This window comes from Klebsiella sp. G-Nf4 (assembly GCF_002810615.1).
GTDB classification, from domain to species: Bacteria; Pseudomonadota; Gammaproteobacteria; order Enterobacterales; family Enterobacteriaceae; genus Klebsiella; species Klebsiella variicola.
Window position 1 is genome coordinate 115,343 of record NZ_PION01000012.1, and the last position, 56,217, is coordinate 171,559.

At 57.8% G+C, this 56,217-nt stretch carries 49 protein-coding genes and 1 pseudogene (1 of these 50 running past the window's edge); 18 read left to right on the forward strand and 32 right to left on the reverse strand.

Going from position 1 to position 56,217, the window contains the following annotated elements; all coding sequences use genetic code 11:
* Positions 1-1,441: the 5' portion of a sensor histidine kinase gene (locus CWM57_RS22135; protein ID WP_002912760.1), read on the reverse strand. It extends 248 nt beyond the left edge of the window; only the first 1,441 of its 1,689 coding nucleotides appear in the window; it begins with the start codon at positions 1,439-1,441; the stop codon falls past the left edge of the window.
* A 229-nt stretch (positions 1,442-1,670) separates the two neighbouring features.
* On the opposite strand from CWM57_RS22135, the gene CWM57_RS22140 reads away from it, so the two are divergent.
* Positions 1,671-1,784, forward strand: a complete 114-nt coding sequence (locus CWM57_RS22140; protein WP_002912762.1) for a protein YohO — start codon at positions 1,671-1,673, stop codon at positions 1,782-1,784.
* Here the strand turns inward: CWM57_RS22140 and CWM57_RS22145 are convergent.
* From CWM57_RS22145 to bglX, 5 genes are all read right to left on the reverse strand, one after another.
* Positions 1,759-2,496: an ABC transporter permease gene (locus CWM57_RS22145; RefSeq protein ID WP_074388058.1), complete on the reverse strand. Its 738-nt coding sequence runs from the start codon at positions 2,494-2,496 to the stop codon at positions 1,759-1,761. The two genes, CWM57_RS22140 and CWM57_RS22145, sit on opposite strands and share 26 nt — an antisense overlap.
* Complete coding sequence (locus CWM57_RS22150) at positions 2,480-3,427, reverse strand: ABC transporter ATP-binding protein (protein WP_100676391.1); 948 nt, start codon at positions 3,425-3,427, stop codon at positions 2,480-2,482. The genes CWM57_RS22145 and CWM57_RS22150 overlap by 17 nt, the downstream gene beginning before the upstream one ends.
* Positions 3,420-4,577: an ABC transporter permease gene (locus tag CWM57_RS22155; RefSeq protein ID WP_100676392.1), complete on the reverse strand. Its 1,158-nt coding sequence runs from the start codon at positions 4,575-4,577 to the stop codon at positions 3,420-3,422. The genes CWM57_RS22150 and CWM57_RS22155 overlap by 8 nt, the downstream gene beginning before the upstream one ends.
* A gap of 7 nt (positions 4,578-4,584) precedes the next feature.
* Positions 4,585-5,502, reverse strand: coding sequence for an ABC transporter substrate-binding protein (locus CWM57_RS22160; RefSeq protein WP_100631161.1), 918 nt, complete (start codon positions 5,500-5,502; stop codon positions 4,585-4,587).
* Positions 5,503-5,638: 136 nt separating this feature from the next.
* Positions 5,639-7,936, reverse strand: a complete 2,298-nt coding sequence (gene bglX / locus CWM57_RS22165; RefSeq protein ID WP_100676393.1) for a beta-glucosidase BglX — start codon at positions 7,934-7,936, stop codon at positions 5,639-5,641.
* Positions 7,937-8,130: 194 nt separating this feature from the next.
* Between bglX and dld the strand changes: the two genes are divergently transcribed.
* Positions 8,131-9,864, forward strand: coding sequence for a D-lactate dehydrogenase (dld, locus tag CWM57_RS22170; RefSeq protein ID WP_100676394.1), 1,734 nt, complete (start codon positions 8,131-8,133; stop codon positions 9,862-9,864).
* A 126-nt stretch (positions 9,865-9,990) separates the two neighbouring features.
* On the opposite strand, the gene CWM57_RS22175 is transcribed toward dld, so the two are convergent.
* The 3 genes from CWM57_RS22175 to CWM57_RS22185 form a co-directional block, all read right to left on the reverse strand.
* A complete protein-coding gene (locus tag CWM57_RS22175) occupies positions 9,991-10,764 on the reverse strand; it encodes an IclR family transcriptional regulator (protein WP_100631158.1) in 774 nt (257 codons plus the stop codon).
* Between the two features lie 127 nt (positions 10,765-10,891).
* On the reverse strand, positions 10,892-12,094 hold the full coding sequence (locus tag CWM57_RS22180) for a CaiB/BaiF CoA transferase family protein (protein WP_100676395.1): 1,203 nt from the start codon (positions 12,092-12,094) through the stop codon (positions 10,892-10,894).
* Entirely contained in the window at positions 12,094-13,029 is a 936-nt protein-coding gene (locus CWM57_RS22185) for a hydroxymethylglutaryl-CoA lyase (RefSeq protein WP_100631156.1), read from the reverse strand. Before CWM57_RS22185 ends, CWM57_RS22180 begins: the two co-directional genes overlap by 1 nt.
* 549 nt (positions 13,030-13,578) lie before the next feature.
* Between CWM57_RS22185 and CWM57_RS22190 the strand changes: the two genes are divergently transcribed.
* The gene (locus CWM57_RS22190) at positions 13,579-14,859 is read left to right on the forward strand and encodes a CitMHS family transporter (protein ID WP_100631155.1); all 1,281 of its coding nucleotides are present in this window, start codon (positions 13,579-13,581) and stop codon (positions 14,857-14,859) included.
* Positions 14,860-15,004: 145 nt separating this feature from the next.
* Positions 15,005-15,559 carry a GNAT family N-acetyltransferase gene (locus CWM57_RS22195; protein WP_008804045.1) on the forward strand — a complete coding sequence of 185 codons (555 nt, stop codon included), beginning with the start codon at positions 15,005-15,007 and terminating at the stop codon, positions 15,557-15,559.
* 589 nt (positions 15,560-16,148) lie between these two features.
* Here the strand turns inward: CWM57_RS22195 and pbpG are convergent.
* Both pbpG and CWM57_RS22205 read right to left on the reverse strand, forming a co-directional pair.
* Positions 16,149-17,099 carry a D-alanyl-D-alanine endopeptidase gene (pbpG, locus tag CWM57_RS22200; RefSeq protein ID WP_165784241.1) on the reverse strand — a complete coding sequence of 317 codons (951 nt, stop codon included), beginning with the start codon at positions 17,097-17,099 and terminating at the stop codon, positions 16,149-16,151.
* A 188-nt stretch (positions 17,100-17,287) separates the two neighbouring features.
* Positions 17,288-17,875, reverse strand: a complete 588-nt coding sequence (locus tag CWM57_RS22205; protein ID WP_008804043.1) for a Yip1 family protein — start codon at positions 17,873-17,875, stop codon at positions 17,288-17,290.
* 153 nt (positions 17,876-18,028) lie between these two features.
* On the opposite strand from CWM57_RS22205, the gene CWM57_RS22210 reads away from it, so the two are divergent.
* On the forward strand, positions 18,029-18,598 hold the full coding sequence (locus CWM57_RS22210) for a DedA family protein (RefSeq protein WP_100676396.1): 570 nt from the start codon (positions 18,029-18,031) through the stop codon (positions 18,596-18,598).
* A 32-nt stretch (positions 18,599-18,630) separates the two neighbouring features.
* Here the strand turns inward: CWM57_RS22210 and mdtQ are convergent, their stop codons facing one another.
* Positions 18,631-20,070, reverse strand: coding sequence for a multidrug resistance outer membrane protein MdtQ (mdtQ, locus tag CWM57_RS22215; RefSeq protein WP_074388051.1), 1,440 nt, complete (start codon positions 20,068-20,070; stop codon positions 18,631-18,633).
* A gap of 128 nt (positions 20,071-20,198) precedes the next feature.
* Between mdtQ and CWM57_RS22220 the strand changes: the two genes are divergently transcribed.
* The gene (locus tag CWM57_RS22220) at positions 20,199-20,933 is read left to right on the forward strand and encodes a class I SAM-dependent methyltransferase (RefSeq protein WP_074388050.1); all 735 of its coding nucleotides are present in this window, start codon (positions 20,199-20,201) and stop codon (positions 20,931-20,933) included.
* 33 nt (positions 20,934-20,966) lie between these two features.
* Here CWM57_RS22220 and CWM57_RS22225 read toward each other — a convergent pair whose 3' ends face one another.
* From CWM57_RS22225 to dusC, 5 genes and pseudogenes are all read right to left on the reverse strand, one after another.
* Positions 20,967-22,361 carry a glycoside hydrolase family 1 protein gene (locus CWM57_RS22225; protein WP_074388049.1) on the reverse strand — a complete coding sequence of 465 codons (1,395 nt, stop codon included), beginning with the start codon at positions 22,359-22,361 and terminating at the stop codon, positions 20,967-20,969.
* A 15-nt stretch (positions 22,362-22,376) separates the two neighbouring features.
* A pseudogene (gene bglF / locus CWM57_RS22230) lies at positions 22,377-24,351 on the reverse strand (PTS beta-glucoside transporter subunit IIABC).
* A gap of 29 nt (positions 24,352-24,380) precedes the next feature.
* Positions 24,381-25,214, reverse strand: coding sequence for a transcriptional antiterminator BglG (bglG, locus tag CWM57_RS22235; protein ID WP_100676397.1), 834 nt, complete (start codon positions 25,212-25,214; stop codon positions 24,381-24,383).
* Between the two features lie 155 nt (positions 25,215-25,369).
* A complete protein-coding gene (locus tag CWM57_RS22240) occupies positions 25,370-26,734 on the reverse strand; it encodes a carbohydrate porin (protein ID WP_100676398.1) in 1,365 nt (454 codons plus the stop codon).
* Between the two features lie 356 nt (positions 26,735-27,090).
* Positions 27,091-28,023: a tRNA dihydrouridine(16) synthase DusC gene (gene dusC / locus CWM57_RS22245; RefSeq protein WP_100676399.1), complete on the reverse strand. Its 933-nt coding sequence runs from the start codon at positions 28,021-28,023 to the stop codon at positions 27,091-27,093.
* Between the two features lie 358 nt (positions 28,024-28,381).
* On the opposite strand from dusC, the gene CWM57_RS22250 reads away from it, so the two are divergent.
* The 5 genes from CWM57_RS22250 (at position 28,382) to sanA (ending at position 31,477) form a co-directional block, all read left to right on the forward strand.
* Positions 28,382-28,786: a CidA/LrgA family protein gene (locus CWM57_RS22250; RefSeq protein ID WP_004201620.1), complete on the forward strand. Its 405-nt coding sequence runs from the start codon at positions 28,382-28,384 to the stop codon at positions 28,784-28,786.
* Positions 28,776-29,471 carry a CidB/LrgB family autolysis modulator gene (locus CWM57_RS22255; protein ID WP_008804035.1) on the forward strand — a complete coding sequence of 232 codons (696 nt, stop codon included), beginning with the start codon at positions 28,776-28,778 and terminating at the stop codon, positions 29,469-29,471. Before CWM57_RS22250 ends, CWM57_RS22255 begins: the two co-directional genes overlap by 11 nt.
* 128 nt (positions 29,472-29,599) lie before the next feature.
* On the forward strand, positions 29,600-30,484 hold the full coding sequence (gene cdd, locus CWM57_RS22260; RefSeq protein ID WP_074388044.1) for a cytidine deaminase: 885 nt from the start codon (positions 29,600-29,602) through the stop codon (positions 30,482-30,484).
* Positions 30,485-30,505: 21 nt separating this feature from the next.
* Positions 30,506-30,724 carry a hypothetical protein gene (locus tag CWM57_RS22265; RefSeq protein ID WP_074388043.1) on the forward strand — a complete coding sequence of 73 codons (219 nt, stop codon included), beginning with the start codon at positions 30,506-30,508 and terminating at the stop codon, positions 30,722-30,724.
* A gap of 36 nt (positions 30,725-30,760) precedes the next feature.
* A complete protein-coding gene (sanA, locus tag CWM57_RS22270) occupies positions 30,761-31,477 on the forward strand; it encodes an outer membrane permeability protein SanA (protein WP_004201624.1) in 717 nt (238 codons plus the stop codon).
* 69 nt (positions 31,478-31,546) lie between these two features.
* Here sanA and mglC read toward each other — a convergent pair whose 3' ends face one another.
* The 6 genes from mglC to folE all read right to left on the reverse strand — a co-directional run bounded on the left by mglC (position 31,547) and on the right by folE (position 38,526).
* Positions 31,547-32,557: a galactose/methyl galactoside ABC transporter permease MglC gene (gene mglC / locus CWM57_RS22275; RefSeq protein ID WP_002912871.1), complete on the reverse strand. Its 1,011-nt coding sequence runs from the start codon at positions 32,555-32,557 to the stop codon at positions 31,547-31,549.
* 15 nt (positions 32,558-32,572) lie between these two features.
* The gene (mglA, locus tag CWM57_RS22280; RefSeq protein WP_074388042.1) at positions 32,573-34,093 is read right to left on the reverse strand and encodes a galactose/methyl galactoside ABC transporter ATP-binding protein MglA; all 1,521 of its coding nucleotides are present in this window, start codon (positions 34,091-34,093) and stop codon (positions 32,573-32,575) included.
* Positions 34,094-34,211: 118 nt separating this feature from the next.
* Positions 34,212-35,210, reverse strand: a complete 999-nt coding sequence (gene mglB / locus CWM57_RS22285) for a galactose/glucose ABC transporter substrate-binding protein MglB (protein WP_074388041.1) — start codon at positions 35,208-35,210, stop codon at positions 34,212-34,214.
* A gap of 296 nt (positions 35,211-35,506) precedes the next feature.
* Positions 35,507-36,529, reverse strand: a complete 1,023-nt coding sequence (gene galS / locus CWM57_RS22290; RefSeq protein WP_012967553.1) for an HTH-type transcriptional regulator GalS — start codon at positions 36,527-36,529, stop codon at positions 35,507-35,509.
* A gap of 155 nt (positions 36,530-36,684) precedes the next feature.
* Entirely contained in the window at positions 36,685-37,842 is a 1,158-nt protein-coding gene (yeiB, locus tag CWM57_RS22295; RefSeq protein ID WP_074388040.1) for a DUF418 domain-containing protein YeiB, read from the reverse strand.
* A 15-nt stretch (positions 37,843-37,857) separates the two neighbouring features.
* Positions 37,858-38,526 (reverse strand): GTP cyclohydrolase I FolE, encoded by a 669-nt coding sequence (gene folE / locus CWM57_RS22300; RefSeq protein WP_023290444.1) that lies wholly within the window; start codon positions 38,524-38,526, stop codon positions 37,858-37,860.
* A gap of 360 nt (positions 38,527-38,886) precedes the next feature.
* Here folE and fghA point away from each other — a divergent pair, with 360 nt between their 5' ends.
* Complete coding sequence (gene fghA, locus CWM57_RS22305) at positions 38,887-39,720, forward strand: S-formylglutathione hydrolase (RefSeq protein WP_074388039.1); 834 nt, start codon at positions 38,887-38,889, stop codon at positions 39,718-39,720.
* A 70-nt stretch (positions 39,721-39,790) separates the two neighbouring features.
* On the opposite strand, the gene cirA is transcribed toward fghA, so the two are convergent.
* The 3 genes from cirA to yieE all read right to left on the reverse strand — a co-directional run bounded on the left by cirA (position 39,791) and on the right by yieE (position 44,577).
* Positions 39,791-41,764, reverse strand: coding sequence for a catecholate siderophore receptor CirA (gene cirA, locus CWM57_RS22310; protein ID WP_100676400.1), 1,974 nt, complete (start codon positions 41,762-41,764; stop codon positions 39,791-39,793).
* Positions 41,765-42,063: 299 nt separating this feature from the next.
* Positions 42,064-43,533 carry an amino acid permease gene (locus tag CWM57_RS22315; RefSeq protein ID WP_074388038.1) on the reverse strand — a complete coding sequence of 490 codons (1,470 nt, stop codon included), beginning with the start codon at positions 43,531-43,533 and terminating at the stop codon, positions 42,064-42,066.
* A gap of 177 nt (positions 43,534-43,710) precedes the next feature.
* On the reverse strand, positions 43,711-44,577 hold the full coding sequence (gene yieE, locus CWM57_RS22320) for a DNA-binding transcriptional regulator YeiE (RefSeq protein ID WP_061153864.1): 867 nt from the start codon (positions 44,575-44,577) through the stop codon (positions 43,711-43,713).
* Between the two features lie 267 nt (positions 44,578-44,844).
* Here yieE and CWM57_RS22330 point away from each other — a divergent pair, with 267 nt between their 5' ends.
* On the forward strand, positions 44,845-45,894 hold the full coding sequence (locus CWM57_RS22330; RefSeq protein ID WP_012967550.1) for a YeiH family protein: 1,050 nt from the start codon (positions 44,845-44,847) through the stop codon (positions 45,892-45,894).
* A 71-nt stretch (positions 45,895-45,965) separates the two neighbouring features.
* Positions 45,966-46,820, forward strand: coding sequence for a deoxyribonuclease IV (gene nfo / locus CWM57_RS22335; RefSeq protein WP_061153862.1), 855 nt, complete (start codon positions 45,966-45,968; stop codon positions 46,818-46,820).
* Between the two features lie 52 nt (positions 46,821-46,872).
* Here the strand turns inward: nfo and fruA are convergent, their stop codons facing one another.
* Genes fruA through fruB form a run of 3 tightly spaced genes read right to left on the reverse strand, consistent with a single transcriptional unit; the run spans position 46,873 to position 50,653 of the window.
* Positions 46,873-48,567, reverse strand: coding sequence for a PTS fructose transporter subunit IIBC (gene fruA / locus CWM57_RS22340; protein WP_100631147.1), 1,695 nt, complete (start codon positions 48,565-48,567; stop codon positions 46,873-46,875).
* A gap of 16 nt (positions 48,568-48,583) precedes the next feature.
* On the reverse strand, positions 48,584-49,522 hold the full coding sequence (gene fruK / locus CWM57_RS22345; RefSeq protein ID WP_061153860.1) for a 1-phosphofructokinase: 939 nt from the start codon (positions 49,520-49,522) through the stop codon (positions 48,584-48,586).
* Positions 49,523-50,653, reverse strand: coding sequence for a fused PTS fructose transporter subunit IIA/HPr protein (fruB, locus tag CWM57_RS22350; protein WP_074388034.1), 1,131 nt, complete (start codon positions 50,651-50,653; stop codon positions 49,523-49,525).
* Between the two features lie 334 nt (positions 50,654-50,987).
* Here fruB and setB point away from each other — a divergent pair, with 334 nt between their 5' ends.
* On the forward strand, positions 50,988-52,169 hold the full coding sequence (gene setB / locus CWM57_RS22355; RefSeq protein WP_061153857.1) for a sugar efflux transporter SetB: 1,182 nt from the start codon (positions 50,988-50,990) through the stop codon (positions 52,167-52,169).
* 34 nt (positions 52,170-52,203) lie between these two features.
* Here the strand turns inward: setB and CWM57_RS22360 are convergent, their stop codons facing one another.
* Both CWM57_RS22360 and CWM57_RS22365 read right to left on the reverse strand, forming a co-directional pair.
* Positions 52,204-53,340, reverse strand: a complete 1,137-nt coding sequence (locus tag CWM57_RS22360) for an HlyD family secretion protein (protein ID WP_100676401.1) — start codon at positions 53,338-53,340, stop codon at positions 52,204-52,206.
* Between the two features lies 1 nt (position 53,341).
* Entirely contained in the window at positions 53,342-53,686 is a 345-nt protein-coding gene (locus tag CWM57_RS22365) for a DUF3302 domain-containing protein (RefSeq protein WP_061153855.1), read from the reverse strand.
* Between the two features lie 213 nt (positions 53,687-53,899).
* On the opposite strand from CWM57_RS22365, the gene CWM57_RS22370 reads away from it, so the two are divergent.
* Positions 53,900-54,832 carry a LysR family transcriptional regulator gene (locus tag CWM57_RS22370; protein WP_061156333.1) on the forward strand — a complete coding sequence of 311 codons (933 nt, stop codon included), beginning with the start codon at positions 53,900-53,902 and terminating at the stop codon, positions 54,830-54,832.
* Between the two features lie 2 nt (positions 54,833-54,834).
* Here the strand turns inward: CWM57_RS22370 and CWM57_RS22375 are convergent, their stop codons facing one another.
* Positions 54,835-55,089: a YkgJ family cysteine cluster protein gene (locus CWM57_RS22375; protein ID WP_100631146.1), complete on the reverse strand. Its 255-nt coding sequence runs from the start codon at positions 55,087-55,089 to the stop codon at positions 54,835-54,837.
* Positions 55,090-55,236: 147 nt separating this feature from the next.
* On the opposite strand from CWM57_RS22375, the gene yeiP reads away from it, so the two are divergent.
* Complete coding sequence (gene yeiP, locus CWM57_RS22380) at positions 55,237-55,809, forward strand: elongation factor P-like protein YeiP (protein ID WP_002912951.1); 573 nt, start codon at positions 55,237-55,239, stop codon at positions 55,807-55,809.
* A gap of 72 nt (positions 55,810-55,881) precedes the next feature.
* Positions 55,882-56,217, forward strand: a 336-nt coding sequence (locus CWM57_RS28050; protein ID WP_206052726.1) for a hypothetical protein, incomplete at its 3' end; no start/stop codon positions are given.

Genomic DNA, 56,217 nt, shown 5'->3' on the forward strand with positions numbered 1-56,217 from the left:
ATGTGCCATGCTTAATCGCGTTCTCCACGATCGGCTGCAGGGTGAAAGCGGGCAGCTGGTGATGCGCCAGCCCCTCGGGCACCGCCATCTGGATCTGCAGGTTAGCCTGGAAGCGAGCCTTCTCAATCTGCAAATAGGCGTTAACATGCTCGATCTCATCGGCAAGCGTGACAATTTCCGTCGGCCGTTTCAGGTTCTTGCGAAAGAAGGTCGACAGATACTGCACCAGCTGGCCGGCCTGATCGCTGTCGCGACGGATCACCGCCTTCAGCGTGTTAAGCGCGTTAAACAGGAAGTGCGGGTTGACCTGAGCGTGCAGGAGCTTGATTTCAGATTGCGTCAGCAGCGCCTTCTGCCGCTCGTACTGTCCGGCGAGGATCTGCGCCGACAACAGCTGGGCAATCCCCTCCCCGAGGGTGCGGTTGATCGAACTGAACAGGCGGTTTTTGGCCTCATACAGTTTAATGGTGCCTATCACCCGCTGGTTCTCACCGCGCAGGGGGATCACCAGCGTCGACCCCAGCTTACAGTGCGGATGAATCGAGCAGCGGTAAGGCACCTCGTTGCCGTCGGCGTAGACCACCTCCCCGGTCTCAATCGCCCGTTGCGTATACGAGGAGGAGATAGGCTTGCCCGGCAGATGGTGATCGTCGCCGATGCCGGTAAACGCCAGCAGCTTGTCGCGATCGGTGATCGCCACCGCGCCGATATCCAGCTCCTGGATCAGCACCTGGGCCACCTTCATGCTGTTCTCTTCGTTGAATCCCTGACGCAGGATCCCCTCGGTCGACGCCGCCACCTTCAGCGCCGTGGCGGAAAAGGCGGAGGTGTATTTCTCGAACATCGCCCGTTTATCCAGCAGAATGCGCATAAACAGCGCCGCACCGACGGTATTGGTGACCATCATCGGCGCGGCGATGCTCTGCACCAGATGCAGGGCGTCCTGGAACGGGCGGGCAATCAGCAGAATGATCATCATCTGCACCAGCTCGGCCACGAAGGTGATCGCCCCGGCGGTCAACGGGCTAAAGACTTTGTCCGGCCGACCGCGTTTGACCAGCACGCTGTGCACCAGACCGCCCAGCAGCCCCTCAACGATGGTGGAGACCATGCAGCTTAAGGCGGTCATTCCGCCCAGCGAGTAGCGGTGCAGGCCGCCGGTCAGCCCCACCAGCCCGCCGACCACCGGACCGCCGAGCAGGCCGCCCATCACGGCGCCGATGGCGCGGGTGTTGGCGATGGAGTCTTCGATATGCAGACCGAAATAGGTCCCCATAATGCAGAAAATGGAGAAGGTGACGTAGCACAGCAGCTTGTGCGGCAGGCGAACGGTGACTTGCATCAGAGGGATAAACAGTCGGGTTTTGCTCATCAACCACGCGATGACCAAAAATACGCACATCTGCTGAAGCAGCAGCAACACCAGATCAAACTCGTACATACCCGCAAACCACACATTACTGAAAGCGCGTACCATACCCTGACTGGCGAAAACTTTCTTTGAAGCCCTGCATAAAAATGAAAAATGACGGACAGGATCACACTTTTTTCCGGCGCGTTGCTCAGTAAACGCGGCAAAAACCCCGGCGCGGCGCGCTAAACCGCAATTAATGTTTCATTAACACCTGTGCTTCACCGTATAATCCCCCTGTTAACATCAGGAGCCTATTATGAAGCCAGCGAAAATCGCGGTCGTCACCCTCTTCTTACTTATGGCCATCGGCGGGATCAGCGGCGTGATGCTGGCCGGCTATTCCTTTATTGTGCGTGGCGGTGTCGGCTGATCCAGCGGGTCAGACGCTCAAACGCGCGGTCGACGATAATCGCCGCCAGCGCCACCAGCAGCGCCCCCTGTACAATATAGGCGGTATTAAAGCCGCTCAGGCCGATGATGATCGGCGTCCCGAGCGTACTGGCCCCCACCGTCGAGGCAATGGTCGCGGTACCAATATTGACGATGACCGAGGTGCGGATCCCCGCCAGTATCACCGGGGCCGCCAGCGGTAGTTCCACCTTATACAGACGCTGCCAGCCGGTCATTCCCATCCCTTCGGCTACCCCTGACACCCCCGACGGTATCGACCCCATCCCGGCCAGCGTTCCCTGCAGCACCGGCAGTATGCCATACAGCGCGAGGGCGATGAGCGCGGGCAGCCAGCCAAATCCCAGCACCGGCACCGCCATCGCCAGCACCGCCACCGGCGGAAAGGTCTGCCCGATAGCGGCGATCGTCTCCACCAGCGGGCGAAACGCGCTGCCGGCGGGCCGGGTGACCGCCACCCCGGCCCCCAGCCCCACAGCCGTTGCCGCGAGACTGGACGCCACCACCAGCCAACCGTGATCGAGGGTTAGCGCCCAGAAGCTCTCCTGCAGATAGACCGGCCGCGGCAGTTCCGGAAACAGCCGGCTAAACAGCGGCGCGCTGTAGGGCAGCCCTACCAGCAGGCCGATAAACAGCGCGATAAGCCACCACAGCGGCTCACGAAGCGCCTTCATGGCTCATCTCCTGGCGCAGCAGATCGGCAAAATGCAGCGTGCCGCAGGGCCTGCCGTCGGCATCGACCACCGGCAGCGCCTCGCAGCGCCGGGCGACAAACTGCGACAGCGCTTCCCGCAGGGTCATGGTGACGGTCAGCCCCTCACCCGCCAGCCATTCGCCGGGACGCAAATAGTCCCCCACCTCGCGCAGCGACAGCAGGCGCACGCCCAGCTCGCTGCGGCCAAAAAAGATCTGCACAAAACTATTTTTCGGCCGCAGGAGCATCTCCAGCGGCGCCCCCTGCTGGACCACCTCGCCCCCGTCCATCAGTACCAGGTGGTCCGCCAGACGCAGCGCTTCGTCAATATCATGGGTCACCAGCACAATCGTCCGCCCCAGCAGGCGGTGGATGCGCAGCATCTCCTGCTGCAGCGCCTCGCGGGTCACCGGGTCGAGGGCGCCGAAGGGCTCATCCATCAACAGCACCTCCGGATCTGCCGCCAGCGCCCGCGCCACCCCCACCCGCTGCTGCTGGCCGCCGGAGAGCTGATGCGGGTAACGGTCGCGCAGCGTCGCCTCCAGCCCTAACAACGCCATCAGCTCGTCGACCCGGTCGGCGATCCTCGCTCGCGGCCATTTTTGCAGCTGCGGCACAGTGGCGATATTCTGCGCCACCGTCCAGTGCGGAAACAGGCCGATGGACTGGATGGCATAGCCCATCCGCCGCCGCAGGGTCAGGACCGGCTGCTGACGGATGTCCTCGCCGGCAAAACGAATAGTGCCCCGGTCCGGCTCCAGCAGGCGGTTGATCATCTTCAGCGTCGTCGACTTGCCCGAGCCGGAGGTCCCCACCAGCACCGAGAAAGCGCCTTCGCGCAGCTGCAGGGTCAGATCCTTCACCGCCGGATGGCCGGCAAACACTTTGCTGACCCCTTCAAACTCAATCATTGGCCTCTCCTTTTAGCCAGGCGCCCCACAGGGCGAACAGGGCATCCACCACCACCGCCAGGGCAATGGTCGGCACCACACCCAGCAGCACCAGATCCAGCGCACTGCTTAGCAGCCCCTGAAACACCAGCGCGCCAAAGCCGCCGGCGCCGATCAGCGCGGCCACCACCGCCATGCCGACGGTTTGCACGCTGACCACCCGCAGGCTGCGCAACAACACCGGCATCGCCAGGGGAAGCTGCACCTGACGAAAGCGCTGCCCGGCGCTCATGCCCATCGCCGTCGCGCTCTCCAGAGCATCCTGCGGCACCTGCTGCAGGCCGGTCACCACCCCGCGCACCAGCGGCAGCAGCGCATACAGCGTCAGGGCGATCAGGGCTGGCGCCACGCCGGTCCCGGAGACGCCCAGCTCGCCCAGCGCCGGGAAATAGCGCGCCAGGCCGGCAAGTGGCGCAATCAGCAGGCCGAAAAGCGCCACCGACGGGATAGTCTGGATCACATTGAGCACAGTGAAGGCCGGCGCCTGCCAGCGCGGACGTCGCCACAGCCATACCCCCAGCGGCAGGCCAATGAGCAGGCCCGGCAGCAGGGTGCCGAACAGCAGAAGCAAATGCTGGCGCAGGGCGTCGTCAAATACTTCCTGACGGTTGGCATACTCCTTCAGCAAAGAGAGCTGATCGAGCGCCCCGGTAGCAAGCAGGATGATAGGCAACAGCCAGACTTGCGCATTAAGCAGCCAGCGCCACAGCGGCCGGACGGTAAGATGACGGATGGCCTCGCTGGCCAGCAGCAGACAAAGCGCCAGCGACAGCCACAGACCGCTGCCGGGCGAGGTGCGCGCCAGCGGCGAGCCGTGCCGGGAGAGCTCAAGCGCCGCCTGTCCGCTACCCCAGATAAGCAGCGGGAAGAGCAGTTCGGCCAGCAGCAGGTGAAGAAGCGGCACGATCCTGCCTGGCAGCCAGCAAAGCAGCATCCCGGCAAGGGCTGCCGCCAGCTGAACGCCGGCGAGCCAGGGCATCACCTGCCACAGCCCACGCCCTTCGCCGGAGAGTAAGCGATTCGGCGCGTAAGTGATAAACGGCAGCGCCAGCGTAACCAGCAACAGACCTGTCAGCAGCAGGCCGACGCGGTGAGTACAGCGAATGGTCACCGGTGGCTTACTTCAGCAGGCCTTTCTGCTGCAGATAATCTGCCGCCACGCGCTTCGCATCCTGGCCTTCCACCGCAATACGGGCGTTCAGCTGCTGCAAGGTTTTTTCATCGAGGCTGGCAAAGACCGGCTTCAGCCAGTCGGCGATTTGCGGGTAGGCCTTGAGCACGGCCTCACGCACCACCGGCGTCGGGGCATAAATCGGCTGCACGCCCTGCGGGTCGCTCAGCGTCTGTAACCCCAGCGCCGCGACCGGGCCGTCAGTGCCGTAGGCCATCGCCGCGTTAACGCCCGAGGTCTGCTGCGCCGCTGCTTTGATGGTCACCGCCGTATCCCCCCCGGCCAGCGACAACAGCTGGTTCTGGTTGAGGTTGAAGCCATACGCTTTCTCAAACGCCGGCAGCGCGTCCGGGCGCTCAATAAACTCCGCCGAGGCCGCCAGCTTAAATTCACCGCCCTGCTTCAGGTAGCGACTGAGGTCGGCCAGCGAGGTCAGGTGATTTTTCTCCGCCAGGTCCTGGCGCACCGCGATGGTCCAGGTGTTGTTCGCTGGCGCCGGGGTGAGCCACACCAGTTGATGTTTCTCCTGGTCGAGACGCTTCACCTTCTCATAGCCCTGTTGGGCATGCTTCCACGCCGGGTCGTTTTCATCTTTAAAGAAGAAAGCGCCATTGCCGGTATATTCCGGGTAGATATCCAGCTCGCCGGCGACAATCGCCCCGCGCACCACCGGCGTAGTGCCGAGCTGGATTTTATTAATCGTTTTTACGCCGTGGCTTTCCAGCACCTGCTGGATCATATTGCCCAGCAGCGCGCCTTCGGTATCAATTTTCGAGCCGACCTTCACCGGCTCCGCCGCCTGCAGCGGCACACTTATCAGGGCGGCCAGCGCCAGCGCGCCGGACCATTTCATTGCCATCTTCATCCCGCTTCCCTCAGTTCTTTTGCGCTTCGCTTACAGAAGCTTAAGAGAAAAGCGTAGTCCATTTGCTGGCGATACGAAAAAGAAAAGGCCGATTAATCGGCCTTTAACGTGTTACGTTGAGCTTAAGGGCTATTCCTTACAACAGTTCAAACTCGCTCTGCTTCACGCGGGCGGAGTCCACGCCGATAAAGACATTGAATTTGCCCGGCTCAGCAACGTATTTCATCTGCTGGTTCCAGAACTTCAGCGCGTCGACGTCAATCGGGAAGCTGACGGTTTGCGTTTCGCCCGGCTTGAGGTTGACCTTTTTAAAGCCGCGCAGCATTTTCACCGGCCGGCTCATGGAGGCAGTGACGTCCTGCAGATACAGCTGAATGACCGTTGCCCCTTCGCGTTTACCGGTGTTGGTCACCTGCACGCTGGCGGTCACGCTGCCGTCGCGCGGCAGGGTGGCTGACGACATGGTGACATCGGAGACGCTAAAGGTGGTGTAGCTGAGGCCATAACCAAATGGATACAGCGGGCCGTTGGCTTCATCGAAGTAACGCGAGGTGTACTTGTTCGGCTTCTCCGGATTATACGGCCGGCCGGTATTCAGGTGGCTGTAGTAGGTTGGGATCTGCCCCACCGAGCGCGGGAAAGACATCGGCAGTTTGCCCGACGGATTGTAATCGCCAAACAGCACATCGGCGATGGCGTGGCCGCCTTCGGTGCCGGCAAACCAGGTCTCCAGCAGCGCATCGGCTTGCTGATCCTCTTTCACCAGCGCCAGCGGACGGCCGTTCATCAGCACCAGCACCAGCGGTTTGCCGGTGGCTTTGAGGGCGGCAATCAGATTGCGCTGGCTCTGCGGCAGGGTGATGTCGGTGCGGCTGGAGGCCTCATGCGCCATGCCCTGCGCTTCGCCCACCACGGCAACCACCACGTCGGATTGCTTCGCCGCCGCGACGGCTTCGTCGATCATTTCCTGCGGCGAGCGCGGGTCAACCTGCACTGCTTTCTCATACAGGTTAAGGAAATCGACAATGCCTTTATCGTCGGTAACGTTCGCCCCTTTGGCGTAAATCACTTTGCCGTTATCGCCCAGCGCTTCTTTAATGCCGGTCAGGACGGTCACCGACTGGTCGGCCACCCCGGCCGCGGACCAGCTGCCCATCATGTCGCGTTTGCTGTCCGCCAGCGTGCCAATCACCGCGATGGTGCCGGATTTTTTCAGCGGCAGCGTATCGAGACGGTTTTTCAGCAGTACCAGGCTTTCGCGGGCCACTTCGCGCGCCTCTTTGCGATGCAGGCGGCTTTCCGCGTTGGTGTCCTGCGGGTCAGAATCTTTTGGTCCCAGGTGGCTGTACGGATCGTTGAACAGCCCCATGTCATATTTCACGTTGAGCACATGACGGGTGGCGTCATCCAGCTCGGCCATGGTCACCTTGCCGGACTTCACCAGCCCCGGCAGGTACTTGCTGTAATACTCGTCACTCATGCTCATGTTGATGCCGGACTTGAGCGCCACGCGCACCGCGTCTTCCGGGTCGGAGGCCACGCCGTGCTTAATCAACTCTTTGATGGCGCCGTGGTCGGAAACCGTGATGCCTTTAAAGCCCCACTGGTCGCGCAGGACGTCTTTCAGCAGCCAGGAATCGGCAGTCGCCGGGGTGCCGTTCAGCGAGTTCAGGGCCACCATCACCGCGCCGCTGCCGGCATCAAGCCCGGCTTTATACGGCGGCATATAGTCGTTGAACAGGCGCTGCGGACTCATGTCGACCGTGTTGTACTCTTTCCCGCCCTCCACCGCGCCGTAGGCGGCGAAGTGCTTGACGCTGGTCATCACTGAATAGCGGTCCGCCGGACTCTTGCCCTGCATCGACTCCACCATCGCCTGGCCCATCATCGTGGTCAGATACGTGTCTTCCCCGAACCCTTCGGAAGCGCGTCCCCAGCGCGGGTCGCGGGAGACGTCGACCATCGGCGCCCAGGTCATGTTCAGGCCGTCATCGGCGGCTTCATAAGCTGACACGCGGCCCACGGTCTTCACCGCGTCAAGGTTAAACGACGAGGCCAGGCCGAGGCTTATCGGGAACACGGTGCGCTGGCCGTGCAGCACATCGTAGGCAAAGAACAATGGGATCTTCAGGCGGCTAAGCTGCATCACCTGATCCTGCATCGTGCGGATATCCGGACGGGTGACGGTGTTAAAAATCGCCCCCACCTGACCGTCTTTGATCATTTCACGGATCGCTTCTTTCGGGTTATCCGGGCCGACGCTTATCAGACGCAGCTGGCCGATTTTCTCGTCCACCGTCATTTTTTTCAGCAGGTCGGTGACAAAGGCATCCCGCGCCTGCGGGGTCAGAGGGTGGTTACCAAACAGTTCATCCGCCAGCGCGGGTTGCAGCGCCAGACTCACGGCGACGCCTACAGTGCAGAGCCATTTCATTGTTATCTCGCTTTTTCTCAGACGGGGACTCGGTAAAACATAATAAAAACCGCAGTTTGCCATATATATAAACAACGCGCCCGCAGAATGCTAAGGTTCTTCTCTGATTTTTGCGAAACATTCATGCATCAAATTGTCATACAAAGCGCTATGCTTATCCTCGATATTTCGCGCACCACCACAAGGAGTGGAACATGTCATCTGCACCCACTAATACCCATAAAACGTTTCTGGCGGATCTGGCGCGCCTGGTTGGCCCTTCGCATCTGCTGACCGACCCGGCAAAAACCCAACGCTACCGCAAAGGCTTCCGCTCCGGTCAGGGCGAGGCGCTGGCGGTTGTGTTTCCCGGCACCCTGCTGGAACTCTGGCGCGTGCTTAACGCCTGCGTAGACGCCGATAAAATTATTCTGATGCAGGCGGCCAACACCGGCCTGACCGAAGGTTCGACCCCCAACGGCAATGATTACGATCGCGAGATCGTGATTATCAGCACTCTGCGCCTGGATAAACTGCATCTGCTGGACAAAGGCGAGCAGGTGCTGGCCTGGCCTGGCACTACCCTCTATTCGCTGGAAAAAGCGCTCAAACCTCTGGGTCGCGAGCCGCACTCAGTGATCGGCTCGTCGTGCATCGGCGCATCGGTGATCGGCGGGATCTGCAACAACTCCGGCGGTTCGCTGGTGCAGCGCGGGCCCGCCTATACCGAGATGTCGCTGTTCGCGCAGATTGACGCCGACGGCAAGTTGAAGCTGGTCAACCATCTGGGCATTGATCTCGGCAGCACGCCGGAGCAGATCCTCAGCCGCCTCGACGACGAGCGCATCAGCGATAGCGATGTGCTGCACGACGGCCGCCACGCCCACGATCACGACTATGTGACCCGCGTGCGCGATGTCGATGCCGACACCCCGGCGCGCTACAACGCCGACCCGGACCGCCTGTTCGAATCCTCCGGCTGCGCCGGCAAGCTGGCGGTTTTCGCCGCGCGTCTGGATACCTTCCCGGCGGAAAAACGCCAGCAGGTGTTTTACATTGGCACCAACCAGCCGCAGGTATTGACCGAGATCCGCCGCCATATCCTCGCCGAGTTCCAGCATCTGCCGGTGGCGGGGGAATATATGCACCGCGATATTTACGATATCGCCGAGAAGTATGGCAAGGATACCTTCCTGATGATCGACAAGCTCGGCACCGACAAAATGCCGTTCTTCTTCACCATGAAGGGGCGCACCGACGCGATGCTGGATAAAGTCTCGCTGTTTAAGCCGCACTTTACCGACCGCTTTATGCAGAAGCTCGGCCACGTCTTCCCGGCGCACTTACCGGAGCGGATGAAAACCTGGCGTGATAAATATGAACACCATCTGCTGCTGAAGATGGCCGGGGATGGCATCGAAGAAGCGCAGCGCTGGCTGACGGAATACTTCCAGCAGGCCGAGGGAGATTTCTTCGCCTGTACGCCAGAAGAAGGCAGCAAGGCATTCCTGCACCGCTTTGCCGCCGCCGGCGCGGCCATCCGCTATCAGGCGGTACATGCTGATGAAGTCGAAGATATTCTGGCGCTGGATATCGCCCTGCGCCGCAACGATACCGAGTGGTTCGAACATCTGCCGCCGGAGATCGACAGCCAACTGGTGCATAAGCTCTACTATGGCCACTTTATGTGTCATGTTTTCCATCAGGATTACATCGTCAAGAAAGGGGTCGACGCCCACGCTCTGAAAGAGCAGATGCTGGAGTTACTGAAAGCGCGCGGCGCCCAGTACCCGGCGGAGCATAACGTGGGTCATCTGTATGAGGCGCCAGAGAGCCTGCAGCAGTTCTATCGCCAGAACGATCCGACCAACAGCATGAACCCGGGGATTGGTAAAACCAGTAAGCAGAAATACTGGGGTGAGCCGCAGAAGCCGTCTGCGCCACAATAATCGTAAAAACGGGACTGTCCCATTGAGGGGGACTCTCAAATCAGAGCGTCCCCTGCCCTAAAATCAGTATTGTTAGAAGTCCGTCTTAAGCCGTGATGCTCTATTTAGCTGGCGCTGCTGGCTATTTTATTCAGTCATCTTCTGACGGGCTTCTACCAGCAGAGAATAATCGCCACCGAGTTCTTTCGTCGAGTGGATAGCGCTCTGAAAAAGCGTGCCCAGAATGTTCCTGATCTCCTGCGGCCTGAACCTTTCTTTTGGCCCAGAGAGCGTGAGTGCGCCCTGTAAAATCCCCCCCACGCCAAAAACCGGCACAGAAACCGAAGCGGTTTCGGGATCGCGTTCACCATAAGATTCAGCCCACAAGTTTTGCCGTATTTCGGCAAAAATGGGGTCATCCGTGTAGGTAAACGCGCTCAGTATTTTCCCGGAGGCGCCGTATTTCGCAGAGAAGCGATCGCCTTCACGTATGGAAACACGAACCGCCCGTCGAGGTTCGACGCGATAAAGAATGACGCGCCAGTCATTATCCATGATGTAGAAAGAGGATGTTTCTCCGCTGAGAGTGGAAAGGTGCTCAAGATGTGGCAACAGCACATCCCTTAAGCGGAATGAAGCCTGATACAGCGATGAGAGCCTGAGCGGCTCTGGCCCGATGCAGTAACGACCATCGACGGATTTACGCACAAAGCCTGCTTTTTCAAGGGAGCTCAGCAGACGGAGAAGGGTACTTTTATAGAAACCGGTTCGCCGCGCTAATTCAGCTAGCGTCAGTTGAGAGGCGTCCTTGTCAAATACGGCAAGAATAGCAAACGCACGATCCACTGCTGCAGCGCCGCTTTCAGCTGCCGGTTTCTTTCCGGCCGGATTTTTTTCCGGCGCGCCGTCATCGTTTGTCATGCAGACCTCATAAATTGAAAAAGCCCGGTGAATCGAGGCGAATTGTCCATAACTTAATGAACAAAATAAGGAATTACAAGGACAGATAAGGAAGCATGGGGGGCCCGCCTGTGCGGGCTGATGATGATTAAGTCGCTGAGGAAATGATACCGCGTTGCTCCAGATGCGCTATCGCCTCTGATGAGTAACCCAGCGCTTCAAGAATGGATGCCGAATCATGGCCAACATCAGGCACGTTAATACGGGTTCCGAAACGCTGTCCGTCCATCTCAAAAGGCAGCATAGGGATACGGACCTCGGTCCCGTCTGGCAGCGTAACGCCGGTCATGCCACCGGACTCGTTAAGATGGACATCATCAAAAAGATCGTCCGGGCGACGAATGGGAGAAAATGGCAGGCCAAACTGTTCACATAGCGCCATAACATCATGCTTAGGCATCGACAGCAGGTGCGCTCTGATAACCGGCAAAATTCGCTCACGGGCCTGAACACGTTGATTATTCGTGGCAAGGCTTTCATCCACAGCGAAATCATGCATGCCAAAGGCTTCACAGAATACCTTCCACTGCGTATCGCTCACCACGCCAATGAACACCTGCTCATTTTCGCGGGTGGTAAATACGTCATAGACGGCCCAGGCAGACAGCCGGCTGGGCATCGGCGCGGCTGATTTTCCCGTTACGGCTTTCTGCATCATGTGCTGGGCGACCAGGAAGGCTGAGTTCTCATAGAGCCCCGTCTGCACAAACTGCCCCTGTCCGTTCTGGCCGCGCTGTAGCAGAGCAGCCAGCACTGTGATTGCGCTGAACATCCCGCCCATCACATCATTGACTGACGCGCCCGCCCGCAGCGGACGTCCCTCCGGCCCCGTCATATAGGCCAGTCCGGTCATCATCTGCACCACTTCATCCAGCGCCGTCCGGTTCTCATACGGACCCGGCAGAAAGCCTTTCATCGAGCTGTAGATGATGTCGGGCTTAATGGCTTTGACGGCCTCGTAGCCGAAACCTATTTTATCCATAGCGCCAGGGCGGAAATTTTCAGTGAACACATCGGCTGTAGCAATCAGCTTTTTAACCGCTTCCTGACCTTCTGCCGATTTAATATCGACAGCCAGACTTTTCTTGTTGCGATTATAGGTCATCCAGTAGCCAGCGCCCGACCCCGTCAGTCGTCGGGTATTGTCTCCCTGAGGGACCGGTTCAATTTTTATCACTTCTGCGCCAAGATCGGCCAGCAGCAGGCCACAGGTCGGCCCCATCACCATGTGGACAAATTCAATGACGCGGATGCCTTCCAGCGGCAGTTTTTTCTGATTCTGATCGGACATTATTTTCTCCCTGCATAGTGAAAATTTTTCCCAACTCCGGCATCGGGAATAAAACCGTAGAGCGGCTCTCCGGGTACTCCTCGTTTGAGCGTTTCACGCGCAGTGAGCAACCTGTCTATATCGACGCCGGTACGCAGCCCCATTGATTCGAGCAGATAGACGAGATCTTCTGTCACAATATTGCCCGATGCGCCGGGCGCGTATGGGCATCCACCTATCCCGCCGAGCGAGGCGTCAAAGGTCGTTACACCGGCCTCCAGAGCCGCAAGAACGTTCGCCAACCCCTGGCCTCGGGTATTGTGAAAATGAGCGCTGCCGGCCAGCTCACCGACTTCTGCTTTCAGCCTGCGGAACAGGCGCTGTACCTGAAGCGGCGTGCCGTAACCTACCGTGTCAGCCAGGCCAACCTCATCAACGCCCAGCTCAGCCATCATGCTGGCAATGCGAATAACGTTGTCGTCGTGAACGACGCCCTGAATAGTGCAGCCGAATACCGTCGAGAGACCTGCTTCGATCTCAACCCCGGGGTGGTTCTCATTGCGAAATGAGACGATTTTGGCCACCTCGGCAAAAATCTGGTCATGGGTTTTATTCACGTTTGCCAGCGAATGAGGTTCGCTGACTGACACCGGGATAGTGACTTTCTGTACTCCTGAGGCGAATGCGGCCTCTGCCCCACGCAGATTTGGTACCAGCGCAGTGACAAACAGATTCGGAAGCGTACGCGCATACTTTACGATCTCACCCGTATCGGCCATCTGGGGCAGCAGCTTCTGTGAAACAAAAGAACCCACCTCAATTTCCCTCAATCCCGCTGAGGCTAAATCACTGACCCACTGCTTTTTCAGCGCTGTCGGCATGACGGCAGAAACGCTCTGCAGCCCGTCTCGCGGCCCCACTTCACTGATAAGAATGTCGATATTGCTCTGGCTCATTGGCTCTGCTCCGATATAGTCAGATGAACTCTCACCACACTCAATCGTTCTCTCTGACGAAACGATGTTCTGTTATAATCTTGTTGTAATTTGTACAAGAGTCAATCAGCGTTTAACGCCTCGATTTATTACTGAGGTCTAAATCACATTCGTTGCTGTGCGCGGGGATCATTTCTGAGCGGTTAACCACTGGATGCATTATTTTTTATCGGGAGCGGATACTCATGCGCAAATTTTCGGTAAAAGCGGACTAAAAAAGCTTTATTTTCAGAATAATGCCTGAAAATTTTGTCGAAGGCGGTAATGTTGACTGGGCGCGATAACGTTTTCATTGCCTCTGGCGGCAGGGTGTTTTCTCACGGCAGAAAATCTGAGCGTAGCGATCAAGTCATGATCGCTATTCAAGCAAAACTTCGATCCAGCTCAATAATTTTACATCTCATTCACATCCTTTCTTGACGTCCTCCTCTGTACACCGCAAGAGTTAACATCAAAATAACAAAACAACATTCTGCCTGACAGAATAATATCAATAACCAAGAAGGTGCAATGATGACAATACTAAGCTACCTCATGATCGGCGTGTTCATGTTTCTGATCATGACTCGCAGACTGTCAGCCCTGCTCGCGTTAATCCTCGTGCCGCTGTTTTTTGCCCTCGTGGCCGGCTTCCACGCTGAGCTGGGCAAAATGATGATGGACGGCGTTAAGCTACTTGCCCCGACGGGTGTCATGTTGACCTTTGCCATCCTCTATTTCTGTGTCATGACCGACGCCGGGATGTTCGACCCTTTTATCCGTCTCATTGTTCGTATCGTAAAAGGCGATCCGCTTAAGGTTTTGGTAGGCACGGCGATTCTGGGTATTAGCGTAGCGCTGGACGGCGATGGTGCCACGACTTACCTGATCTGTACCGCCGCTCTGCTTCCGCTGTATCGCCGGCTGGGAATAAAGCTTCAGTACATGGCAACCGTGCTGCTGCTTTCGATCGGCGTGATGAACATGCTTCCCTGGGGGGGACCCACGGCGCGCGCCGCCAGCGCCATGAAAGTCGACGTCGGCGAACTCTTTATGCTGCTCCTGCCCGTTATGCTCTGCGGTCTTGCCTGGGTGGTACTGGTTGCTGTTTTTTTTGGCCTGCGCGAACGGCGCCGGCTTGGCGTCATCGACATTGATCTCAGTGAAGATACCGGGAAGCGTACTTCAGTCACCAGTTACCGTTATCTCTTCAACTCCGCTCTGACCACTGCTTTGTTAGTGATGTTAGTTCTGGGCATTCTGCCTATGGCGACACTTTTCATGATCGCCTTTGCGCTGGCGATGCTGGTGAACTTCCCCAACCTGAAACGCCAGAAGGAGATCCTTGCCAAACATGCAGAGAACGTGCTTGCCATTGTTGCTCTTATTTTTGCAGCAGGGATTTTTACCGGCATTTTGTCAGGTACAGGTATGGTGGATGCCATGTCCAACAGTCTCGTAGAGTCACTACCTGCCTCAGCAGGCCCCTGGCTCGGCGTTATCACCGCGCTTATCAGTATGCCGTTTACCTTCTTCATGACAAACGATGCCTTCTACTTTGGCGTTTTGCCTATTCTTGCCCAGACCGCAGCCAGTTATGGGATTTCACCGATGCAGATGGCCGTTGCTTCGCTGATTGGACAACCCGTTCATCTACTCAGCCCACTCGTTGCGTCAACGTACCTTCTTGTCGGCATTCTCGATCTTGATTACGGGTTGAATCAGCGCGCAAGCCTGAAGTGGGCAGCAGGAACCGTTATGTGCATGCTGGCAGGCGCGATCGTGCTCGGCACTTTGCCGTTACACAGCTGACCGGTTGTCGTTGGTCGATACATTGCCTGGGTTAATCTTGTCAACTTTTTGGGGTCAGAACAAAACCAGGACTATTCAGCCTTGGCGCTTCTGTATTACGCTGCACGCCGGAGAATGTCTCTCCGGCAGATTCAGGAGCGCCGCCATGCCCGCAGAGGCCCCGTTACTCGACAGTGATTTAGAAATTCGTGAAGCGCTGCCCGACGATGCGCACGCCATCGCCGCGCTGTATGTCTGGCACGTGCTCAATGGCCGCGCTTCCTTTGAAGAGATCCCCCCTACCGTTGACGAAATGCGTAAACGGATCAAAACCGTCCGCGATAACGGGCTGCCCTGGCTGGTGGCGCTATGGCGCGGCGCCATCGTCGGCTACTGCTACGCCACCTTCTATCGGCCCCGTCCGGCCTACCGCTACACGCTTGAGGAATCGATCTACGTTGAATCGGGAATGGGCGGGCGCGGTATCGGCAGCGCGCTGCTGTCGCGGCTGATCGCCGAATGTGAGAAAGGCCCGTGGCGGCAGATGCTGGCGATCATCGGTGATGGCCATAACAATGCCGGTTCGCTGGCGATCCATAAAAAGTTTGGTTTTACCGTGGCGGGTCAACTGCGCAGCGTGGGCTACAAGATGGGCGACTGGCGGGATACGTTGATTATGCAGCGCGCGCTGGGTGACGGCGACTGGACGCTGCCGGAGTGATATCTGGCGTCAAATCCCCGGCTCGCGGCGTAACCGCCTTAGCCGGGCTACCGTTCAGCGCGGTTCCGTAGAGGCGTCAGCCGCCATCCGGCACAAACGCGGCACGGTGCCGGATATATTGCCCGGCGGCGCTGCGCTTGCCGGGCCTACGAAGAAGATGAACCAGGCGCCAAATAACGTAGGCCGGATAAGGCGCGAGCCGCCATCCGGCACAAACACGGCACGGTGCCGGATATATTGCCCGGCGGCGCTGCGCTTGCCGGGCCTACGAAGAAGATGAACCAGGCACCAAATAACGTAGGCCGGATAAGGCGCGAGCCGCCATCCGGCACAAACGTGGCACGGTTCCGGGTATATTGCCCGGCGGCGCTACGCTTGCCGGGCCTACAAAGGGGGCGAACCAGGCACCAAATAACGTAGGCCGGATAAGGCGCGAGCCGCCATCCGGCACAAACGCGGCACGATGCCGGGTGTATTGCCCGGCGGCGCTGCGCTTGCCGGGCCTACAAGCCCTGATAACCATTTGATGTATAAATACATCTGTAGCCCGGATAAGGCGCAATGCGCCGTCATCCGGGGGACAGGCAGATTAATCGTTCTGCGCGGTCTGCGCGCCGCCTTTCAGCATCGCCTCTGCCATCTGCGCTTCGCGCTGCTTTTTATAGCTCAGCGCCGAGGCGGGTACCGGCATCACCTTCCCGGTCTCGATCCAGGTCCGCAAGCGGCTGGCGTCGGCGAAGTGGGTGTATTTCCCGAAGGCATCCATCACCACCAGCGCCACCGGGCGTTGGTTAATCACCGTACGCATAATCAGACAGTGGCCGGCAGCATTGGTGAAGCCGGTTTTGGTCAGCTGAATGTTCCAGTTATCGCGATACACCAGATGGTTGGTGTTGCGGAACGGCAGGCTGTAGGCCGGATGGGCGAAGGTGGCAGTCTCTTCTTTGGTGGTGCTCAGTTGGCCGATCAGCGGATACTGCTCGCTGGCGATCAGCAGTTTGGACAGATCGCGGGCGGTAGAGACGTTATGTACCGACAGGCCTGTCGGCTCCACGTAGCGGGTATGGGTCATGCCCAGCGCCTGCGCTTTGGCGTTCATGGCGCGAATAAAGGCGTCGTAGCCGCCCGGGTAATGATGCGCCAGGCTGGCGGCCGCGCGGTTTTCCGAAGACATCAGCGCCAGCAGCAGCATTGTGCGGCGGCTGATTTGACTGTTGAGCCGCACGCGGGAGTAAATCCCCTTCATTTCCGGCGTCTGGCTGATATCCACCGTCAGCATCTCATCCATCGGCAGATGGGCATCGAGCACCACCATGGCGGTCATCACTTTGGTGATCGACGCCATCGGGCGCACCAGATCCGGCTGGCTGGCATAGATGATTTTTTTGCTCGCCAGATCGACGATTATGGCACTGCCGGAGGCGATATCCGGCTGCGAGGCGGCAACCGCCGCGGAGGTTTTTGCTAACGCCTGGGGCGCAAAAGGCACAGCCAGTAGCAAGGTCAGGCTGAGCAAAGAGACTCGAAATTTCGGCATCATGGGCATTCTGAAAAGTATTTTTGCACGTTATGGAACGTACGCCGCGAGGTTAAGTGGGCAACATCGCTGGCAAACGCCATCATACCGCGCCGTAAGGCCCTGTGCCTAATAAGAATCGTGAAGAAATGCTGCATTGCCGACACAAAATACATATTTGCCGGCAATGCATAATAACCCGAGACGTCCGATCAGAAGAGTCGGTAGCCATACCCCCACAGTACCACAGTGATCGCCAGCAACACTTCCAGCACCAGTACCCCGATGGCCAGCGTCGAACTGGCGAAGCTTAACCCCTCTTCCCGGTTAATGCTCAGGAAGGTCGGGATGCCCAGGTAGAGCAGATAGCCGGTGTAAAACAGCGCGATGGTACCGATAAGCGCACACAGCCAGACCAGCGGATAGAGCGCCACAATCCCGCTCAGGAACAGCGGCGTGGCCACATAGCCGGCAAACACCATGCAGCGTTTCAGCGAAGGCTGCTGCGGATACTGCCTGGCCATCCACCAGATAACCCGTCCCATGATCGCCACCCCGGCCAGCATCACGGCGTAAAACAGTACCGCCAGCGCCAGACCGGTCAACATCGACAGTTTAATAACGGTGCCGTCGCCGAAGTTCCAGCCCAGCTGCGTAGTGCCGATAAAGGCGCACACCACCGGAACCGCCGCCATCAGCAGCACATGGTGCGTATAGTGATGAGAAATGGTTTCATTCTCGCTCTTTATCACGCTCATCTCCCGGTTGGGATGAGCGAAGAGCCCCCAGACATGGTTCATAGCGTCCCCCTTGTCACGGCTTCGTACTGCACTGATCCAAGTATAATTCACCCTACAGATTATTTTGTGTACAGCGCAAAAAATCTGCGTCACCGCGTTTTGGTCAGCAGGGTGTATGATTAACAGGTGATGAGGTAAGGAGATAAGCTTTTTATGGATATTAATCACCTGATTTCCCAGTATGGCTACGCGGCGCTGATCGTCGGCAGCATAGCGGAAGGTGAGACCATTACCCTGTTGGGCGGCGTCGCAGCGCATCAGGGGTTACTGAAGTTTCCCCTGGTGGTGATCACCGTCGCTCTCGGCGGAATGATTGGCGATCAGCTGCTCTATCTGCTCGGCCGCCGCTTCGGCGGGCGCATTCTGCGCCGTTTCGCCAGCCAGAAGGCGCGAATACGTAAAGCGCAGCGCATGATCCAGCACCGGCCGTGGCTGTTTGTCATCGGCACCCGCTTTATGTACGGCTTCCGGGTTATCGGCCCCCTGCTGATCGGCGCCAGCCGCCTGTCGCCACGGGTTTTCCTGCCGCTCAATGTCCTCGGGGCGCTGGTATGGGCGCTGCTGTTTACCACCATTGGCTATCTCGGTGGCGAAGTGATCGGCCCGTGGCTGCATCATCTGGACGCGCATCTGAAACACTGGATCTGGCTGATCCTCGCGGTGGGACTGGTGGTCGCCGCCCACTGGTGGCTCAGGCGGCGAGAAAGAAAGAAGAAAGACTAAGCGGCGCACCCGCAGGCGCGCCGTTGCGCCGGTTATTTCACGCTCTGGTGATAGCCGCCGCCGAGAGCAGAAGTCAGCTGAATGCTGGCGTCAATCCACTGGCCGTGCAGGCGCAATGCGGTAATGCGCTCCTGCAGCGCCGGGAGCTTCGCCATACTGACTCTGGAGCCGGGTAAGATCCCCGCCGCCATTCGGGCCTGCGCCAGGTTCACCACCCGCTGGGCGTCTTTTTCAACCTGCTGCTGCTGCTGGCTTTTGGCCATCAGCGTCTCGACCTGGCTGGCGGTTTTCGCCACCTGGTTGACGGCATCCACCACCGCTTTGTTGTACTGCGCTATCGACAGGCTGTTCTGCGCGCTGGCGATATCCAGATTGGCATTGAGGCGGCCGCTGTCAAAGATCGGCAGCGTCAGCCCGGCGGTGACGCCCATCTGCTGCGCCGAGTGACGGAAAAGATCGCTTAAGTGCAGGGCATCCTGCTGCAGGAACGCCATCAGATTGATGTCCGGATAAAACGCCGCTTTCGCCGCGTCCACTTCGCTCAGCGACGCCTCAATGTACCAGTGAGCGACCTGCAGATCCGGGCGGCGCGCCAGTAGCTCATAGCCGAGGGTGTCAGGCAGCTGCGCGCTGACGGTCGGCAGACTGACCGGTTTGAGGTTCAGCGACTGACTCTGGCTGTTGGTCAGGGCCATCAGACGCGCTTCAATCTCTTTCATTGTACCCGCGACGTCCGCCAGCTGCTGGTCGGTTTTGCTGACGTTAATATCATTCTCCGCCCCTTCGGCGGAGTTGGTGATCCCGCGCTGCAACAGCGCCTTGTCGACCGTCACGATATTATTTTGCTCACTCTTCACCTGCTGCAGCACGGCTTTAATCGCCGCTTCCGTCTGCCACTGCCAGTACAGACGCGCCACGCTGCCGGAGAGCAGCTCGCGGGTCTGGGCCTGCTCTGCCACCTGAGCTTTCAGCTCGCCGATACGGGCTTTTACCAGTGCGCGGTTTTTGCCCCACAGGTCCAGATCCCAGCCGGCGGTCAGGCCGAAGGTGCCGTTGGTGTACCACGGGCCGGTGTTGCCGTCGGTGTCGGTGGCGAACGGCCCCATCAGGCCTTCAGCGGACATTTTCTGCCGTTCGATATCGGCGGAGAAATCCATCTCCGGGCCAAGATTCGCCTGCGACATTCGCGCCTGCGCTTCGGCAAGCCTGATGCGCTGTTCGGCAATTTGCATATCCGGCGCATTAGCGAGTGCGCGCTGAATCAGATTATCCAGTTGGGCATCGTGGTAGTCTTTCCACCAGTCGGTCTGCGGCCAGCCATTTTTCACGGCAGCAGGGAGATCCATGGAAACATGGGACGCCGGAATTTGCTGCTGCGGCGGATGAGCAATCTCATGTGATGGCGCGCAGCCAGCCAGCGCGATGGCCAGGGGCAATGCCGCCAGCACGCTTTTATTTAATATCAATTTCATTAGACAGGTCAGATAACTTAATCAGGTTGGTTATCATAAGTTAATTGAATTAAACGCGTTTAGTAAAGCGTGTGACTAAATTATTAGTTAGCTAAAAATAAACAACCTTATCAATTCAAGGGATGAATATGAGCCAGAATATTTATGACGATCCGCACTTCTTTGCCGGCTATGCGACCCTCGATCGCTCGGTGAAGGGGTTGGATGGCGCACCGGAGTGGCCTTCCCTGCAGGCGATGCTGCCGCCGATAACCGGTTTGCGGGTGGTGGATCTCGGCTGCGGCTACGGCTGGTTTTGCCGCTGGGCGCAGCAGCAGGGAGCCAGCCAGATAACCGGTTTCGATATCTCCCAGCGGATGCTGGCGCAGGCGCGGGAAATGACCCGCGGGGATGAGATTGACTACCGCTGCGCCGATCTGCAAACCCTGACGCTGCCCGCCAACAGCTGCGATCTGGTCTACAGTTCGCTGGCGCTGCATTACTTACCGGACATCGCCCCGCTCTTCGCCACGCTGCATCAGGCGCTGGTCCCGGGCGGCATCCTGGTCTTTTCCGCCGAACACCCCATCTATACCGCGCCGCTGCAACAGGCATGGCAGGTGAATGAGCAGGGGAAAAAAAGCTGGCCGGTCAGTCACTATCAGCAGGAGGGCGAGCGGGTCAGCAACTGGTTTGCGGAGGGCGTCATTAAACAGCACCGCAAACTCTCAAGCTGGATAAACGCGCTTATCGCCGCGGGTTTTGTGCTGGAGCAGCTGGATGAGTGGGGGCCGAGCGCCGAACAGATTGCCCAACAGCCCGCCCTGGATGAAGAGAAAGAGCGTCCGATGATCTTTTTACTGCGCGCGCGTAAACCGGGCTAATCCCCCGCCCGGCGATGGCCGGGCGGGCATCCTTTACGCTTTCAGGCTGGCGCCACGGCTGGCAATCACCTCTTTATACCAGTTAAAACTCTTCTTCTTACTGCGCGCCAGGGTGCCGGTACCGTCATCATGGCGGTCGACATAGATAAAGCCGTAGCGCTTCGACAGCTCCGCCTTCGAGGCGCTCACCAGATCAATCGGCCCCCAGCTGGTAAAGCCCATCAGCTCAACGCCATCGTCAATGGCTTCCCGCGCCTGCACCAGATGGTCGTTCAGGTAACTGATGCGGTAGTCATCGTTAATGCTGCCATCGGCTTCCACCTTATCTTTGGCGCCCAGACCGTTTTCCACGATAAACAGCGGCTTCTGATAGCGATCCCACAGCACGTTCAACAGCGTGCGCAGACCCAACGGGTCTATCTGCCAGCCCCACTCCGAGCTCGCCAGGTGCGGGTTCGGCACCATACTGAGAATATTGCCGCGCGCCTGCTGGTTCAGCGCCTCGTCGGCGGTGACGCAGCCGGTCATGTAGTAGCTAAAGGAGATAAAGTCGACAGTGGTTTTCAGCGCCTCGCGATCGGCATCGGTGATGGTGAGCGTGATGCCGTTGTCGCGGAAAAAGCGCAGCATATAGCCCGGGTACGCGCCGCGCGCCTGCACGTCGCCGAAGAACTGCCAGCTGCGGTTCTCCTGCAGCGTCTCAAACACATCTTCCGGTTTGCAGCTCAGGGGATACATCAGCCCGCCGAGCAGCATATTGCCGATTTTGCCCTCAGGCACCAGCTCGTGACAGGCTTTAACCGCCAGGGCGCTGGCCACCAGCTGGTGGTGAATCGCCTGATACACCTCGCCTTTGCTGCTGCCAGCCGGCAGGCCGACGCCGGTCATCGGGGCATGCAGCGACATATTGATTTCGTTAAAGGTCAGCCACAGTTTGACCTTATTTTTATAGCGGCTAAACACCGTGCGGGCGTAGCGCTCAAAGAAGCCAATCACCTCCCGGCTGCCCCAGCCGCCGTAGTTTTTCACCAGCGCCCACGGCATTTCATAATGCGACAGCGTCACCAGCGGGGTGATGTTGTGCTTCGCCATCTCGTCGAACAGCTTGTCGTAGAACGCGAGGCCGGCGTCGTTGGGCTCGGCGTCATCGCCGTTGGGGTAGATGCGGGTCCAGGCGATGGACACCCGCAGGCAGTTAAAGCCCATCTCGGCGAACAGAGCGATATCTTCCGGGTAGCGATGGTAAAAATCGATCGCCACATCCTTAATACCGCTGTCGCCGGGTACGCGCTCGACCACCTCACCGAACACACCATGCGGCTGCACATCGGAGGTGGATAAGCCTTTGCCCTCTTCAAGATAAGCCCCTTCCACCTGATTCGCCGCGGTCGCGCCGCCCCATAAAAAATCCGCCGGGAATGTTTTCATCTCTCTCTCCTGTGATTAATGGCTGACTGACAACAGCGGCTGACCGGCTTCGACGGCGCTGGACGCCACCGTATCAATCTCCCGGTAGTCGTCGCTGTTGCTGATAATAATCGGGGTCGCCAGGTCGTAACCGGCATCCAGAATCGCCTGACGATCAAACTCAATCAGCAGATCGCCGGCCTGCACCCTGTCACCTTCTTTGACATGCGCGGTAAACGGCACGCCGTCGAGTTTGACCGTGTCGATGCCGACGTGGATCAGCAGCTCAATGCCGCTGTCGCTCTGCAGGCCAATGGCATGTTTAGTCTGAAACAGGGAGGCCACTTCGCCCGAGAATGGCGCAATCACTTTGCCCACCGCCGGGATAATGGCAACCCCTTTACCGAGTAAGCCGCTGGCGAAGGTGCTGTCCGGCACTTGATCGAGGTCGATAACGCTGCCGCTCATCGGCGCCAGAATGTCGTTTGCCGAGGCCGGGGCTACCGCCACGGCGCCCTGTGCGGCGCTGGCACGCGGCAGGCCAGCGAAGAAGGTCAGCAAGCAGGCGAGCACGAAAGCCACGCCGGTGCCGATAAGCCCCCCCCAGACGCTGGCGTCAATGCCGCCAGGCGGGATCATCTGCGCCGGGAAAAAGATATTCGGCACACCGAACGAGTAAGCATGGCTATTACTGTAGGCGGTGATCGCCCCGCCGATGGCGCCGGCGATACAGCCGAAGATAAACGGACGACGCAGCGGCAGGGTCAGGCCATAGATAGCCGGCTCGGTGATGCCAAACAGCCCGGCAGAGAAGGCCGACCCCGCCAGCACCCGCTGGCGCGCATCGCGGGTGGCCAGCAAAATTCCCAGAACCGCACCCACCTGGGCAATCACCGCCGGAAGGATAATCGGCAGCATGGAGTCATGGCCGAGCACCGTCATGTTATTGATCATCAACGGCACCAGCCCCCAGTGCAGGCCGAAAATAACGCACACCTGCCACATGGCGCCCAGTACCGCGCCCGCCAGCCATGGCGCAAACGCGTAGATAAACTGGTAGCCGTTGGCCAGCAGGTGACTCAGCCAGGTGGCGACCGGGCCAATCACCAGAAAGGTAAGCGGGACCACCACCGCCAGGCAGATCGCCGGGGTGAAGAAGTTTTTCATCGATGACGGCAGCAGCGCGTTGCTCTTACGCTCCAGCCAGCAGCAGACCCACGAGGCGAGAATAATCGGGATCACTGACGAGCTGTAGTTGATAAAGGTCACCGGAATGCCGAGAAAGTGTTCCACCGCCGCGCCCGGCGCCTGGCTGGCCTCAAAGGCCTGGATCATCAGCGGGTGGGTTAACGCCCCGCCAATCACCATCGAGATAAACGGGTTACCGCCAAACTTCTTCCCGGCGGTATAGCCAAGAAACAGCGGGAAGAAAAAGAACAGCGCGTCGCTGGCGGCAAACCAGATTTTATAGGTCCCCTGCTCTGGCGTGAGCCAGCCGCAGGTCACCGCCAGCGCCAGCAGGCCTTTCAGCAGACCGGTCGCCGCCATCACGCCGATAAACGGCGTAAAGATGCCGGAGATGATGTCGATAAGCTCGCTTAACACCGAGCCTTTTGCCGTTTTCTCCTCGGCAACCGGCTCGCTGTCATCGCTCAACCCCGCCTCCTGGCGCACCGTCTGCCAGACATCATGGACATGGTTGCCAATCACCACCTGAAACTGGCCACCGCTCTCCACCACCATAATGACGCCCGGATTGGCCTTCAGCCCTTCGGCATCGGCTTTGCCGTTATCTTTCAGTTTAAAACGCAGACGTGTCGCACAGTGAACCAGACTCACAATGTTCTCTTTGCCGCCGACGCGGTTGAGAATATCCTGCGCGAGTGCTTTATATTCCATGCTCTTTTCCTTACTGCCGCTGCCCGCAGACAACCGGCGACTGAGTAGTAAAAAATAAAAAAACCCGAGAACCACGCCGGTAGGCGTCGCGCTCAGGTTTTGCCTGCATCATGCAGTAACAATCCAGTTTTGTTGGGGGTATTAACGCCCCTCTTTTCTTACCCGTTCGATATGAATGGCAAGAAACATAATCTCTTCGGTGGTCAGCGACCGCTGGTACTGCTTTTGCAGATGCGTCGCCACCGTTTCCGCACACTTCCACGCTTTGGCGTAGTTATCTTTCACCGCGCTGTGCAGCGAGACATCGTCATCTTCCACCACCGTGCGCGTCAGCATCCGCTGGGCGAAAAATTTCAGATGGGTAACGAAACGCTGATAGCTCAGCGACTCCTCGTCGTAATTCAGCTGCAGCTGATACTTCACCAGTTGCAGGATCTCCTGCATCACCCGGGTCACGTGCATGACCTCCGGCATTTCGCTGTTGAGCTGCGCCGTCACCAGATGCAGGGCGATAAATCCGGCTTCATCCTCCGCCAGCTCCACGCCAAGCCTTTTGGCAATAATGGCCCTTGCCTCCTGGCCCAGCGCGAACTCCTTCGGATACAGCCGCTTAATCTCCCACAGCAGCACGTTACGCAGTGCGATGCCCTTTTTCTGCCGCTCGATAGCAAAATGACAGTGATCCGTTAATGTGATGTACAAGCTTTCCTGTAGCTTGCCCAGCCGCCCGTGTGCCAGTTCGATAATGCGATCGCAGGTGGTCATCACTTCTAACGGTATCTGACTGAGTAACTCACCTAAGCGGCCTACCAGTTCATCGCTCTGTAAGGCGAAGACTTTTTCAATTTTACTGTCGTCCAGCACGTCGCCCGGGCGTTTCTGAAAGGCCAGCCCTCGCCCCATCACCACCTGTTCGCGCCGGTGCTCGTCGAGAACCACCACCACATTGTTATTGAGTACTTTGGCGATTTGCATATAGACCCCAGAAACAAAAAAACCTGACCCCCGACGAAACGCCAGGTGATCAGGTTTTGCCTGCCGCAGCAGTTGCAATCCAACACCCGCACTGTAACAACTTCTGCTGCGCGCTCAACCTGACAAGTGAAAAAACGTGATTAAGATCGCGACTATCAGAAAGTCACCACCGTTTTCCACTCCACCACCCACGCATCCTGGGTCTGCGCGACGCCGCCCGGACGGTGCCAGTACTGCAGGCCCGGCTGCAGCTCCAGCCAGGAAACCGGGCGGAAGCGATAATAGAGCTCGCCGTTCAGTGAATGACCGGCCACCGGCTGGTAAGCCGGATCGTTATAGTCGGTGGCCCCGCTGATCTGGTTCATATAGCGCTGGTTGCGTGCGTAGTGGCTGCTCATGTCGATCCACGTCAGACCAAAGCCAATCCAGTCCTCCGGGCGGGCGTCAAACAGCCCGCGGTAGCGCATTGAGGCGGCGACGGCGGAGTGGATATAGTTGCTGCGCTGGTCGCTGAGGCTGCCGCTCAGCGAGACGCTCATCCCCCGCAGCGGGTCGTCGGCGTGGCGAGTGATCTGCTGGTTCAGGCCGGCGTACATAAACCAGGTGCTGTCGTGCTCGGCGTAGCCTTGCGGATCGGTCGCCCCGGCGCCGCCGGATTTGCCGCTGTAGAGATCGGTTTGCGGTGCATTAGTCCAGACCACACCCAGGTTATAGGCTCCCGGCAGGCCATTAATCAGCGGACAGGTTTCGATCTCCATCGGCAGTAAAATGCCTTTGCTGCCCTTCGTCGACCAACTCCAGGCGTGGCTGCGCGCGGTAGCCTGCGGGTTTTGCTCCATCACCCCGCCTTTCAGGGTGACCGTCGGCGTCAGCTTGTACTCCAGGGTGGTGCCCCAGGTGTGGATGTTCCAGTTATTCCAGGTCAGCGAGTTGGCCGATTTACCACCGCACTGGGTCAGCAGTTGAAAATCGCAGGGTATGATCTGGTCGAAGGTTTGCACCTTGTTCATCATGCCGATGCGCCAGGTCAGGCGACGGTCGTCAAAGCTGCGGGCAAAGGTCAGCCAGCCGAGGCGGGTGATCGACCCGCCTCCCCAGCTCTCCTGCGACAGATCGTTGAAACTCACCCGCGGATCCTGCAGCCGTTTCGTGGTGAGGTTATCATCGTGGTTACGGTTGACGATGTTGCCTTCGAGACGCGCGTCCGGTATGCCGGTCCAGCGCTCCAGATCCTGGGTAAAGGTCAGCGCCACCTGGTCAATATAGGCCAGGTGTTTATCATGGTCATAACCGCCGCCGGCGTTGTATGCCATCTCGTTAAGATACCCGAGATTATAATGAAAGCCGTTCTCTTCGAGGATCGGACGAATGCCCAGCATATCGCCCAGCAGCCCCTGCTGCCCGGCTTCGAACCCCAGCACGCTGCCGTTCCACGCCGGAGTTTCCGCGGCGCTCACGGCAGGCACCATTGCCGCCAGCGCTGCGCCGATCAAAAGCTGATTTATTTTTTTGTTATGCATTGTGATATCCACCGTGACTGAATAAAAACAAAGGGGATCCCCAGGCTATTTATTTACCTGTTTTCTTTTTTAAAAAATGAATGGCAAGGGGCGTCCGCCGGTAATAAAACCGCGACGATGCCAGAGAAAGCGTTAATTACAATTCATTGTTTTACATCATCATTTTTTCACCATTAAATTTTTGCCAAAAAAAAACCTAAGCACTTTCCGCCACGAATGACGAAAGTGCTTAGGTTTTGCCTGGGTTCAGTAGCAATCCTGAATTGATTGACCGCACATTATCACTTTATTCAACTCATGCCTACCAGCAATAGGCAGGCAAGTAATAATATGTGAAGCAAATAACAGTATGGCGTTTAATAGCGGGCAATGGCCGTCGCTATTTCAGCAGAGGTTTGCAGGGCACGAATTTCATTAAACAGGGTCAGCGCCTCGCTATATTCCTTGCGTAAATAGCCTAACCACTGCTTAATTCTCGCCACATGATACAGACCGGTGTCGCCCTGCTTTTCCAGGCGGGTATATTTTTGCAACAGCTGGATCACCTGCGGCCACGGCATCCGTTGTTCATTGTATTTGATCACCCGGCTGAGGTTCGGCACGTTGAGTGCCCCGCGGCCAATCATCACCGAATCGCAGCCGGTGACGGCCATGCAGTCCTGGGCGCTTTGCCAGTCCCAGATTTCACCGTTGGCGACCACCGGGATAGTCAGGCGCTGGCGGATCTCGCCGATCGCCTGCCAGTTGATGCGTTCGGCTTTGTAGCCATCTTCTTTGGTGCGGCCGTGAACCACCAGCTCGCTGGCCCCGGCCTGCTGCACCGCATCGGCGATTTCGAAGCGCCGTTCGCCGCTGTCCCAGCCGAGTCGCACCTTGACGGTCACCGGCAGATGATCGGGAACCGCTTCGCGCATGGCTTTCGCACCGCGATAGATCAGCTCCGGATCTTTCAGCAGCGTCGCCCCGCCGCCGCTGCCGTTCACCAGCTTAGACGGACAGCCGCAGTTTAAATCCACACCCCACGACCCCAGCGCCACCGCGCGGGCGGCGTTTTCCGCCAGCCACTCGGGATATTGTCCCAGCAGCTGGACGCGCACGCGGGTGCCGGACGGCGTGCGACTCTGGTGATGCAGTTCCGGGCACAGCCTGTAGAACGATTTTACCGGCAGCAGTTGATCCACCACGCGCAGAAATTCGGTGATGCACAGATCGTAATCGTTAACCTCGGTCAGCAGCTCGCGCACCAGCGAATCGAGCACGCCTTCCATCGGCGCCAGTAGAACACGCATATCGTTACCCGGAAAAAAAAGAGGCGCTATGGTAGCGCCTCCGGACACTGGTGGAAAGCGCTCAATGCGTCCGGCCCGCCGTACGCCGTTCCCCGTTCGGCGAATGCGGCAAAGCGATGAGATAATCTCTATGCTTTACAGGAGTCTGCGGCGTCTCATGCCGCCTTTATTTGCCGCGCCTCGTTCAAAAAGGTAGCGTGGGGCCCGATATACCCTAAGCTGCAAGCTGTCGGGTCCTGCCAGGAGAGGCTATTGTTCCCGTACGCTATCAGCGCTATGCGTAGAATTCATGATGTGATCGGTAGCACATTTTAGGGATTAATTGTATGATGAATGCACTTCATCAAGGGTTATTACCATGAGTAAATCGCTGACTATTATCTGGCAGTACCTGCGGGCCTTCGTCCTGATTTACGCCTGCTTATACGCCGGAATTTTTATCGCCGGGCTGCTGCCCATCACTATCCCCGGCAGCATCATCGGCATGCTGATCCTCTTCGTGCTGCTGGCGCTGCAAATTATGCCGCCGCAGTGGGTCAATCCTGGCTGCAATATCCTGATCCGCTATATGGCGCTGCTGTTCGTGCCCATCGGCGTCGGCGTGATGCAGTACTGGGATCTGCTACGCGCCCAGCTGGGGCCTGTGGTTATCTCCTGCGCTATCAGCACCCTGGTGGTATTCGTGGTGGTGAGCTGGAGCTCTCACCTGGTGCATGGCGAACGTAAAGTGATTGGGCAAAAGGAAAAGAAAAATGATGCATGAAATCTGGTGGTCGCTGCCGCTAACCCTGATCGTCTTTTTTCTCGCCCGCAGGCTGGCGGCCCGCTTTAAGTTCCCGCTGCTCAACCCGCTACTGGTGGCGATGGTAGTCATAATTCCGTTTCTGCTGCTGACCGGGATCTCCTATGAGCGTTATTTTGCCGGCAGCAAAGTCCTGAACGATCTGCTGCAGCCGGCGGTGGTCGCGCTGGCCTTTCCACTGTATGAGCAACTGCATCAGATCCGCGCGCGCTGGAAATCAATCATCACCATCTGCTTTATCGGCAGCTGCGTGGCGATGATCACCGGTACTACCGTCGCCCTGCTGATGGGCGCCACGCCGCAAATCGCCGCCTCTATTCTGCCTAAGTCAGTCACTACGCCGATTGCCATGGCGGTCAGCGGCAGCATCGGCGGCATTCCGGCCATCAGCGCCGTGTGCGTGATTTTTGTCGGCATCCTCGGCGCGGTATTCGGCCATACGCTGCTTAACCTGATGCGCATTCGCACCAAAGCATCACGCGGCCTGTCAATGGGTACCGCCTCGCACGCCCTCGGCACCGCCCGCTGTGCGGAACTGGACTATCAGGAAGGGGCGTTTAGCTCGCTGGCGCTGGTGCTGTGCGGGATCATCACCTCGTTGATGGCGCCGTTCTTATTTCCGCTGATCCTCGCGGTGGTGGGATGAATTGTGATTTAAGTCACATTTTTTAATGCAACAAATCAAAGTTGCATAAACAATGAGATATTCATCACATATGAGACCGCGGGACGCCCGTACACTGGCTTCCCATTACATTGTTATGAGGCAACGCTATGCACTCACGTTTTCAAGCTGCTTTGACGACTCTGGCAGCAGACCTGCAGGCAGCCATCGCCCCGATGCTCGCCGACCCGCACTTCCCGGCGCTGCTCGAAGCCGATCAGGTGGCGACGCTGCAGCAGGCGACAGGTCTGGACGAAGACGCGCTGGCCTTTGCGCTACTGCCGCTTGCTGCCGCCTGCGCGCGCGCCGACCTTTCTCATTTTAACGTCGGGGCTATCGCCCGCGGCGTCAGCGGCCGCTGGTACTTTGGCGGCAATATGGAATTTCTCGGCGCGACCATGCAGCAGACCGTTCACGCGGAACAGAGCGCCATCAGCCACGCCTGGCTGCGCGGCGAGACCTCCCTGCGCGCTATTACGGTGAACTACACGCCGTGCGGCCATTGCCGTCAGTTTATGAACGAACTGAACAGCGGACTGGCGCTGCGCATTCATCTGCCGGGCCGCGAAGCGCATGCCCTGGAGCACTATCTGCCGGACGCCTTTGGTCCGAAAGACCTGGAGATCAAAACCCTGCTGATGGATGAACAGGACCATGGCTTCCCGGTGAGCGGCGATGCCCTGACCCAGGCAGCCATTCAGGCCGCCAACCGCTGCCATGCGCCCTACAGCCACTCGCCTTCCGGCGTGGCGCTGGAGCTGAAAGACGGCACCATTTTCAGCGGCAGCTATGCGGAAAACGCGGCGTTCAATCCGACGCTGCCGCCGTTGCAGGGGGCGCTGAATCTCCTGAGCCTCAATGGCTATGATTATCCCGATATCCAGCGGGCAATCCTGGCGGAGAAAGCCGACGCGGCGCTGATCCAATGGGATGCCACCGTCGCCACCCTGAAGGCGCTGGGCTGCCAGAATATCGAGCGGGTGCTGTTAGGTTGATCAGCCTGAGCAGATTGCCGGATGACGGTTTCGCCTTATCCGGCCGACCTGCTATACCGTGATGTTGTCGGGTGGCGCTACGCTTACCCGACCTACGGTTCGCGCCATGGCGAGCTGAAGCTCTCTATGTCGGGTGTCGGCTCACGCCTTACCCGACCTGCGTTCGGCGATCTGTCTATATTGCTGAAAATCCCCGCAATCAAACGCGGGTTTCTTGCGCTTACCCGGCGGGTAAAGTAGCCTGAAGACTCCGTTGTCTATTATTGAGCCAAGTTCATGTTAAAGCGTGTGTTCTACAGCCTGTTAGTCCTGCTCGGCCTGCTGCTGTTGACCGTGCTGGGCCTTGACCGCTGGATGAGCTGGAAAACCGCGCCCTATATCTATGATGAGCTGCAGGACCTGCCCTATCGTCAGGTCGGCGTGGTGCTGGGCACCGCCAAATATTACCGCACTGGCGTCATCAATCAGTATTACCGCTACCGCATCCAGGGTGCGCTGAACGCCTACAACAGCGGCAAGGTCAACTATCTGCTGCTGAGCGGCGATAATGCTCTGCAAAGCTACAATGAACCGATGACCATGCGTCGGGACCTGATTAAAGGCGGCGTCGATCCCGCCGATATCGTGCTGGACTATGCCGGCTTCCGTACGCTCGACTCGATTGTCCGCACCCGTAAAGTGTTCGACACCAACGACTTCATTATCATCACCCAGCGCTTCCACTGCGAACGGGCGCTGTTTATCGCCCTGCATATGGGGATCCAGGCCCAGTGCTACGCGGTGCCATCGCCGAAGGATATGTGGAGCGTAAGGCTGCGCGAGTTCGGCGCCCGTTTTGGCGCGCTGGCGGACCTCTATATCTTCAAACGGGAACCGCGCTTTCTCGGCCCTCTCATCCCGATTCCGGCTCAACAGCATGACGTACCGGATGACGCCCAGTCCTACCCGGCAGTCACTCCGGAGCAGCTGCTGGAGCTGCAGAAAGAAAAGTAGCCTCCATCAACGCATTCGTTTCAGATATAAAAAACCCGCGCCAGGCGCGGGTTTTTTATGCGTTCAATCTTATTTCTTACGGGCGTATTTCAGGGAGTCCAGCGCCACGGCGAAGATAATAATCGCCCCCTTAATGATGTACTGCCAGTAAGGGTTGACGCCGATATAGGTCAGGCCGTAGTTGATGACGGTAAAGATAATCACCCCGGTCACCACGCCAAACACTGTCCCTACCCCGCCGCTGAACGATACGCCGCCCACCACGCAGGCGGCAATGGCGTCCAGTTCATACATAAAGCCGAGGTTATTGGTCGCCGAGCCGATACGCCCGGCTTCCAGCAGGCCGCCGAAGGCGTAGAACACGCCGGAGAGGGCATAGATCATCAGCAGGTTCAACGCTACGTTAACCCCGGAGACTTTCGCCGCTTCCGGGTTACCGCCGATAGCGAAGATGTTTTTACCAAAACGCGTCTTGTTCCACAGGATCCAGACAAAGAAGACGGCAATCAGCGCGTAGAAGGTAATGTAGGACAAGCGGAACGAGCCCAGCGCCACAAACCCCTGGGCGAAATGGGAGAAGTGGCTGTCAAAACCGGAGATCGGCGACGCGCCCACAAAGTCGTAGTACAGCGAGTTAATACCGTACACGATGATCATGGTGCCGAGGGTGGTAATAAACGGCGTCACGTTCAGGTAGGCGATGACAATCCCGTTAATCAGGCCGATGACCGCCCCGATGGCGCACACCAGCAGGATCACCAACGGGATCGGCATGGTCGCCATATCCGGGAACACCTTGTTGGCATTATCCACCGCCTGCAGCATGGTGGCGGCAATGACCGCGGCCAGTCCCACCTGACGTCCGGCGGAGAGGTCGGTCCCCTGCGTGACGATAAGTCCGGCCACGCCCAGGGCAATAATAATACGCACCGAGGACTGGGTCAGAATATTACTCAGGTTGAGCAGACTTAAAAATGTCGGATCCTGGAAAATAATAATGGCCAACAGGACCAGAAGGACGACATATATCCCACCCTCTTTCAGGTAAGTGAGAAAACTCTTTTTATTTAACGCACTCATGTGAAGCCCCTGATCTTAAAGGTGCAATGACGCAAGACGCAGTATCTCGTTTTGCGTGGTGGTTTTAGTCTCAACAATGCCCGCGACAAGGCCATTGCTCATCACCAGAATGCGGTCGGTAATCCCCAGCAGTTCCGGCATTTCGGAAGAAATAATAATGATCCCTTTGTCTCTTTTAGCCAGCTCGGCAATCAGCTGGTAGATCTCGAATTTGGCGCCGACGTCGATACCGCGCGTCGGCTCATCCAGCATCAGGATCTCCGGCTGGGTCAGCAGCCAGCGGCCTATAATGACCTTTTGCTGGTTACCACCGGAAAGCGAACCGATCTGCGTATGCTGGCCGGGGGTTTTAACGCGCATCGAGTCAATAACCCACTGGGTGTCGCTCTTCATTCGCGAGTTATCCAGCAAGCCGAGGCTGTTTTTATATTTCTTAATATTGGAAATCAGCGAGTTAAAACCGATATCCAGATAGGCGTAAATCCCGGTGGACCGGCGCTCCTCGGTCACCAGCGCAAAACCGTGGTTAATCGCCTCATTGGCGCTGTGGTTGTTGATCTTCTTACCGTGCAGGGTGATGGTGCCGCTGGCCTTCTCACGGATCCCGAACAGCGTCTCCACGATATCGGTGCGTTTAGCGCCCACCAGGCCGGCGATACCGAGAATTTCGCCTTTATGCAGGTCGAAGGAAATATCACGAATGGACGGCTGGCGCAGCGACGTCAGATTGCGCACCTCGAGGATCACTTCGCCTGGGGTGTTTTCGCGATCCGGGAAACGCTGATTGAGCGAGCGCCCGACCATCATGGCGATGATCTTGTCCATATCCAATCCTTCCAGCGGCTGGGTGGCAATCCACTGGCCGTCGCGCAGGATGGTAATTTCATCGCACAGCTGGAAAATTTCTTCCATCTTGTGCGAGATATAGACGATACCGCAGCCGCGATCTTTCAGCTTGCGGATGATCTTAAACAGATGGTTGACCTCTTTTTCCGTCAGCGATGACGTGGGCTCATCCATGATGACGATTTTAGCGTCATAGGAAAACGCCTTGGCGATCTCAATCATCTGCATCTGGGATACCGATAAGGTGCCGACGCGGGCGCGCGGGTCGATATCAATATCCAGTTCATCAAAAATCGCCTTGGTATCCCGGTACATTCTCTCCTGATCGACGAACATGCCTTTAGTGGGATAACGCCCAAGCCACATGTTATCCATGACCGAACGCTGTAATACCAGGTTTAATTCCTGATGCACCATCGATATACCGTTTTCCAGGGCTTCTTTCGCCGAATGGAAATCGATCTCTTTTCCCTGAAAAAGAATGCTACCGGAATCTTTTTGATAGATCCCAAAAAGGCATTTTAATAATGTCGATTTGCCGGCGCCGTTCTCACCCATTAACGCATGAATGGAGTGCGGACGAACCTTCAGGTTGACATTATCAAGAGCCTTGACGCCAGGAAACGATTTGTTGATGTTGGTCATCTCCAACAAATACTCGCCTGACCGTTCGCTATTATTGCTGACCATAGTTATACCTGGCTGCGTTCATGCACGCCCCGTCCGGCGCAATAACGCCAGCAGGAGTCTGGTTCTGTATCAGGAATAATCGGGCGTGGATGAACCACGCCCGCAACTCACATCACGATTATTTGCCGGTAAACTGGCTCAGGTTGTCTTTATCGACGCCCACGTAAGGTACGCGAACAATTTTGTTGTCAATTTTCCAGTTGGTGCCCGCCGCGGCTTCTTTACCTGCTGCAAGATTTTTCGCCAGATCGAAGGTTGCTTTCGCCTGGTTGTTGGCATCGTTCAGCACGGTACCGGCCATCGCACCGGATTTCACCAGCGCCAGCGCTTCTGGCAGGGCATCGACGCCGAATACCGGAATGCTGCTCTTGTTGTGCGCTTTCAGCGCTTCAACCGCACCCATCGCCATGGCATCGTTATTGGCGATCACCACTTCAATCTTGTTCGCATTCGGGCCGGAGAGCCAGGCGTCCATTTTGTCTTTCGCCTGAGCGGTATCCCACATGGCGGTATCCAGCTGCAGCTGTTGGGTCTTCAGACCTTTATCATTCAGCTCTTTGATAACGTAGGTGGTACGCGCTTCCGCATCCGGATGGCCCGGCTCGCCTTTCAACAGGACGAACTGAATCTGGCCATCTTTGTTCAGATCCCAGTTCGGGTTGGCTTTCCAGTGCTTGGCGATCAGATCGCCCTGAATAATCCCGGACTCTTTCGAATCGGTACCGACGTAATAAGCTTTGTCGTAACTATCCAGTGCTTTGCGGGAAGGCTCTTTGTTGAAGAACACCACCGGAATATTCTGCCCGCGCGCTTTTTCGATCACCGTTCCCGCTGCCGCCGGGTCAACCAGGTTAATCGCCAACGCCTTCACGCCTTTCGCCAACAGCACGTCAATCTGATCGTTTTGTTTCGACTGGTCGTTCTGCGAATCATTCATCAGCAACTGGACGTCAGGCGCGGATTTGCCATCTTTTTCAATCGCCTTACGCACCACCGACATAAAGTTGTCGTCATATTTATAAATCGTCACGCCGATACGGGTATCTGCTGCGTGTGCTGCGGCGCCAAATAACAGACCAGCCATTACAGCAGACAGGGTAAACACCTTCTTATTCATGGAATCTCCGGTTTTATTATGCAGGGTCATTATTGTGAAAAAGTGCGGGCGGGATTTGTTGCATTAGTGTTACCGCACAACGCATTTCACGACGAAAATTCGGTCTTCCGTGTCGGGTAACGCTCCAGAAAAATACGACTCTAAAACTCGTTTAACGCCTTGTTCCTACTTAAAAAAGTGAGGATAACCCATCACCTCGTGGTTCAGACTGGTAAACGCTGCCATCATAATCAGGCGAATGTTAATATACTGTGAATTTACTCACAAATTGAAAGCGGTTACATCCCATCACCGCTTCAGTTAGTGATCGGCCCCACAGTTTGCCGCTGGGCAACGGAATGACGGCGCACCAGCGTCGGCATAAAGCAGTGCGTTGCCTCGCGATCCAGCTTGCCGGCCGCCCCCAGCAGCGCCAACTCGGTGGCCAGTTTCGCCATCGACATCACCGGATAGCGCACGGTGGTGAGCTGAGGATCGGTGTAACGGGAAATAGGAATATCATCAAAGCCAATCAGCGACAGATGCTGCGGCACGACAATGCCGTTGTCCTTCAGCGTCGTCAGCGCGCCGGCCGCCATGCTGTCGTTATAGGCAAACACTGCGGTGAGACCGAGATTACGCCCCAGCAGTTCGACCATCGCCGCTTCGCCGCCCTGCATATCCGGGGAGCCAGAACCGACCCAGCTATCCGGGGCGATGATGCCCTGCTCCTGCAGCGCTTTGCTCCACCCTTCCCGGCGCATATCGTCATCTTCAATGCCGTGATTCGAGGAGAGGTAGCCGATGCGCTGGTGGCCGTGATTGAGCAGCATGCGGGTGGCCATCAGCGCGCCGCTGACGTTGTCGAGCCCGACGCAGCGATGGGCAAAGCCCGGCACGATGCGGTTGATCAGCACCATCCCCGGGATATGTTGCATAAAGTCGCTCAGTTCATCATCGCTGAGCGCTTTCGAATGGACGATCAGCGCCGAGCAGCGCTGGCGGATCAGCACCTCGATGGCGTGGCGCTCTTTTTCTGCCTCGTGATAGCTGTTGCCGATCAGCACATACTTCTGATGCTGCTGGGCGACGGTATCCACCGCTTTCACCAGCGCGCCGAAGAAGGCGTCGGAGACGTCCATCACCACCACGCCGATGGTATCGCTCACCTGGGTGGCCAGCGCCTGGGCGTTGGCGTTGGGCCGGTAGCCCAGTTGGGTCACCGCTTTCATCACGGCGTCGCGCGTATCCGGACTCACCAGCGCGCTGTTGTTCAGCACCCGCGACACGGTGGCCACGGATACGCCCGCCTGGCGGGCGACATCACGAATGGTGATCATACTCTGCGACCTTAAGAGAATTACAGCACGTCACATTCACCTCCTGTGCTCAGCAAGGAGGCTATTCTGGCAGCGACCCGCGGTCCGCTACGTGAGTGAAGTCACACGGCTGGAAACGTTTACATCCGTTTTGTTAATGATTGTGATCGAGATCGTTATCTGGATGTGTCTTTCAATGATGTGCCTGACGCACGCAGGGTTAACTGACGCCACAGCCATTCCACCGGCCCCTGGCGGAAGCGGCGCAGCCACAGCGATGAGACGAGGAGGTTAACAGCCCAGATGGGGGGAACAAAGGCCAGCAGCTGCAGACGATCGAAGCGCATAAACAGCCCGAGATGATAAAACAGGGTGGTGCAGATCAGGGTCTGCAGCAGGTAGTTGGTCAGCGCCATGCGTCCAACGCAGGCGATAGCGCCCACCAGGCGGAAACGGCACAGCTGCGGCCAGTAACCCCAGGCCAGCGAGGCATAGCCGATAGCCTGCAGGGGGGCGCTCAGTTCGCGCGGCGCCTGCAGCAAAAACGCGCACCAGCGATAGTCCCAGGCCAGATACCACTGGGCGAATATTGCCGGCAGATTCACCGCCATCCCGGCCACCACCAGCAGCACCCCCGTGCGCCGGTAGTGACGCAGGCTGAACTGCCCTTTGAGCCAGCCGCTGCGCATCAGCGCTGCGCCCATCAGCATCATCCCCGCCAGCTGCCAGCCATACTGGGCGCCCAGTGCCAGCAGATTGTCCGATAGCATATCCGCCCGGTTGCTGACTGCCTCCATGCCTCCGTGCAGCTTCCAGTACTGCTCATATTGCAGGTTCGCTGCGTCCGGCACCCAGGAGCGATTCGCCGCCGTCCCGGAGATCATCCCCAGCAGGACCAGCACCGCAATGCCGATGAGGTAGAGCACCACCCCGGTATTGAACAGCGATTTGACATGGTGCGCCTCACGCACCATGCGCCAGCTCACCAGCCCCACCAGGGCGTAGGCCAGCAGAATGTCGCCATCCCAGAAAAAAAGACCGTGAATGAAACCGAGCAGCGCCAGCAGCGTCAGCCGCGACTGGATCCAGCGCTTCCCTCGCGGGAGCAGCAGCTGCAGACCGGCGCCAAACAGCAACGCGAACAGGGTGAGAAACTTCACCTGCGCCAGCAAGTCGAGGAGTGCCCACGTCCAGGTATCGCTGAGGGACGCGCTTCCAGACCAGGCGGGATTGAGGTAAGCGGCCTTCGGCAAGCCGAAGGCGCTGATATTGAGAAGCAGGATACCGAGGATGGCGACGCCGCGGACAAAGTCCAGCGTGACATTTCTCTCCATGTACCCTGCTCCGTTTTAGTTGTGGTGACGTACTGCGCGCAGGAATTCCTGGCGGGTATTCTGGCTGGATTTGAACAGGCCGCCGAGAGAGGTGGTGGTGGTTGCGCTGGTCGCGTCGCGGATGCCGCGCGCTTTCACGCAGTAATGCACCGCGTCAATGGATACCGCCACGTTGCTGGTGCCGAGCAGCGTCTGCAGCGCAATCAGGATCTGCTGGGTCAGACGCTCCTGGACCTGCGGACGCTGGGCGAAGAACTGCACGATGCGGTTGATTTTCGACAGGCCGATAACCGAATCTTTCGGGATATAGGCTACTGTCGCTTTACCATCGATGGTGACGAAATGGTGTTCGCAGGTGCTGGTCAGGGTGATATCGCGCACGGTAACCATTTCATCAACCTTCATTTTGTTTTCAATGACGGTGATTTTTGGGAAGCGGGAGTAATCCAGCCCGGAGAAGATCTCATCGACATACATTTTGGCGATGCGATGCGGGGTCTCCATCAGACTGTCATCACTCAGATCCAGATTCAGCAGTTGCATAATCTCGGTCATATGACCGGTAATCAAACGCTTGCGTGTTTCGTTATCAATTTCTTGTACTGGCGCACGCATCGGCGTCTCCAGCCCACGAGCGACCAGCGCTTCATGAACGAGGACGGCTTCTTTACTCAGTGATGACATTTGGGTTTCTCCTGCAGGTGTGGCGCTCTTTGCTTTTTCTGGGGGCAAAGTTTGTATTCATTGTGCGTGAGGTGGCGCACAGAATCCAGTAGCCGTAACGATAATTATTGAAATTGGCGCTGCCTTTTATTAGGGCCTGGAGCCGCGCCTCAGGCGCAGCGCCAAATCCTTATCGCCGAATCCGGAATGATCTAACCGCTGTACGCATCCATAAGCGCCATCGCTACACCGGCATGTTGGCTATAAGTTGCATTAATGATGCAGTAAGTTCTCAAAAGGAGAAAGTGAAAGTTACTCACCGGCTAATGAAATATCTGTATTATGAACGTTTACGCGCACCCCCCTTTCGAGGAGCCTTGCATGGAACTGCTTGAAGAGCATCGCTGTTTTGACGGTCGGCAACAACGCTGGCGTCATCACTCCCCTGTCCTGAACTGCGCCATGACGTTCAGCATTTTTTTACCGCCTGAGCGCGAAACGCCGCCGCCGGTACTGTACTGGCTGTCCGGGCTGACCTGTAACGACGAAAACTTTACTACCAAGGCGGGCGCCCAGCGCATTGCCGCTGAGCTGGGCATCGCGCTGGTGATGCCGGATACCAGCCCGCGCGGTGATGAGGTCGCCAACGATGACGGATACGATCTGGGGCAAGGCGCCGGCTTCTACCTGAATGCCACCGAGGCGCCGTGGGCGGCGCACTATCGAATGTATGATTATCTGCGCGATGAACTGCCCGCGCTGATCCGTAGCGAGTTTAGCGTCGGCGAACGCTGCGCCATCAGCGGCCACTCGATGGGCGGTCACGGCGCGCTGGTGATGGCGCTCAAAAATCCGGGCCGCTACGCCAGCGTCTCCGCCTTCGCGCCGATCGTCAATCCCAGCCAGGTGCCGTGGGGCAAGAAAGCGTTTACCGCCTATCTGGGCGCGGATGAATCGACATGGCAGTCGTGGGACAGCTGTGCGCTGATGCAGGCCAGCCAGCCGGCTGACACCGTGCCGACGCTGATCGACCAGGGCGATAACGATCCGTTCCTCGCCGGGCAATTACAGCCGGCCGTACTGGCGGAAACCGCCCGCCAGAAGGCCTGGCCGTTAACGCTGCGTATCCAGCCTGGCTACGACCACAGCTATTACTTCATTGCCTCGTTTATTGAAGACCATCTGCGCTTCCATGCGCAGCATCTCTTTGGCTAAACGCCAATGCGCCGCGAAGCAGCTTCGCGGCGCATGCTCAGGCCCGCAGGCCACGTTTTAGTGCCGATGATCAGAAGCGATAATCCACCGCCATAAAGTAGCGACGGCCCTCTTCGGTGTAGCTGTAGTCGTCCCGGCTCAGATCTTTATCACCCACGTTCTGCACCCCGGAGCGCAGTTTCACGTTTTTGGTCACCTGCCATGCCGCGCCAACGTCAAACAGGGTGTAGCCGCCCGGCGTTTTCCCGGTGGCGCTCACCGAGCGCTGCTGGCCGGTATAGTTGGCCGTCACGTAGAAGGACCAGTCGTCCAGCGGTTTCCAGTCAAGCGTGCCGTTGGCGGTATGGAACGGCAGCGTCTGCAGCGGTTTGTCGCCGCCATTGCTCAGATCGCGGCCATCGTTGTAGGTGTAGTTCATCGTCAGCTTCCACTCATCGCCAAACGGGATCTTCACCTCCGTCTCCACCCCTTTGATGCGGGCTTTGTTGACGTTGAAATAGCGGAAGATCGGCACGCGCTTGCCGTTGACGGTTTTCCAGCCGACAAAGTTCGGGTAGCCCGGCGCTTCGCTGGCGCTGGAGGTGCGCAGAACATCGATCATATCGTCGACATTATTCTGGAAGGTGGTGATGCTGCCTTCGACATCTTCCAGCCAGCCCTCTTCCCCACGGTAGTAGAGACCGAGCTCGAAGCTTTCACTGGTTTCCGGTTTCAGATCCGGGTTACCGATGATGCTGCACGAGCCGCGGCAGGAGTTGGTGGTCCAGTCAGGGTTAAGCTGCAGCAGCGACGGGGCTTTAAACGCCGTCGCCCAGCCGCCTTTGACGGTGACGGTATCGGTGGCGTTATACACCAGATAGGCACGCGGGCTCCAGTGATCGCCATAGGTCTGGTGGTCGTCCATACGAATGCCGGTGGTCAGCGACAGCGGCTCGATGATGCGCCATTCGTCTTCGATAAACAGGGCATACTGGCTGGCGGAGGTCGACTGGCTGCCGCTGCTCAGGTTGACCGGATCTTTCAGTTTATCGTGGCGCCATTCGCCGCCGAAGGTTACCAGCTGGTTAATCATGTCCAGCGGCAGGACATATTTGCCGTCGATGGTATTGCTTTCCGAGGTAATGGTCCCGTTCTGTCCCGGATTTTTGTTATCCACCTTTTCGCCGTAGAACTTGAGCTCGCTATTGCCCATATCCCAGCGGCCGTTATGGCTCAGGGAGTAGTTCTCACGCTCAAGGCGGTTGCGGTCAAGGGAATCGGAATCACGATCCTGACGGTCAAAGCCATAGCCCGCCGTAAAATCATGGTTTTCGCCCGGCGTCCAGGCGAATTCAACATTGCCATCGCGACTGGTGAAGCCCTCAATGCGCGGCGTCTCGCCAGTGGCGCTGCTGGAAGACTGCGGATCGTCCTTGGCGCGTTTTGCCAGGCTGCCGTAGGCCTTCATCCCGAGCACGCCGTCGATCAGCGGACCGCTGGTGAAGAACTGGCCGTTCCAGGTATCGCCGCGGTCGCGGTGTTCCTGAATGGTGGTATCGGCACTCAGCGTCCCGGTCCATTTCTGGCCGATTTTTTTGGTAATAATGTTGACCACGCCGCCGAGCGCATCGGAGCCGTAAAGGGAGGACATCGGGCCGCGCACCACCTCGATACGTTCGATGGCATCCACCGGGATCCAGTTCAGGTCGAAGTCATTATGGCGGAAGACGGCGTTCCGGGAGTTGACGCGTTTCCCGTCGACAAGGATCAGGGTATAGCTGCTGCTCAGACCGCGAATGCTGACGCCCTTGCGGTTATCCCCTTCGTTAGTGAGCTGGACCCCAGGGACATCGCGCAGTACGTCTTTCAGGTTCTGGACGGGCTTACGTTGTAAATCCTGCTGGGTGATGACGCTGATGCTCGCCGGCGCGTCTTTGACGCTCTGTTCAGTGGCCGAGGCGGTCACCACCAGCGTTTCTTCATTTACATCGGCGAGGGCCGGAAACGCCAAGGATACGACGGACGCAGACAATCCCGCCCGGATAAAAGGGTTTAACCTGAACATTCCAAATCTCCATGAGGTGTACAACCAAACAAACAAAAAGGTGCTGCTCACACGCGCTGGCGGCCTGTCGCTCTGTCGGCGGCATGCTCGCGCTGTTTTCTCGTCGATGTGGCTGGTCGCCCAATGTCAGTCTGACCCAATGGCAGAGACGGGGAGTGGCTTCATCCGTAATGGGCGAAAATGATAAAGATAATGATTACGATTATCAATATAATTATGAAGAATTGTGTCAAGCTGTAACCGTGCGGACATAAAAAAAGCCCTCTTTTCAGAGGGCTTTTATCACACAATCGCGAAGATTAACGCTTAAAGCGGTCCGGGAAGGTCATTTCGCTGTAGCGAACAAAGCGGGTGCCTTTCGCCAGCTTGTAACCAAACCAGATGACGAGGAACAGCGGAATACCGATGTAGGTCGCCGCCACGCCGCCCCAGTCGATTGTGTCCTTGAGGAACGCTTCGTAGTTCTGCCCGAGGGTGATGATCAGGCACAGCACGAAGGCGAAGATCGGCCCCAGCGGGAAGAACCCGGAACGATACGGCAGATTATTAATATCGTTACCCTGCAGAACATAGCCACGACGGAAACGATAGTGGCTGATCGCAATCCCCAGCCAGGCGATAAAGCCGGTCATCCCGGAGGTGTTCAGCAGCCACAGGTACACCGTCTGGTTGCCGAACATGGACGTCAGGAAGCACAGCGCCGCGATAACAGTGGTCGCGTACAGCGCGTTGCGCGGCACGCCGCCACGCGACAGCTTCGAGAAAATACGCGGCGCTTTGCCGTCGCAGGCCAGGGTGTACAGCATACGCGTGGAAGCGTACATCCCGGAGTTACCGGCCGACAGAACGGCGGTCAGGATAACCGCGTTCATGATCGCCGCCGCCGACAGCAGACCGGCGTGCTGGAAGACCAGCGTGAACGGGCTGACGGAGATATCCTTCACGTCGTTGCGCAGCAGGCTCGGGTCGGTGTACGGAATGATCAGGCTGATAATCAAAATGGCGAAAACGTAGAACAGCAGGATACGCCAGAAGACCTGGCGCACCGCGCGCGGGATGTTCTTCTCCGGATCCTCAGACTCACCGGCCGCGATGCCGATAAGCTCGGTGCCCTGGAAGGAGAAGCCGACAATCATTGCCACGCCGATCATCGCCGAGAAGCCGCCGGCGAACGGCGCATCCGCGATCCCCCAGTTGCTCCAGCCGGTAGGCTGCGACCCTTTGAAGATGCCGACAATCATCATCACGCCGACAATAATAAAGATAATGACGGTGGCGACTTTGATCAGCGAGAACCAGTATTCCGCCTCGCCAAAGCCGCGAACCGAGATCCAGTTCAGCAGGAACATAATGCCAAGGAACAAGGCGCTCCAGATCCAGCCCGGCGAGTCAGGGAACCAGTAGCTCATCACCAGCTGCGAGGCCACGAGGTCAACGGCGATCGTCACTGCCCAGTTGTACCAATAGTTCCAGCCCAGCGCGAAGCCAAAGCCTTCTTCAACATAATTCTGGCCGTAGGTGGCAAAGGAACCGGACACCGGCATAAACGCCGCCAGTTCACCCAGGCTGGTCATCAGGAAATAGACCATCAAACCGATCAGAATATACGACAGCAGCGCCCCGCCGGGACCTGCTTGCGAAATGGTTGCGCCAGAGGCAACAAAAAGACCCGTACCGATGGAACCGCCGATGGCGATCATGGTCAAGTGGCGCGCCTTGAGTTCACGACGTAGCGTGGGCGCTTCTGTGGTTTTAGTTTCCGAAACCATGTGATAATGCTATCCATCCAAAAAATGAGGCGCGATTGTAGCAGACGATCGGGGTTCCATCCGGTACAAATGCAAAGTTATAAGAGAGCTTCATGATCGCCCGCAAATTATTAGTAAAGCACTAACCTGCGGAATTGCCAGCGAATTCAGCCCGTTATGAGGCGGAAAAACCGGGTGCTACACCTGGCAATAATGCAGAAAACGTTGTAATGCTTTGGAAATATGTTTCTGCCGATGATGGATCCGCCACAGCGTGCGCGTCAGCCGGGGCAATGGCACTTTCAGCTCCGCCAGCGTGCCCGAGGCCAGTTGTTCGGCAATGACCCGCCGCGATAAACAGCTGATGCCCAGCCCATGCCGGACCGCATGTTTGATCGCCTCCGAGTTGCCCAGCTCCATGCCCATATGAAACGCCGGCAGATGCGACAGCAGAACATAATCGACAATCTCCCGGGTACCGGACCCATGCTCGCGCAGGATCCACGGCGCCTCGGCCAGCTGCTGCAAAGTCACCTCTCCCGCCAGCAGCGGCGAATCAGGCGCGGCAAACACCACCAGCTCATCTTCCAGCCACGGCTCGGCAATAATATCAGCGGCATGGCACGGCCCTTCAATCAGACCGAAATCCACCCGCAGGTCGGCGACGGCGTTGATCACATCCAGACTGTTACCCACGCTCAGCTCAACCGGCAGCTCCGGGAAGTCATGGCGATAGCGGGCAATGATCTCCGGCATAATATAGTTGCCGATGGTGCTGCTGGCATAGACCCGGATTGCCCCATTATCGCCGCGAAACAGCTGTTCGATCTCCAGCGCCCGCTCCAGCAGCGCCAGCGCACGCGGGTACAGCAGCCGTCCGTGCTCATTCACCACCAGTCGTTTACCGACGCGGTCAAACAGCTGCACGCCGAGCTGCCCTTCCAGATCGGTCAGCGCGGCGCTGACCGCAGATTGCGAAAGCGCCAACATCTGTGACGCCTGAGTGGTTGACCCACTCTTGTGGACTTCGGCGAACACTTCCAGCTGCCGCAGCGTAATATGCATAACCCACCCGTTTAGTAATCCAACCTGAATAACCTTCCTTACTATGGTGACACAAATCGAGGCGGCTGAAGGAAGGAAAATCCGCTTATGTCACAAAATCATCGTCTTGCCGGGGGAAACCGCCCCGCTTCCGCCGCCTCAGGCCCCTGACCCGTTGTCAGCGACGATGCGGCCATTAACCACTTATTACGATTGATTATAAACATATAATCAATTTTATATTTAACCCCGCGCGGCGTAACCTTTAGGCAGACAAAGGAGAAGGTTATGACAGCACTCACTTTACCCACCAAACATCGTTCCCTGTGGCATTTTGTCCCAGGCCTGGCGCTGACCGCCGCGCTGACCGGCGCCGCCCTGTGGGCCGGTAGTTTCCCGGCCATCGCCGGCGCAGGCTTTAGCGCCCTGACCCTCGCTATCCTGTTCGGGATGGTCGTCGGCAACACGGTCTACCCGAAAATCTGGCAGCCCTGCGACGGCGGGGTGATCTTCGCCAAGCAGCATCTGCTGCGCCTGGGGATCATCCTCTATGGCTTCCGCCTGACGTTCGCCCAGATTGCCGACGTCGGCGTGAGCGGTATTTTGATTGACGTACTGACGCTCTCCAGTACCTTTTTCATCGCCTGCTTCCTTGGCCAGAAAGTGTTTGGTCTCGACAAACACACCAGTTGGCTGATCGGCGCCGGCAGCAGTATCTGCGGCGCGGCGGCCGTGCTCGCCACCGAGCCGGTGGTCAAAGCCGAAGCCAGTAAAGTGACCGTCGCCGTCGCCACGGTGGTTATCTTCGGTACCATCGCCATCTTCCTCTACCCGGCGATGTACCCGCTGCTGGCGCACTGGTTTACCCCGGAGACCTACGGGATCTATATGGGTTCCACCATGCATGAAGTGGCGCAGGTGGTTGCCGCCGGCCATGCGGTCAGCCCGGACGCGGAGAACGCGGCGGTTATCGCTAAAATGCTGCGCGTCATGATGCTGGCTCCGTTCCTGCTGTTCCTGGCGGCGCGTGTTAAACAACTGACCCCGGCAGGCAACGGCGAGAAAAGCAAAATCACCATTCCGTGGTTCGCGATTATGTTCATCCTGGTGGCGGTGTTTAACTCCTTCCATCTGCTGCCGAAAGCCGTGGTGGATATGCTGGTGACGCTGGATACCGTTCTGCTGGCGATGGCAATGGCCGCCCTCGGGGTCACCACTCACGTCAGCGCGCTGAAAAAAGCCGGGGCGAAACCGCTGCTGATGGCGCTGATGCTGTTCGTCTGGTTGATTGTCGGCGGCGGGGCTATTAACGTCGCTATCCACAGCCTGATGGCATAAAGCACTACATCTTTCTCCAGTTAAGCCGCTATCATTACCCACCCCCCAGCGGCTTTAACTGGAGTTTTTTTATGAAATACGTAGGAGCGCACGTGAGCGCCTCAGGTGGACTGGCCAATGCCGCCATTCGCGCCGCCGAAATCGAAGCAACCGCCTTCGCCCTCTTCACCAAGAACCAGCGCCAGTGGCGCGCCGCGCCGCTCAGCGACGAGACCATCGCCGAATTCAAAGCCGCCTGTGAAAAGTATCACTTTGGCCCGGGGCAGATCCTGCCGCACGACAGCTATCTGATTAACCTCGGCCACCCGGTGGAAGAGGCGCTGGAAAAATCCCGTGATGCCTTCATTGATGAGATGACCCGCTGCCAGCAGCTGGGGCTGACGCTGCTCAACTTCCACCCCGGCAGTCATCTGCAGCAGATCCCGGAGGAGGCGTGCCTGGCGCGCATCGCCGAATCGATCAATATCGCGCTGGCGAAGACCGAAGGCGTCACCGCGGTTATCGAAAATACCGCCGGCCAGGGCAGCAACCTCGGCTTTAAGTTCGAGCACCTCGCGGCGATTATCGACGGCGTGGAAGATAAATCCCGCGTCGGCGTCTGCATCGATACCTGCCACGCGTTCGCCGCCGGCTATGACCTGCGCAGCGCGGAAGCGTGTGAAAAGACTTTCGCCGAGTTTGCGCGCATCGTCGGCTTCCAGTATCTGCGCGGCATGCACCTGAATGATGCCAAGAGTACGTTTGGCAGCCGCGTTGACCGTCACCATAGCCTTGGCGAAGGCAACATCGGCCACGACTGCTTCAGCTGGATCATGCAGGACAGCCGCTTCGACGGCATTCCACTGATTCTGGAAACCATCAACCCGGATATCTGGGCGGAAGAGATTGCCTGGCTGCGGGCACAACAGACCGCCGAAGTGGCGTAAAACAGAGATAAAAAAAGGGCCGAACAATCGGCCCTTTTTTATTACGGTAAGATTATGCCGCTTTTTCGACTTCCACTGCCTGCGCTTCCGGGCGTTTCAGCACCGCGTAGGAGAGGCCCGCCACCAGCGTCCCGGCAACAATCGCCAGCAGGTAGCCCAGCACCGGCGTAATCGCTCCCGGGATCAGCAGGACAAACAGACCGCCGTGCGGCGCCATCAGTTTCGCGCCAATCGCCATCGAGATAGCGCCGGTTACCGCGCCGCCGACGATACAGCAAGGCAGCACGCGCATCGGGTCACGAGCGGCAAAAGGAATCGCCCCTTCAGAGATAAAGCACAGGCCGAGAACCAGCGCGGCTTTCCCCCCTTCACGCTGCCCTTTGTCGAACTTATTGCGGGCAACCAGCGTCGCGATACCCATCGCCAGCGGAGGCACCATACCGGCCGCCATGATCGCCGCCATCGGCGCGTAGGTCTGGGTACTCAGCAGACCCACGCCAAAGGCATAGGCCGCTTTGTTCACCGGCCCGCCCATGTCGGTACACATCATCGCGCCGAGGATCGCGCCCAGCAGAACCGCGTTCGCGGTGCCCATGGTTTGCAGCCAGTGGGTGAGCCAGGTGAGGATACCGGCTACCGGTTTACCGATCAGGTAGATCATCGCCAGACCCACGATCAGGCTGGAGACCAGCGGAATGATCAGGATTGGCTTCAGCGCTTCCATACTCTGCGGCAGTTTCAGCTTAGTGCTGATGGCTTTCGCCACGTAACCGGCAAGGAAACCAGCGATGATCCCGCCGATAAAGCCGGAGCCGCCGCTGACCGCCAGCATACCGCCGATAAGACCCGGGGTCAGACCCGGACGGTCGGCAATGGAGAAGGCGATAAAGCCTGCCAGCACCGGCACCATCAGCGCGAAGGCCGAGCCGCCGCCGATCTGCATCAGCGCCGCCGCCAGGGTGTCTTTCACTTCAAACGCTTTGATCCCGAAGGCGAAGGAGAGCGCGATACACAGGCCCCCGGCCACCACCATCGGCAGCATGTAGGAGACGCCGGTCAGCAGGTGGCGATAGGCGCCCGCCGACTCTTTTTTCCCTTCGCCAGCAGCCTGAGGTTTACCGGAAGGCTGGTACGGTTTGGCTTCGGCCACTGCTTTATCCAGCTCAAGAGCGGTTTTCTTCAGCGCCAGACCGGTAGTCGTGCGATACATTGGCTTACCGGCGAACTTCGCCAGATCCACCTCGATATCGGCAGCGACGATCACCAGATCCGCCTCGGCCACCTCTTCCGGGGTGATAGCATTGCCAGCCCCGACGGAGCCGCGGGTTTCCACCTTCACCCACCAGCCGCGTTTTTTCGCTTCGGTTTCGATGGCTTCCGCCGCCATAAAGGTATGGGCAACGCCGGTCGGGCAGGCGGTGACCGCGACAATACGTTTCGGTCCTCCGGTGGCCGCCGGGACTGCTGCCGCGGCAGGGGCCGCGTACGGCGTCGCGTGACCTTTGGCTTCGCTGAGGAACAGCTCCGGGTGCGCCACGGCGCGATTAATATCGCCAAGGTAGACCTGTTTGCCGTTCAGCGCGCTGTCGGTGGGCAGCGCCGCGCCCAGCACAATCACCAGTTCGGCATCGTTCGGGTTATCAATCAGTTCAAGGTGCGCTTTAGGCGCTGCCGCTCCCAGCAGGGTTTTCGCCATATAGGCGCGTGCCTGTCCGAGTCCGGCATCAATAATCAGCAGCGTTTTCATTATGCCTCTCCTGCTGTCAATTAAAGGGTTGTAAGTCGACGCGCGCCATCATCGCGGCCAACTGGGTACGGTCGGTAATACCCACGTTGCTCTGGCTGACGGCCAGGGCAGCGACGGCAGTCGCCAGGCGCAGGGTATGCTCGCTGGATTCACGCATCAGCAGGCCGTAAATCAGGCCGCCAACCATCGAATCGCCGGCGCCGACGGTGCTGACCACTTCCACTGAAGGCGGTTTGGCAATCCACTCACCGGAGGCGTTCACCCACAGCGCGCCCTCTTCACCCAGGGAAATCACCACGTGGGCGATACCCTGCTCGCGCAGCGCATGGGCGGCTTCGATAACATCTTTCATCTCCGGCAGCTTGCGCCCGGCCCAGATTTCCAGCTCGCGACGGTTCGGTTTCACCAGCCACGGCGCCGCTTTCAGTCCGGCAACCAGCGCTTCGCGGCTGCTGTCGAAAATAATGCATGGGCACTGGCTGCGCAGACGGGTCATCCAGTCAGTGAAGGCCTCCGGGCTGACGCCGGACGGCAGGCTGCCGCTGACGCAGACCATATCAAACTGCCCAAGCCAGCTCAGGGAGTCGTTGACGAAGCGTTCCCAGTCGCCCGGGGTGACTTCAAAGCCGGAGAAGTTGAAATCCGTCACTTCGCCATCTTTTTCCGTCAGCTTAACGTTGATGCGGGTCCGGCCCTGCACCACCTGGAAACGGTTGGCGATACCCAGCTCGCTGAACAGCTGCTGAAAGCCATCCTGGTTGTCTTTGCCCAGGAAGCCGCCGACGGTGACATCAATGCCGAGATCTTTCAGCACTTTCGCCACGTTGATGCCTTTCCCGGCTGCGTGCAGGCCGGTGGTGCGCACCAGGTTCACTTCACCGCGTTCAACCTCCGGGGTGAACCCCACCAGATCGTACGCCGGGTTTAACGTAATCGTTGCTACACGTCTGCTCATTTATGCGCCCTCCCCAAGGCCTGCGGCGATCGCTTCGCCAATCGCATCCAGCGCTTGTTGCGCATCCTCACCCTGCGCGGTGAAACGCAGACGGTGACCTTTTTTCACACCCAGCGCCACGACCTTCATCAGACTACGACCGTTGGCCGGCTTGCCGGAACCGTCGAGGTTGGTGACGGTGACGTCGCTGGAGAATTGTTTAATCGTATTGACCAGCATAGTGCCCGGACGGGCATGCAGGCCATGCTCATTGCGCACGACGAATTCGGCGCTCAGCACGTCTTCCGCAATGGCATCGTCGCTGGTCAGCAGCGCCAGCACGGTGGCGGCGTCGGCTTTCAGCAAACGGTCAGCTTTCTTATCCAGCAGCAGCTTGCTCAGGCGGTTCAGCACCGCAGTCGGCTGCTCATCGGCCATCGCCACCGTGACCAGCAGGGAAACCGGCTGATCGTCGCGGGTAAAGGCATTAGCCGCACGGCTGACCGCCACGGCGCTGCGCAGATTGCCTTCCGCACTGTCGTTCAGCCAGATGCCCTGACCGAGGTTCAGCGGCGTATCGTTGATAGCGTGGCTAACGAATGCCGTGTCAGCAGCACCCACTTCTTTCAGCCGCGCCGCGTTCAGCGCCTGCAGGGTCAGCAGATCGCTGGCCGCCACGTCAAGGCTCAGGGTCTCGTTGTCCAGCTTCAGCGCTTCGCTCTGTTTTTCCCCCATCAGCAGCGCACGCAGCTCTTCCGCGGTGGTAGCGGACTGCAGCTGAGCGGCGACCGCGTCATCACTTAGCACATGGGTCAGCTGACGCAGCAGGCCGAGGTGTTCATCTGAGCTGGCGGCAATACCGATCGCCACATAGGCGGTCTGCCCTTCGCCCCAGGTGACGCCCTGCGGGAACTGAAACACCTGGACGCCGGTCTTCAGCACCTGGTCACGGGTGTCCGTCGTGCCGTGCGGGATCGCAATCCCGTTGCCGAGGAAGGTCGAGGTCTGCTGCTCGCGAGCCAGCATACCGTTCACGTAGCCATCAGCCACGTTGCCGGCGCTGACCAGCGCGGCGGCGACCTGCCGGATGGCCTCTTCTTTATTACCGGCCTGCTGGCCGGGATGAATATCCTGCACAGATAACTGGAACATGGTTCTCCTCTCCTGCTGAATTGAATCGTTTCAGCTAACTTGAGAAAAAAGGCGTCATCTGACGGTGAACGGATTGTCGAATGACGCTGAAACGTTTCAAGAATTTTGTACCTTTCTTGCTCAACGCGCAAGGTACGTCAGCGACTTGATTGCAGAACTTAGAGGTACTGCACACTTTTGCTGAAGTCTTTGCTATCGACCACCGCAAACGTCAGCTTTTTGCTGAACCTTATATTTTGAAACGCCTTTTTAATTATTCGTGCCATACTACTGTTTATTTTCAGCCAGCAGGCGTAAACTCCGCGCCGTCTCCTGAAACTACAGAAAACCGAACATGCAAAACCGTAGCGCCGCCCTTCCCCGACGCGGGTTCGATGTAACCTCTTCCGCATTCTTGATCGTCGCCTTTCTGACAGGCATTGCCGGGGCGTTGCAAACCCCAACCCTGAGCCTCTTTTTGACCAACGAAGTGCACGTCCGCCCGGCGATGGTCGGCTTCTTTTTTACCGGTAGCGCCGTCATTGGCATTCTGGTCAGTCAGTTCCTCGCCGGCCGTTCCGACCGCAGGGGCGATCGCAAGCAGCTGATTGTCATCTGCTGCCTGCTGGGGGTGCTGGCCTGCCTGCTGTTTGCCTGGAACCGGAACTACTTCATCTTGCTGTTTATCGGCGTCTTCCTCAGTAGCTTTGGCTCGACTGCCAACCCGCAGATGTTCGCCCTCGCGCGCGAGCACGCCGACAAGACCGGTCGCGAAGCGGTGATGTTCAGCTCCATTTTGCGCGCCCAGGTCTCCCTGGCATGGGTGATTGGTCCCCCGCTGGCCTACGCCCTGGCGATGGGGTTTGGTTTTACCGCGATGTATCTCAGCGCCGCGGCAGCGTTTATCGTCTGCGGGATCATGGTCTGGCTATTCTTACCCAGCATGCGTAAAGCGACGGCAGTGGCGACCGGCCGGCTGGAAGCCCCGCGCACGCACCGTCGCGATGCGCTGCTGCTGTTCAGCATCTGCACGCTCATGTGGGGTACCAACAGCCTGTACATCATTAATATGCCGCTGTTTATCATTAATGAGCTGCATCTGCCGGAGAAGCTGGCCGGGCTGATGATGGGCACCGCGGCCGGACTGGAAATTCCTACCATGCTGATTGCCGGTTACTACGCCCGGCGCTTCGGCAAACGCTTTCTGATGCGCCTTTCGGCAGTAGCTGGTGTGTTGTTTTACGTGGGCATGTTGACGGTGCATACGCCAGCGCTGCTGCTGGCGATGCAGGTGCTGAACGCCGTCTATATCGGGATCCTCGCCGGGATCGGCATGCTCTATTTCCAGGATCTGATGCCGGGACAGGCGGGCGCGGCCACCACCCTCTACACCAATACCACCCGCGTTGGCTGGATTATCGCCGGTTCACTGGCGGGGGTAGTGGCGGAGATCTGGAGCTATCACGCGGTGTTCTGGATTGCGCTGGTCATGGGTATCGCCGCTCAGGCTTGCCTGTGGCGGATCAGGGATGTGTAGGCAAGACGGCCCGGCCGTGACCAGGCCATCCTGGTTAATGATCCAGATAGAGGTAATGCAGCCAGCTGGTCATCCGTAGCAGGACTTTGCGCATAATCGACACATGGGCAAAATACTCGGTATAAACCGCCGCCTGCGCACTAACCCCGTCCGGTAAATGTTCCACTTCCGGGTGGGGATCGAGGTCGATCAGCACATAGATGCCCTCTTTTCCTGCCCCGGCGCTCAGCCCCTGCAGCGCACCGCTGGCCTGATAGCTGCCATCCGGTATCGCCGGCAGCACCCGCGATACCTTACCGCTATAGACGCTGCCTGGCAGACCATTAAACACCACCTCCGCGCTATCCCCGGCCGTCAGACGCAGAACCGAGTTCTGGCGGAATACCGCCACCACCTGGCGCTTTTGCTGGGGAATAAACACCAGCACCGGCTTGAAGGGCAGACGTACCGCGGTCATCCCCGGCCGCGCCAATAGCTGGGTAACGTAGCCGTCACTCGGCGCACGAACCACGGTTTGCGCCAGATTATACTCCGCCTCGAGGATCTGCGATTTCAGACTGGCAATGTTGGCATCAAGCCCATTATAGCGGCCAGACACCTGCTCTCTGGCGTTTTGTAATTGCGCTTTCGCCGCCTGCAATACCGCCGTCTGGATCTGCACCTGCTGCCTGGCGTGAGTCACATCCTGTTCCGAGAAAGGATTGACCGGCATGGCCGCCCCCTGAGCATAACGCTGGTAGTCACGGGTAACGCGATCGTACTCGGCCTGCGCCTGCTGCACTCTGGCGCTGGCATCGTCAATGGTCGCCTGCTTCGCCCGTAGCGTCGCCTCCTCGGCCGCCAGATCGGCCTGCAGTTTGTTCAACCGCGCGCGGTAGCGGGTGTCATCGATGCGGAACAGCAGTTCGCCCTTCTTCATTAACACGTTGGTTTTACTGGTGACCTCAACCACCTCGCCTGAGACCTGAGGCACCATCGGAATAGAGACGACAATTTTTTGCGCCCGCAGCGTATAGGGATGGTTATAGTTCATCGTTAATATTAACGTGCCTACGACCACTATTCCGCCTAATATAGCAGTGGGGATCGTCCATTTATTTACTGGAATGCGAAATATCTTAAAAACGCCCCAGGCGATGGCGACATAGCAAAGGATAATTAACAGATCCATATTATTTCTCGTTATTCCCCGCTGACGCTTGCTGACTATTTTTTAACGCTGCTTCGAGTAACGCAATGCGTTTCTCCAGTTCCTCGCGTTGCAGACTATCCTCGGTCTGCGAAGCCATCCCCCACCCGCGGTCAGGGCGGTACAAGGTGGCCCAGATCCACAGAAAAGGCCAGATAGCATGCAGGGTAAACAGGCTTATCCAGCCCGCCACATGAATCGCGTCCTGATGGGGGTGCTGTCGTTTTTGCGCGATATGATAGGGAATATCGTGGATAATAATCACTCCATAAAATAATATGAGAAAAACCAGTATTAATACAAACAAAGCAAAATAATTAAGCAGCATGGTGCATATACACTCAGTAAGCCAGCGGGAAGATCATTATTTTTAATGACGTCGAGGACCACAAAAGAAGCGATAAAACGCACAATTTTCCTTAAATAACGGACTGTTCAACGCAAAGGCCATCATACGTTTAGCGGATCAATAAATCACATGGCAATTCCGCCAAACTGGTATATCATTTTTGATATATTACAGATATCAGGCAGCGATAAGATGTTGAAAGACTTTAAAATGGATGAGCTTAGAGTTATCAGCGCCATCGCCGAAACCGCCAGCGTGAGCCGGGCGGCCCAGCGCCTGAATATGCCCCAGTCTAACGTCTCGCGGACGCTGACCAGCGTGGAGCGGAAAGTCGGTTTGGCTATTTTCCTGCGCACCGCCCGAGAACTGGTGCGCACCGAGTTCGGCGAGCAGTTTATCCATGCCAGTCGCGCGGTTCTCGAACAACATGAGCAGCTTATCAACCTTGCCGACCGTTATAAGAACACGCTGCAGGGCGTGGTCACCCTCGGGGCCCCTATCGGTATCCATCAGTTTCTCGGGCGGTATATTCTGCCGGCGCTGAGAAAAACCCTGCCGGAGCTGCAGATCAATCTGGTCACCCGCAACGCCAGCGAGCGGGAACAGAAATACGGCGCCATTTTTAATAGCGACTGCGATCTGCTGATAAGCCCCTTTAAGCCGCAGAATGAAAATCTCATCGCCCGCCCCTTTACCCGCTTTCGCACCGGCGTCTTCGCCTCTCCGGACTATCTGGCGCAACATCCTATCGCCGAGCCGGAGGCGCTGGTGGATCATGAGTGCATTACCCTGCGCATGCTGGGCGGTAGCGACAATATCTGGACCTTCAAAAGCAAAAACGGCAAACCGCTTAATCTCACGGTTAAAGGGGGATTCGTTTGCGATAACACACTACCGGCGGTGGAGCTGGCGAAGCTGGGGATGGGGATCGTCTATGCGCCCTACTATTCACTCGCCACCGAGCTGGCGGCGGGACAGCTGGTTCCCTGTCTGAAAAAGGAGCGCTGTATCGACCTGCAGGCCTGGCTTATCTTCCAGCGGCGGGACATTCTTCCCCTGCGCGTACAGGCGCTACTCGACGGCCTCAGCGCCCATATCAAAAACCTGTCTCATCTGCTGCTTTAAGCTCAGGGTGCGGTGGCCAGTTCAAGATCCAGCAGCCAGGTAATGGCGTCATCGCGGTTGGTGAAGCACATCTCTGGCGAGGGCTGCAGGCTGGCGCACACCTTCGGGCGCAGAGGGGAGCCGAAAATCAGGCATAAATTGTGCTCGGAAAGCTGAATACAGCGGGTATTGGCGGGCTTGCCCTCCGGCATGCCGGGTATTGGCGATGATATAGAGGGAGCGATGCAACATGCGCCACAATCGGTACGACATTCCACAACCCAGCTCCCAAACGCTCATTTTGTGCCACAGCCTAAACGTTTTGCCAGAAGATAGCAAAACTCGCGAATTCCGCTTGCCTGAAGGCGCGGGCGCGAGTAGTTTTACGCGATATTTTTGACTCGTTAAGTGACAGGATTACTGCAATGCCAAGAGCGAATGAAATTAAAAAAGGTATGGTGCTGAATTACAACGGCAAGCTGCTGATTGTGAAAAATATCGATATTCAGTCACCCAGCGCCCGTGGTGCTGCGACACTGTATAAAATGCGCTTCTCCGATGTGCGTACCGGCCTGAAAGTGGAAGAGCGCTTCAAAGGTGACGATATCGTCGATACCGTGACTCTGACCCGCCGTTTCGTTGACTTCTCCTATGTCGATGGCAACGAATACGTGTTCATGGATAAAGAAGACTATACCCCTTACACCTTTACCAAAGAGCAGATCGAAGAAGAGCTGCAGTTTATTCCGGAAGGCGGTATGCCGGATATGCAGGTGCTGACCTGGGACGGCCAGCTGCTGGCCCTGGAGCTGCCGCAGACCGTTGACCTGGAAATTATCGAAACCGCGCCGGGTATTAAAGGGGCATCCGCCAGCTCCCGCACCAAGCCAGCCACCATGAGCACCGGCCTGGTCATTCAGGTGCCGGAATACCTGACCACCGGTGAGAAAATCCGCATTCATATCGAAGAGTGCCGCTATATGGGCCGCGCGGATTAATCCTCTGTGACGCACCGACAGTAAAAAAGGACAGCCGCTGGCTGTCCTTTTTATTTGGCGACGGTATACCCTGTGCCGGGTAATATTCATTCAACACGGTTCCCGTATTTGTGCCGGATGGCGGCTGACGCCTTATCCGGCCTGGGGGCCGGGCGCCCTGTCGTTAATTTATTCACTATTCTTGCTGAAACTGCCGGTGGTGGCGGCCTCAACATCGCTGAGACGTTCCCGGAAGGCCGGGGCAGCCCGCATGGATGCGGGCTGAGGGCCGTGTTTTGCACGGATAATGAGATGGACGCTCCAGATTTTACGGTATCAAAGTACCAGACTGGATCGTTGCAATACGTCCTAAAAAATGAGGAGCGTCCACATGAAAGTATCAACTCTTGGTATCGACCTGGCAAAGAA

Coding starts and splice junctions, on each gene's coding strand:
- sanA (WP_004201624.1), top strand. CDS start 30,761: ATGTTAAAGCGTGTGTTCTACAGCCTGTTAGTCCTGCTCGGCCTGCTG.
- CWM57_RS22360 (WP_100676401.1), bottom strand. CDS start 53,340: ATGGATCTGTTAATTATCCTTTGCTATGTCGCCATCGCCTGGGGCGTT.
- CWM57_RS22185 (WP_100631156.1), bottom strand. CDS start 13,029: ATGAGCCAGAGCAATATCGACATTCTTATCAGTGAAGTGGGGCCGCGA.
- CWM57_RS22265 (WP_074388043.1), top strand. CDS start 30,506: ATGACGGTTTCGCCTTATCCGGCCGACCTGCTATACCGTGATGTTGTC.
- nfo (WP_061153862.1), top strand. CDS start 45,966: ATGAAATACGTAGGAGCGCACGTGAGCGCCTCAGGTGGACTGGCCAAT.
- CWM57_RS22210 (WP_100676396.1), top strand. CDS start 18,029: ATGGATATTAATCACCTGATTTCCCAGTATGGCTACGCGGCGCTGATC.
- CWM57_RS22365 (WP_061153855.1), bottom strand. CDS start 53,686: ATGCTGCTTAATTATTTTGCTTTGTTTGTATTAATACTGGTTTTTCTC.
- yeiB (WP_074388040.1), bottom strand. CDS start 37,842: ATGGAGAGAAATGTCACGCTGGACTTTGTCCGCGGCGTCGCCATCCTC.
- cirA (WP_100676400.1), bottom strand. CDS start 41,764: ATGTTCAGGTTAAACCCTTTTATCCGGGCGGGATTGTCTGCGTCCGTC.
- CWM57_RS22145 (WP_074388058.1), bottom strand. CDS start 2,496: ATGAAGGCGCTTCGTGAGCCGCTGTGGTGGCTTATCGCGCTGTTTATC.
- CWM57_RS22330 (WP_012967550.1), top strand. CDS start 44,845: ATGACAGCACTCACTTTACCCACCAAACATCGTTCCCTGTGGCATTTT.
- cdd (WP_074388044.1), top strand. CDS start 29,600: ATGCACTCACGTTTTCAAGCTGCTTTGACGACTCTGGCAGCAGACCTG.
- fghA (WP_074388039.1), top strand. CDS start 38,887: ATGGAACTGCTTGAAGAGCATCGCTGTTTTGACGGTCGGCAACAACGC.
- mglA (WP_074388042.1), bottom strand. CDS start 34,093: ATGGTCAGCAATAATAGCGAACGGTCAGGCGAGTATTTGTTGGAGATG.
- CWM57_RS22150 (WP_100676391.1), bottom strand. CDS start 3,427: ATGATTGAGTTTGAAGGGGTCAGCAAAGTGTTTGCCGGCCATCCGGCG.
- setB (WP_061153857.1), top strand. CDS start 50,988: ATGCAAAACCGTAGCGCCGCCCTTCCCCGACGCGGGTTCGATGTAACC.
- CWM57_RS22250 (WP_004201620.1), top strand. CDS start 28,382: ATGAGTAAATCGCTGACTATTATCTGGCAGTACCTGCGGGCCTTCGTC.
- bglX (WP_100676393.1), bottom strand. CDS start 7,936: ATGAAATGGCTCTGCACTGTAGGCGTCGCCGTGAGTCTGGCGCTGCAA.
- yeiP (WP_002912951.1), top strand. CDS start 55,237: ATGCCAAGAGCGAATGAAATTAAAAAAGGTATGGTGCTGAATTACAAC.
- CWM57_RS22160 (WP_100631161.1), bottom strand. CDS start 5,502: ATGAAGATGGCAATGAAATGGTCCGGCGCGCTGGCGCTGGCCGCCCTG.
- CWM57_RS22190 (WP_100631155.1), top strand. CDS start 13,579: ATGATGACAATACTAAGCTACCTCATGATCGGCGTGTTCATGTTTCTG.
- bglG (WP_100676397.1), bottom strand. CDS start 25,214: ATGCAAATCGCCAAAGTACTCAATAACAATGTGGTGGTGGTTCTCGAC.
- fruA (WP_100631147.1), bottom strand. CDS start 48,567: ATGAAAACGCTGCTGATTATTGATGCCGGACTCGGACAGGCACGCGCC.
- CWM57_RS22220 (WP_074388050.1), top strand. CDS start 20,199: ATGAGCCAGAATATTTATGACGATCCGCACTTCTTTGCCGGCTATGCG.
- folE (WP_023290444.1), bottom strand. CDS start 38,526: ATGTCATCACTGAGTAAAGAAGCCGTCCTCGTTCATGAAGCGCTGGTC.
- CWM57_RS22240 (WP_100676398.1), bottom strand. CDS start 26,734: ATGCATAACAAAAAAATAAATCAGCTTTTGATCGGCGCAGCGCTGGCG.
- CWM57_RS22140 (WP_002912762.1), top strand. CDS start 1,671: ATGAAGCCAGCGAAAATCGCGGTCGTCACCCTCTTCTTACTTATGGCC.
- CWM57_RS22315 (WP_074388038.1), bottom strand. CDS start 43,533: ATGGTTTCGGAAACTAAAACCACAGAAGCGCCCACGCTACGTCGTGAA.
- mglC (WP_002912871.1), bottom strand. CDS start 32,557: ATGAGTGCGTTAAATAAAAAGAGTTTTCTCACTTACCTGAAAGAGGGT.
- dld (WP_100676394.1), top strand. CDS start 8,131: ATGTCATCTGCACCCACTAATACCCATAAAACGTTTCTGGCGGATCTG.
- mdtQ (WP_074388051.1), bottom strand. CDS start 20,070: ATGAAATTGATATTAAATAAAAGCGTGCTGGCGGCATTGCCCCTGGCC.
- pbpG (WP_165784241.1), bottom strand. CDS start 17,099: ATGATGCCGAAATTTCGAGTCTCTTTGCTCAGCCTGACCTTGCTACTG.
- galS (WP_012967553.1), bottom strand. CDS start 36,529: ATGATCACCATTCGTGATGTCGCCCGCCAGGCGGGCGTATCCGTGGCC.
- CWM57_RS22255 (WP_008804035.1), top strand. CDS start 28,776: ATGATGCATGAAATCTGGTGGTCGCTGCCGCTAACCCTGATCGTCTTT.
- dusC (WP_100676399.1), bottom strand. CDS start 28,023: ATGCGTGTTCTACTGGCGCCGATGGAAGGCGTGCTCGATTCGCTGGTG.
- CWM57_RS22175 (WP_100631158.1), bottom strand. CDS start 10,764: ATGACAAACGATGACGGCGCGCCGGAAAAAAATCCGGCCGGAAAGAAA.
- fruK (WP_061153860.1), bottom strand. CDS start 49,522: ATGAGCAGACGTGTAGCAACGATTACGTTAAACCCGGCGTACGATCTG.
- CWM57_RS22180 (WP_100676395.1), bottom strand. CDS start 12,094: ATGTCCGATCAGAATCAGAAAAAACTGCCGCTGGAAGGCATCCGCGTC.
- fruB (WP_074388034.1), bottom strand. CDS start 50,653: ATGTTCCAGTTATCTGTGCAGGATATTCATCCCGGCCAGCAGGCCGGT.
- yieE (WP_061153864.1), bottom strand. CDS start 44,577: ATGCATATTACGCTGCGGCAGCTGGAAGTGTTCGCCGAAGTCCACAAG.
- CWM57_RS22195 (WP_008804045.1), top strand. CDS start 15,005: ATGCCCGCAGAGGCCCCGTTACTCGACAGTGATTTAGAAATTCGTGAA.
- CWM57_RS22205 (WP_008804043.1), bottom strand. CDS start 17,875: ATGAACCATGTCTGGGGGCTCTTCGCTCATCCCAACCGGGAGATGAGC.
- CWM57_RS22225 (WP_074388049.1), bottom strand. CDS start 22,361: ATGAAAACATTCCCGGCGGATTTTTTATGGGGCGGCGCGACCGCGGCG.
- CWM57_RS22370 (WP_061156333.1), top strand. CDS start 53,900: ATGTTGAAAGACTTTAAAATGGATGAGCTTAGAGTTATCAGCGCCATC.
- mglB (WP_074388041.1), bottom strand. CDS start 35,210: ATGAATAAGAAGGTGTTTACCCTGTCTGCTGTAATGGCTGGTCTGTTA.